Here is a 49383-nt window from a genome sequence, read left to right on the forward strand (position 1 = left end):
GGAAAGACTTCCGCTACCTAGACGCACCTAATGGTCTCGTCCTAAGCAGCGGAGGCGAATTATACGCAGATCAAAACAGAATGCAAGGGGTTTAGGCAGATTTTTTTTGATGTTGACGCCAGCGCCAAATCAAACGCGCAGGGCCAGATAACGCATAACCAAAAAAGAATAAAAGCAAAACAGTCGCTGGGCTCAAAGAAACAATCACAAAAGCCAATACAATTGCCAACAACATGACAAAAGGAACACGGCCTTTCAAGTCTAGATCCTTGAAACTGTAATAACGTATACCACTGACCATCAGCAAACCAGCACCTGCCACAGTAAGCACAGCTAGCATTTTAAAAGCTAACGCATTGAGGTCAAAATCATTGAGGGTCCACACCATACCTGCAATCAAGGCTGCTGCCGCTGGGCTTGGTAGGCCAATAAACCAACGCTTATCTACAGCACCAATTTGCACATTAAAACGTGCTAACCTTAAGGCAGCACCTGCGACATATACAAATGCGGCAACCCAACCGGTTTTGCCCAGATCACCAAGAATCCAGCTAAACGCTACTAAAGCAGGTGCCACACCAAAAGACACCATATCCGCTAGGCTATCATATTGTTCACCAAAAGCACTTTGCGTATTGGTCAAACGTGCCACACGCCCATCAAGACCATCAAATACCATGGCGACAAAAATGGCTGCAGCTGCATTCGCAAATTCACCATGCATGGCGGCAACAATCGCATAAAATCCAGAAAATAATGCTGAGGTGGTGAGTAGATTTGGGAGCAAATAAATACCACGACGACGAACCTTACGTCCGCCTTCAAGCGTCTCTTCAATCACATCATCTTCAGCCAGTAAGGAAGTATCCGTAGATTTTTCCTGCTCATCTTGTGCACATGCTGTAGACGAAGCTGTTTTAGATGAAGATGTTGGCTCTGGTGTCGATGCTTGCATACCTTACCTCAGAAAATAGCAACTCAAAAAAATTAATCTTTTCTCTTCCTTAACTATTGTACACCGCTTATGGATGGCTTCACCCGCTGATTTACGTGCATAAAAAAAGCGTACCTTGAACTCAGGCACGCTTTTATAAAATTCAAAAACAAGTAACGCTTAGTTTTTGCTCTTATCGACCAGTTTATTAGCCGAAATCCAAGGCATCATAGCACGCAGTTGCTCACCCACTTGCTCGATCGGGTGTGCAGCATTATTGCGACGACGTGCTGTCATGGATGGATAGTTACTTTGACCTTCTGCAATAAACATTTTCGCGTATTCACCGTCTTGGATACGCTTAAGTGCATTGCGCATTGCTTGGCGAGATTGCTCATTAATGACTTCAGGGCCAGTCACGTATTCACCATACTCTGCATTGTTAGAGATGGAATAGTTCATGTTAGCAATGCCACCTTCATACATGAGGTCAACAATGAGTTTTAACTCATGCAGACACTCGAAGTAAGCCATTTCAGGTGCATAACCCGCTTCTGTCAGAGTTTCGAAACCAGCTTTTACCAACTCAACCGCACCACCACAAAGTACAGCTTGCTCACCGAAAAGATCTGTTTCGGTTTCATCTTTGAAGGTCGTTTCAATAATGCCAGTACGACCACCACCAACGCCTGAAGCATAAGATAGGGCAACATCTTTTGCTTTACCTGACGCATCTTGGAAAATAGCGATCAAATCAGGAATACCGCCGCCTTTCACAAACTCAGAACGTACAGTATGGCCTGGCGCTTTAGGGGCAATCATGATGACATCAAGATCTTTGCGCGGCTCGATTTGGTTGTAATGAATCGAGAAACCATGTGCAAAAGCTAAGGTCGCACCTTGCTTAATATTAGGCTCGATTTCTGCTTTATAGAGCTGACCTTGGAATTCGTCAGGCGTCAAAATCATCACTAAATCCGCAGCAGCAACGGCTTCTGCAACATCAGCGACTTTCAAACCATGCGCTTGCGCTTTGGCACGAGAGGAAGAACCTGCACGCAAACCTACAGTGACATCAACACCTGAATCTTGCAAGTTACATGCATGTGCATGGCCTTGCGAACCGTAACCAATGACAGCAACTTTCATGCCTTGGATGATGGAGAGATCACAATCTTTATCGTAATAAACTTGCATTAACACACCTATTGAAAGTGTTTGGATGCTTGCCTTAAGCACCCGAATCACTGGACATTGCACCTAGTCAAACCAGGTGCGCTCATCTAAGCCTGCCGACGCCTTAAAGGCTGAGGACTTTTTCACCACGCGCAATACCTGAAACACCCGTACGCACGACTTCCAAAATCGTATTATTACCCAAAGCCTGGATAAAGCCGTTGAGCTTATCACTAGAGCCGGTCAACTGTACTGTAAAGACGCTTGGGGTTACATCAACGATTTGGCCACGGAAAATATCTGTGGTGCGTTTAATTTCAGCACGTTGTGCGCCTACCGCTTTGACCTTAATCATCATCAGCTCACGCTCGATGTGCTGACCTTCTGTCAAATCGACCAGCTTAACAACGTCAATCAACTTATTGAGCTGCTTCGTAATTTGTTCAATCACACGATCATCACCTATCGTCGTCACTGTTAAGCGCGACAAGGTCGGATCTTCTGTTGGAGCAACATTTAAAGTCTCAATATTAAAGTTACGCTGGGAAAATAAACCAACCACCCGTGACAAAGCACCCGGTTCATTCTCCATCAGGATAGAAATGATGTGTCGCATGATTAGGTCCGCTCCGTTTTGCTCAACAACATATCACGCATGGATCCTTGTGGGATCTGCATTGGATAGACGTGCTCGAACGGATCTACATACACATCCAAGAACACCAATTTATCCTTCATCGCAAAGGCTTTCTCTAAGGCAGGTTTAAGCTCATCTAAACGATCAACACGCATTGCTTCGTGTCCGTAAGCTTCCACCAACTTTTGGAAATCTGGCAAAGATTCCATGTAAGATTGCGCATGACGCGATTTATAATTCAAGTCCTGCCATTGGCGTACCATCCCCAAAGATTGGTTATTGAGGTTGATGATTTTCACCGGAATATCGTATTGCTTACAGGTAGAAAGCTCCTGTAGCAACATCTGGAAACTACCTTCTCCAGTAATCAGGACGACTTCATCTTCTGGATAATTGAGCTTAATCCCCATCGCAGCAGGAAAACCAAAGCCCATAGTGCCTAAACCACCTGAGGTGATCCAGCGATTTGGCTTGTCAAACTTATAGTACTGTGCAGCAAACATCTGGTGTTGCCCTACATCCGTGACGACATAAGCTTCACCGGAAGTAGCTTCCCACACAGCTTCCACCACTTGCTGAGGTTTTAAGGCTTGCTCACCTTGGGCCGCTTCGTACAAACGTCCTTGGCGTGAGGCTTTCCAATCATTAATTTGCTTCCACCAAACGGCTAAAGCTTCTGTATCTGGACGCTGCTTACTCTGCGCGACTAATTCATTCATCTCGCGCAACACACTGTCTGCTGGCCCAACAATCGGTACATCCACGCGGATGGTTTTACCTATCGTGGAAGGATCCACATCAACATGAACAATTTTGGCCGTTGGACAGAATTTTGCTGTGTTATTGGTGGCACGATCATCAAAACGCGCCCCCACACAAACGACTAAATCGCTGTGGTGCATCGCTTGGTTGGCTTCAAAACTACCATGCATGCCCAACCAGCCTAGGGACTGTTCATCTGTTTGCGGGAAAGCACCGATTCCCATTAAGGAGGTGGTTACCGGAATATTTAAGGTTTTGGCCAGTTGCGTAAATTCAGCACTTGCACCACCGAGGATTAAGCCACCACCACCAAATAAAATGGGGCGTTTGGCCTTCATCAGCATATCAACGGCTTTTTTGATTTGTCCTGAGTGCCCACGGGTAACAGGATTGTAAGAACGCAACTTCACTTTTTTAGGATAGAGATATTCATAACGCTCTGTTGGCGCTGTCATATCCTTAGGAATATCGACAACAACAGGGCCAGGACGCCCAGTAGTGGCAATATAAAAAGCTTTTTTGAGTACTTCAGGAATTTCGCTTGGGTGCTTGATGCTGAAACTGTGTTTTACAATCGGGCGAGAAACGCCAATCATATCGGTTTCCTGGAAAGCATCTTCACCGATAAGGTGACTCATCACCTGACCACACAAGACCACCATAGGGATGGAATCCATATAGGCGGTGGCAATCCCTGTAATGGTATTGGTCGCACCTGGGCCTGAAGTCACTAAGACAACGCCCGGTTTTCCTGAAGCGCGCGCATAACCGTCTGCCATGTGAGCAGCGGCCTGTTCGTGGCGCACTAGGATATGTTTGACTTTATCTTGGCGAAATAAGGCATCATAAATATGTAATGCCGAACCACCGGGATAACCATAAATGTATTCAACGCCCTCATCTTGCAAAAATCGGGCTATCATATCGGCGCCGGAAAGTAATTCCACTTTCGTGAACCCCCTAAAACGATTCGAGTGCAAAAGATGCCTGTTAACAATTAGCATCTTCATTTTCCAATAATGTGGTCTTTGTGCAACCCCAGTGAGATCTGCGAGCAGCCATTTGCATTCCAGATCTGCAGAGTTACACCTCACCACAGACTCACTAACAGAAAATAACCCAATTAGGTAAGTTCCTAATCAGGCTGATGTTCATAACACGCCTGCCTTGGCAGCTGATAGAACCTGTTGGGTTCTGCACTCTTGCGCACACGGGGTCGTGCGTAATGGGGCGTGAGCCAGATGGGGCGGATAGCCCGAAGTCTGGAAGGTCCTTGACTGGCGAGTTAAGCGATAATCACAAGGCGAATGAGCTAACCTCAGCACTTTTGGTCCTTGGGTATTCCACTTTTCAGGGGAGCACACTCACTTCGACCGCGTTTACCTTATCAACTTTCCTCATCGCATAGTCTATTAGGGATCACCCAAAATACTATGCCCGTTCGATACCTAGTTTTACTCAGTCTTGCGCTAACAAAACAGCAAGATATCTATCACACCTAGACGATGCGGCCATTATTCTATACACATTAACTAGGGTATTCAACGTATAGCAAAAGCCGCAGGCATCTAGGTGTGTTGGTTTACCTAGGATTAGGTACGTTTGCGAAACTGAATCTCTTCACCTTGAATAAAGGACGTGCACCATACACAGGATCAAAACCCTGCTCCGCCAGCAGGTGCAAACAAGCAGGTGTCAGCTCCAGTTGCATCTCCTGCTCTTGCAAGCGTGCTTGCAGACCTTGTAATTGAATCTGGGCAATGCGATCTAGATGCAAACGTTTGAGCGCATGAAACACCACCACTTCATCAATTCGGTTAAGCAGTTCAGGACGAAAATGCTGTGCAACCACTTCCATCACGGCTGTTTTCATCTGCGCATATTCCGTATCCTGATTGAAATTTTGAATCAACTCAGACCCCAGATTCGATGTCATCACAATCACAGTATTGCGGAAATCGACCGTTCGCCCTTGCCCATCGGTTAAACGCCCATCTTCCAAGACTTGCAACAAAATATTGAATACATCAGGATGTGCTTTTTCAATCTCATCTAGCAAGACGACAGAATAGGGTTTGCGGCGCACCAACTCAGTTAAATAGCCCCCTTCTTCATAACCCACATAGCCAGGAGGCGCACCAATCAAACGGGCCACCGAGTGTTTCTCCATAAACTCGGACATATCCACCCGCACCATAGCGTCTTCAGTATCAAATAAAAACTTAGCTAAGGCTTTGCATAACTCTGTTTTACCGACCCCAGTGGGTCCTAAAAACAAGAAGGAACCATTAGGGCGCTGCGGATCAGACAACCCTGCACGTGCACGCCGCACAGCATGAGCAACAGCAATCACGGCTTCATCTTGACCCACAACCCGCTCATGCAAAGCATCTTCCATACGCAATAGTTTGCCACGTTCGGATTCCAGCATGCGACTGACTGGAATACCCGTCCAGTGAGACACGACCTCAGCAATTTCTTCTTCAGTGACTCGATTACGCAGTAATTTATGTTCGCTTTTTTCGAGTTGATCGGCCATTTGCAAACTGCGTTCTAGATCAGGAATAATGCCATATTGAATTTCTGACATTTTTGCTAAATCGCCGCGCCTGCGTGCCGCTTCTAGATCAATCCGTGCTTGCTCTAGCTGTTGTTTAATTTGCTGCGAGCCTTGTACACTGGCTTTTTCACTGCGCCATACTTCATCTAAATCGGCTAGTTCTTTTTCTAATTCATTAATCTGGGTTTTCAAAATCTGTAAACGTTTTTTTGCATTAGCATCCTGCTCTTTTTTCATCGCCTCGGCTTCAATTTTGAGCTGAATTAAACGCCGCTCTAATTTATCCATACTTTCTGGTTTGGAATCCATTTCCATACGGATACGAGAAGCTGCCTCATCCACCAAATCAATCGCTTTATCCGGTAGTTGACGATCACTAATATAACGTTGCGATAACTTAGCAGCTGCAATCAAAGCACTATCGGTAATCTCAACACCGTGGTGAACTTCGTAACGTTCTTTTAAGCCACGCAAAATCGCAATCGCATCTTCTTCATTGGGTTCTTCTACAAGCACTTTCTGGAAACGACGTTCTAAAGCAGCATCTTTTTCAATATATTGGCGATACTCATCCAAAGTGGTTGCGCCCACACAGTGTAGCTCCCCACGCGCAAGTGCAGGCTTGAGCATATTCCCTGCATCCATAGCACCATCACTTTTTCCAGCCCCCACCATGGTATGCATTTCATCAATAAATAAAATGATACGCCCTTCTTGCTTACCTAACTCATTGAGTACAGATTTCAGGCGTTCTTCAAATTCACCACGGTATTTAGCCCCCGCAATTAAAGCCCCCATATCTAAGGCTAACACTTGTTTGTCTTTCAAGCCTTCGGGCACTTCACCATTGACAATGCGTTGTGCTAAACCTTCCACAATCGCAGTTTTACCCACCCCTGGTTCCCCAATTAATACAGGGTTGTTTTTTGTGCGTCTTTGTAGCACTTGGATAGTCCGACGAATTTCATCATCACGACCAATCACAGGATCTAATTTGCCTTCTGCAGCTCTTAGAGTTAAATCTATGGTAAAACGGTTTAAAGCTTGGCGATGTTCTTCTGCATTGGCATCTTGTACTGAGTTACCGGCACGTAGCTGTGTAATGGCTTGCTGCAAAGCAAGCTGATCCACATGCGCTCCTTGCAAGATTTTGCCGATATCGCCTTGCAGACTACAGGCAGCCAGCAAGACTAACTCACTGGAAATATACTGATCACCTCTTTGCTGTGCTTCACGGTCAGCAAGATTCAATAAACGTGCTAACTCAGGTGACATTTGCACATTGCCATCATGGCGTTGTAACTTGGGCAAAGATTGCAAGTGCTCATCTAGCGCGGACCGCAGGCGTCTTAAATCACCACCGGTTTGTGCCACTAAAGGCCCCAAGCTGCTGCCTTCTTGGTCTAACAAGGCTAACAAGAGGTGAGTTGGTTCTAATCGGTTGTGATCATGTCCTACGGCCAGTGATTGCGCATCGGCTAAGGCGGCTTGCAATTTACTGGTTAAACGATCGATACGCATAAAGCCCCCAAAAAACAGGAAATAAGATACAAAGTATGCAAAAGTAAAGGCTCGCAGAGTCTTTTCAGTATCGATACGCTTGGGCGCCTGACTCAAAAAGCCTTCATTAATAGAGGGTGTTAATAGGGTGCATGCTTACCTACCAACAAGCTTGTCAACCTTAATAAGGGCAAGATATAAAACTTCAAGCAAGAGACAAAAGATCCACATAAACAGATTTTCAGCAAATTTATAGATAAATATAATTTTTCAATAAGTTAAGTTTGCTATCCTTGTCAGCAGTCGATTTCTTTTTCTGATCCATTTTTGCGCAACGCACGAGGCATTCTATGAGTCTAACCGCCCCTTTTATGACCGGCTGGCCCTTGAGTTTCCCGCCGTTACGTATTGATCAGCTCGCTAATATGTTGCTGATTACCTCGGCGGATAATCCGACACAACGCAAAAATACGCGCCACTGGCTCAGTGAGTTCAATGGGTTATGGCTAAAGAATTTATTTAGCCTACGTGATGGCATGCAAACCCTAGGTCAACACTTGCCTATGTTGCAGGTTTTCCAAGCGAGCATGGACCACATGCTAAAACCCTTGGTGATTGCAGCTGAGCATGCGGTAGAACGTGGACAAGACCCAGATTTGGCGATGCAAGATAATGAGCGTATCGAAGCACGTTATGCTCAGCTGCTTTATGATATGTGTGATTGGTTAATCGTTGAAGGCCAGTTTTCACGTAAACGTTGCCAAGCCTTGTTACAGCAACCTGAAGGTCAATGGCGTCTTTTAGCAACTTTAGCAGAACTCCAATGGCTGGAGCTGCAATATCATAGTTATGGCTTGACCCGCTTAGAAGCGTTGAAAGAATTACTCTTTAGCCTATTGCAAGTCATAGGTCAAAGCACCTTGCAAGAAGCTAAGCACCAGCCCTTTCGTAAATTTGACGATCTTGGCGACCCCAAAGACACAGATGCAGACTATTTAGAGGCCTGCGCTCAGCGTTTGATCAGTTTGCACCAACACTATGCCTTTGATATTCGCCGTTTTGTGAACGAATCCCCCTATGCCAAATTGGGTGCCTGTGATTATGAAATCGTGCCCCAATCAGAACTTTATTCCGTGCGTTTACGCCACTACAAACGACCGCGCGGTATTCATAAAAATAACAAAACTATCTACCTAGCCAGTCCTATGATCAACCGTTGTGAGATTTTTGATCTTGCACCCGGTAAATCTGTTATCGAAGGCCTGATTCGCCAAGGCTATGATGTTTATATGGTCGACTATGGCAATCCAACCAGCAGCCAAGCCGAGTTGGGGTTAGATTTTTATGGCAAGGAAGTACACGATGCTTACTTAGACCTAATCAAAGCACGTCACCCCAAGCAACCCCTTGAAGTGATGGCCTATTGTATGGGGGGCACTCTTTTTCTGCCCTACTTAGCACGTCGTGCGCAAGAATTTGAGGCACGCGGACAAACACTCGACATCAAAAAGCTTGCCCTAATGTCAACGCCGATTAAGTTCGATGATGAGCTTAGCGGCCACAAACCTATGCGTGATGTGATCCGGGAGCATTATGATCCAAAATTGATCGAGTTTTTCTTTGGTCACTCTAACGTCCCCCCCCAAGTGATTGAAGCGGGGATGCATATGATTCAACCTGGGGTAAGTTACACAGTCGCAAAAGGCTTTTATGCTCGGGCCGCTTTCCCAAATGCCATCAATGATGCTGCACCCTTCCTCTATTGGCTACACCACGGCACGAGTTTTGGCACACGCGCCCATCGCGAATGGATCGATAAAATCTTTTTGCATAATCAAATTTGGACGGGCGAATATAAGCTGTCTTCAGAGATTGCCGAACTTGACGGCCAACCTGTTGACATGGAAGCTTTAACACGTCATCAAGTTGCCCTCTTTGATTATCGCGGCCAACGTGATCCCATTGCACCTGTGGGTTCTTGTGTTGCTAGCGAGCGTTGGGGCCGCACCCACGAAGGCAATTTACAATGTACGCGCGGTGGTTTAAATCGTACGATTGAGCGTAATATTGGTCACATTTTCGTGGTCAGCAAAACCTTGCTTGCTGAATATATGCAGCAGGTTTTAGCCTTTCTAGAAAATGATGAAACTTGTGAACCTCAGACAAAGGATCTCTGATGTGAATTGGCCTGCCCTTGTGATCTGTGCTTTTGCTACCAGTTTACTTAGCGCTTGTGCAAGCAAAGAAAGTGCGCCCGATCAATCAAATGAGCACGAGAAGTTAACCGACGCGCAACCAATCAGCGCGCCTAGCTTGTCTTTTTCTCCTGTTGATTACCGAGTGGTCGATGTTCGCTTTGCTGACGAAGTCCCCGAGCTTGCGCAACAAGGGCAGCTGGATCAAATTTTACGTGAACGCCTACCTTTGATGATCAATCACAGTGGGCGTGCTTATGCTTGGAAAACACCTTTTGGGCAAGCACAAGCCGATGCCAACACGCGATTAAATGTGAGTTGGCAACAGGTTAAAATTGATAAAGAAATTCAAGCACCTAAAACCATATTCCATGGCGATGGCCAAAGTTCTCATATCGAAGGTAAATGTATTTACAACACCCAAGTTGCTTTAGAACTGCATTTACTAGAAGGGACCGCACTCAAGTCCCAGACTCGTTTGTTTGCAGAAAATCAAATAGAGCGCCCCATTGGGCGCTACTGTATGCTGGAAGGCTATGAACGCCAAGCGATGATACGAGAAGCCTTTAATCAGGCATTAGATCAGTTTCCCGCTTTAACACGTCAGTGGTGGCCCTTATCAGGTAAGGTGGCACGTATTCGCACGCAAGCGCTGGAAGCCAGTCGTTTAAATGCCTCCGCAGATCAAACTGCTTTTGCTACTTGGGTTTTGTTGGACCGAGGTGATCTGCACAAAATCAAGCCCCAAACACGCGTGCGTTTATATGCGCGTGAAGGGGATTGGCTGGATCCTCAATGTCAATATGCACAAGTCAGTGAGCAAATTGGCGAGCGTACCGCTTGGGCTCGTGTGCAAAGTACCCAGGCTTGTGATCTAGCAGTGGGTATGGGCTTTCATCTTGTACAGCCCCAAAGCCAACCTGCAGTAGACACCAATCCAGCACCAACGAAAGAAACACCAGAGACTTGAGTCTTTTAAGGCGCTTTTTGATCTGGCATCCGTAAGCCTTGCAAGCTACGTTTTACAATTTGTAAATGCTCTGCAAGTTTCGGACCTCGGCGCTTGGCTACACCGACAGCTAAAACATCGATCACCACTAAGTGCGCAATTCTTGAGGTCATAGGTGTATAAATTTCTGTGTCTTCAGACACGTCAATATACAAAGGCAAGGTAACCAAGTGCGCTAAAGGCGAACCACTTGGGCACAAGCCTATCACTTGCGCCCCCGCCTCACGCGCCAGTTGCACACTTTGTAATAAAGATTTTGTCCGTCCAGTTTGTGAAATCGCCACGACCACATCTGTATGTCTTAAAGTCACCGCAGACATGTTTTGCATATGCGGATCTGAATAGGCTGCTGTCGAAATTTGCAACCGAAAAAATTTATGTTGTGCATCAATCGCGACGGCCCCTGAAGCACCAAAACCATAAAATTCCACTCGGTTGGCATTGGCTAGCGCCACAATGGCTTGCTGTACGGCTTCTGCATTCAGACGATCACGAATATTCAGCAAAGTGCTCACGGTTGAATCAAAAATATTCTGGGTAAAATCTGCCACAGAATCATCCGCATTCATGGAAAATTGTGCAAAACGCGGACCACTAGCCTGTAACTGCGCTAGCTTTAACTTAAAATCTTGAAACCCATCACACCCTAAAGCGCGACAAAAACGCACCACCGTCGGCTCGCTCACCTTGGCTTCTGTTGCTAAATCCACAATACGCATATGGATCACTTCATCAGGGTGCTTTAACACATATTGGCCCACTTTTTGTTCTGAGCGACGAAAAGTGTCCATCGATTGCTGTAGCATTTCCAAAATATTGATGCTCACGCTAATTTGCTCACTAACCGGCAAAAATTTATCTTCACACACCTGCTAACTCATCTTAGTAGGCATGCAACTTGCGACAGTATACCCAAGTTTTATCCGAGACGGTGCGTTCAAAGTGGGAACTGAGAAGATTCAATGTCTCTCTAAGAGTTGTCACAAGACTGGCAACAAAGCGTCATTGTCTTGTAAGCCGAACTCGCTTTACTGCATACTAACAAGCTAAGGGCTGCACTCTAGTGCTCGATGTGTTAAGCGATCTAAATCTTGGTGCAAGCCCTGGCCGTACTAGATAAAGACCTTATCCAAGGCGTGCAGGAGGAATTTACCATGCGTCACTCCCAGCATCTCGAAACGGTTAAAGCCGAGCTGTTTAACATCTTCATGCATATTGAGGTGGAAGAACAAGAACAACGCAAAAAACAACAGGCAGAGCGCCGCCTCAAAGCGCGACGTGAGATAGAAAAACATATGGAAAACAAACAGCTACAAGCAGAAATTATTGAGCCTTGGGAACGAGATTTCTAAATCGACCCAAGGCTCTTTTACTTCGTATCTTGTCAAAAACGCGAGCCGCTATGGCTCGCCCAGCAAGTGCGTCAGCTCATTATCACAGGGTAAATCCTGACTAAGGCGGAATAAATTTTCCAAGGTAGTCTGCGCAATATCTTTCAAGGCTTCCTGTGTAAAAAAGCCTTGGTGCCCTGTGATCAAGACATTGGGGAAAGTAAGTAGGCGTTGAAATTCATCGTCAGTAATAATTTCTTCTGATAAATCATGAAAAAACAATTGTGCTTCTTGCTCGTACACATCCAAACCAAGATAACCCAACTTGCGCGACTTGAGTGCAGCAATCACAGCAGTGGTATCAATTAAAGCCCCTCGGCTTGTATTAATCAGCATAACCCCATCTTTCATCTGTGTGAGCGCGTCCACATTAATCATATGATAGTTTTCTGGGGTTAATGGGCAATGCAGACTAATGATATCTGAGTTTTGATAGACTGTTGATAAGTCAACATACTGGCCGCCTAGCTCTAAAAACTCATGATGAGGGCAAGGATCATATCCAAGCAAATGACAGCCAAACCCCTTTAAAATCCGTGCACTTGCTAAACCAATCTGCCCAGTACCAATCAGGCCGACTGTACGTCCGTGAAGGTTAAAACCTAGCAATCCATTTAAGGAAAAGTTATTTTCACGCACGCGGTTAAAAGCTCTATGTGTTTGCCGGTTTAACGTCAAAATTAAGGCTAAAGTATGTTCAGCTACGGCTTCTGGTGTGTAGGTAGGGACACTCACAACAGGCATATTTAATGCACGCGCAGCTGCAAGATCAACATTATTAAAACCTGCACATCGTAAGGCAATCCACTTAACGCCTTTATTTTTTAGGCGATTAAGACACTCATAATCCAAGTGATCATTTACAAAAGCACAGATAGCATCACTACCCGCAGCCATGCTGGCTGTTGCTGGATTTAAAGGCGTATCATTAAAAAAAATCAGCTCATATTGATAATGATTTGCTGCTTGGAAACTGGCTTCATCATAGGGATGAGCGCTAAAAAAACTAATGCGCATGCGATCCTCTCTCACGTTGATTAACATCCTTGGCAGCTCAAATAAAACAACTTGTAAATATATCTTATAAAACAGTAGATGAAAGCGTGTATTCTACCTTGACGCAGATCACACAAAAAAGCTCGCCTTGTCTAAGGCGAGCCTGCTTTGTCATGTACAGCCCATGCTAAAGATTTCAGCAAACCATCCTATGAGTTGGATTACTCAATCCTTGCTTAGCGTGCGGCGGCTTTTGTCTCTGCTGCTTTGATCTCAGCTAACAACGTATTGAGCACTTCTTGACCACGTTGACCGGCCTGCTCAACGTAAGTCTGACGCACATCTAAGCTTGCCTTGCGGAAAGCCTCACGCTCTGCTTCAGTTAACTCTACCATTTTAATATCAGAGTTTTCTTTAATTTTTTGCAAACGACTTTGATTAAAGTCGTGCTGCACATCATAAATGTGGTCAACTAGCTCGGTGCGTACTTGCTTAACAATTTTTTGTAGATCTTCTGGCAGACCATCAAAAAAAGTTTTGTTCGCAACCAAAGAAGTCACAAACTGCGCTTGGCGTGCAAAAGTCATATGGCTTTGCACTTCATAAAAACTCATCTCTTCAATGGCAAAAATTGGATTAACTTGTCCATCAATTTGCTTGAGCTGTAAACCAGAATACACCTCAGAATAAGGCATAGGCGTCGGATTGGCCCCGTAAGCACGATAAGCTTCTACCAATAAAGGCGAGGTCATAGTGCGAATTTTAAAGTCTTTAAAAGCTTCTGGCGTATTTAAAGCACGGTCGCCAGTCCACACCATCCAGCCTTCCGGTACGATACTTAATAATTCTAGGTTTTTCTCTGCATAGGCTTGTGCTAACAGCTGATTAATCGCTTGGCTGTTTGCAAGGACACTTTTATTCACCGCATTGTTATCAGAGAAGATAAAGTGCAGCGAAAATACCTGAACCTCAGGAATAACTGCACCCAAGTGACCTGGTGAGGCAAAAGCAAACTGAATGGCCTGATTCTGCACCAATTCTGTCAGCTGTGCAGAAGTCCCCAAAGCGCCATAAGGATACACTTGCACCTCAACACGCCCTTGAGAACGTTCTTCGACGCGGCGTTTAAATTCTTGCGCATAGGCATCTTGTACACTGCCTTGAATTTCTTCCAGTGCGAAACGCCAAGTGTAATCCGCAGCCAAGGCATTGAAAGGCATCAAAGCAGCCAAACCCGCAGCCAGCATCCATTTCTTTGATTTTTTTAGCATTTTTTATCCTCAATTCCATGCGCTATCTTGATATTTAGCCCAGTTTTTTTCGGCAAATCTTGCTAAAGATGCCGAAAGCACCACTAGAAAATAACATAAAATTTTTATTTTTGATAAAAATGAGTATTTAAAATTATAATAAAACACTCACACCCTGACCTAAGTCCATCTTTGGTGAGGTACCCAGATTCAGGAATACAGGAGTCCCCCTGATGAACGTCCGAGCTGAATCCGAAAAACTTTCCTCGTTTACGTCTTCCACACAGACACAAACCAGAGATCGCCCTGAGACCCCCACTTCATCGAGCGGCCTTTTTTCTATTCTTTCTCAGTTAGATCAAGTACTTGAAAAAAGTGAGCGCGCCTTACTGATTGTTGGTGTCTGGCTAATGGCTGGCGTCAGTATTGCCAATGTGATCGGCCGCAATTTGAACTTCAGTCTCGCTTTTGCTGAAGAAGCCGCCCAAATTCTTATGGTGCTCATTACCTTTATTGGCCTTGGGTATGGTGTGCGTCATGCACGTCATATTCGTGTGTCTGCAATTCACGATCTCCTACCACATCAAGCACGTAAATACTTACTTGTACTGGTGTCTTTTATCAGTAGTGCGCTTTTATTTGCCTTAGCCTATTTTGCATTGCAATACCTACTAAATATTGCAGATTCTGGGCGAGTCACCCCAGCGTTGCGTTTACCTTTGACTTGGGTGTATGCCTTGGTGCCTCTCGGGTTTGTCTTAGGGGGTATCCAATATTTGCTTGCTGGCATCCGTAACCTCATCAGTACAGATAACTATTTAGCCTGGGATGTAAAAGATGAATATCACACGCCCTAAAGCAGGTTTATTTACCAGCTTCGTGATGGACCATAATTAAGGAGAAAAACGCCCTATGCTTTGGGTGATGTTGATATTAATGCTGGTGCTTTTGCTAGCAGGTTTTCCTATGCTGGTGCCTTTGATTGCAGGGGCATTATTTTTGTTGTTAACCCAATATGACTTTTTACAGCCTTCTATTCTCGTACAGCAGATGATTGGCGGCTTAGAACCTGTTGTCCTCACAGCAGTCCCCATGTTTATCCTTGCCGCGGATATTATGATTAAGGGGCAAACATCACAGCGTTTACTTGATTTTGTCTCCGCCTTGGTTGGCCATGTACGCGGCGGTTTACCCATTACCACCGCCCTAGCCTGTACTTTGTTTGGTGCTGTATCTGGTTCCACGCAAGCGACCGTGGTGGCTATGGGTAAACCTTTACGCCCACGCATGTTAGAAGCTGGCTACTCAGACCGCTTCACTATTGCCCTAATCATTAATGCAAGTGATATTGCACTCCTGATTCCGCCTTCAATCGGCATGATTATTTATGGTGTCGTCTCGAAGACCTCCGTTGGCGAGCTTTTTATTGCAGGTATTGGGCCGGGGCTCCTGATTCTGGCACTGTTTTCTGCATATGCTTATGTTTTGTCTTGGAAGCAAGGGATCCCTGTATTACCCAAAGCCAACTGGCAAGCACGTGGGCAAGCCTTAAAATCCGCTATCTTACCTATGGGATTTCCGGTCATTATTATTGGCGGAATTTACTCAGGATTGTTTAGCCCAACAGAGGCAGCGAGCATTTCCGTAGCGTACGCACTTATTTTAGAAATGCTGATTTTTCGGGCAGTCAAATGGGGAGATTTAGCAGAAATTGCCTTATCTACTGGCTTGATTACCGCAGTCGTTTTCTTATTAGTCGCTGCAGGCTCAGCCTTTTCCTGGATGATTTCCTTTGCCCGCTTGCCTGAGTATTTGCTAGGGGATTGGGTGGCTTCTCTCGTTGCTACGCCCTGGAAACTTTTGGTATTGCTTTCGATTGCCTATTTTATTGGCTGCATGTTTGTTGACCCTATTGTGGTGATTTTAATTCTCACCCCGATTTTTGCACCTGTGATTGATGCTGCTGGGATTGATCCCGTTTTAGTCGGTACCCTAGTAACTTTGCAAGCGGCCATAGGCTCAGCAACACCACCGTTTGGCTGTGATATTTTTACTGCGGTCGCTATTTTCCGGCGGCCTTATTTAGAAGTCATCCGAGGCACGCCACCTTTCATTGCTATTTTGTTACTTGCGACCTTACTGCTGATTTTCTTTCCGCAGATTGCACTCTTCTTACCAGAATTAGCCATGCGTTAACCCTCAAATGCGTACCAAGTAAGTAGACTTGGTGCGCTTTTTGCTGACGTGCTAGCATAAGTGCCTTAATAACAATAAAAGACTTGCGGGGTAAATGAAGATGCAACAGGCCAGAAAGGCATTCAATTGTGTCATGATCAGTGATACCCACGGGCTGCATCGAAAACTTGCCCTTCCCAACGCAGATATTTTGATTCATGCAGGAGATTTTTGCTTACAAGGAACACTTGAAGAAGTACAAGACTTTGCTGATTGGTTGGCAAGCTGCCCACATCAACATAAAATTGTTGTCGCTGGCAATCATGATCTCGCTTTTGAACAAACTCCAGACGAAGCACAAAGCTGCCTGCAAAATGTCGCCCATTATTTACAAGATTCTGGTATTACGTTAGAAGGTATTCATTTTTGGGGCGCACCTTGGACACCCAAATTTTTTAATTACGCTTTTATGCGCCCACGTGGTGAGGCCATGCGCCCTTGTTGGGCAGCAATTCCCACAGAGACCCAAGTTCTGATTACTCATGGGCCAGCATTTGCTTGTTTAGACACCACTTTAAATGGCACACATGCAGGCTGCGAGGCATTAAGTGAGCGTCTGACACACTTACCTCATCTTAAATGGCATATTCACGGTCATATTCACGAAAGTTATGGCGTACAAGCACAAGGGGCCGAGCGCTATAGTATCAATGCAAGCAGCTGTCGCTGGGGGGAAGAAGGCTTGAACCCACCGATTGTCTTGCAATGGTATTTAGATACGTGACGTTTTCGCCACCGCGAGCAGTGGCTTAAGGTCTTTCTTGGCTTTGAGTTTCAGGCCGTGGCGTTTGTATTGTGAGCTGATGATATGCAAAGCCTTGTTGTACACGAACCGCATCGCACCGAACTGGCGGCTGAGAAATTCCGCCTGTTCAGGTGTTGGGTAGATACGTACTTTCGTAGCTTTGATCATGCCCGTATTATTCATGAGCAGCAACCCATGACGGCTTCGCAGTCATCCGCTGATATCCCCGCCTGATTGGGGGAGGGTTTACGCGGTTTTTGCTAACCACTAAAAATTTCCACTCGATCGCGTCCATGCCGCTTTGCTTGATACAAAGCATCATCTGCTGATTTTAATAAATTTGCCAAGCTTTGCGCTTGCACTGCCACCATACCGGCACTAAAACTAATCGTGATGGACTGCCCCTCAAGCTGAAGCGGATCTGTTTTTAATTGATACTGTTGTGCATGTAACCAACGTACAGCCTCATCTAAGTTTTTCACCGAAAGCAAAAGTCCAAACTCTTCTCCACCCAAACGCCCAACCAGTTCAGGCGGCTGTAAAGCGTGTTGCAATTGATGGGCGACCTTTTTAATCACCTCATCACCCACCGGATGTCCATATTGATCATTAATCGCCTTAAAGTGGTCTAAATCCACCATCACAAGGACACCCAACCTATCTTTCGGTGCTTGTTCACGCCAAGCTTGCAGTTGATGGCGACAACGCTCCAAAAAAAAGCCTCGGTTATAAATGCCCGTTAAACTGTCACTTTGTGCTTGCTGACGCAACGCTTCTTCGACATCACGGCGACGACGCATTTCACAGCGCAAACGGTAATTCGCTTGCAGCACATATAACAACAAAAGCAATAGCAAAAAGCCACCAAGAGCAGATGCAAAAATCCAAGGGCGTAAACGCACCCAAATTTGTTGCTCTACATCTGTTTGCTGGCTAAAAACAAAGCCCTGTAAAGCTTGCAAATTTTTATCTTGTATCCAGCCCAAACTTTGATATTCGCGTGCGATCTGTGCCCAATATTTCGCTTGCGTTTCCCCCACCTCATGCCAACCCAATTGCATCAAGGGAATTAAATGCTGTGCTTCATAGCGCAAATGTTCACGTGATCTTTGCACCAAAAAAGGCGCATCTTGCAGCAGCCAGTCAATCACTTGCTCAGGGTTTGCTACAGCATAACGCCATCCTTGTAAAGTCACTTCACGAAATGCTTGCACCGCTTGTGGGCTGCGTTGTAGAAAGCGTTCACTTGTAAATAGGGTATCCGCGTACAAGGGGGTATCCAATGCTGGAGGCTGCCAAATTTGCGCTTGTGCATCATGTTGTAATAAACGGTAAGGAGCATCACTAATCCATGCAGAAATCACCTGAGTTTGTTGACTAATTAAAGCTTGCCAACCAGGTGTGGATAAAGGCTGGTATGTCGCTTGTAACTTTTCTAATCTAAGCGTTTGTAATAAATTGGCTTGACGCAAAATAAGCGCCAACTCTAGTGGATACAAATCTGTTGCTAATGGCAAACTGTGTCCCTGTTGTAAACGCAGTGCAAGATCTTTTTCTGCATGCTGCAAACCTAGCAAAATATAAGGAGAACGCTGGAAAATACTAGCCAAAGCGACGACAGGTTTATTATGCAGACGATACCAAAGCAAACGAGTATCCATAAAAGAAAAGTCAACACGCGCTGCGACAACTTCTTGCACTGGATGGACATCGGCTTGATGGATTAATTCTACCTGCAAATGTGCCTTCTGGTACCAACCTAATTTATAGGCAGCATACACACCTGCAAATCGAAAATGTGCCTCTGCGCTGGGCAAAAGAACACGTATCCCTTGATTTGCCTGGATGGGCCCGCTGAGAATCAATAAGCTAAGCCATAATCCCAAACGTAGGAAATTCACGCAGACATCCTTGTAATAAAAGTAAAAAATAATGCCTTAATCAAGACATCAAACAAGCACAAAAGGTTTTATGCCTTTTAGTTACTTATTTACTTTATTATTTCCTACTCAGGTAGGCTTGCAAGTTTTTCAGTGTGTCAAAACGTTGGCTTTTTCACGCTAGCTTACTTAATAGTTTAATAAATACATAGACCTCAAAAATAGATTACAAGAAGTTAAAATTAGCCATTAAAAAAGCCCCTGCTGATACAGGGGCTTTTTATTACAGATTAATTTAACTTAAATTAATCAAATGGGCGTGGCACAGGTGTTTCATCAACTGAAGGAGGTAAAATAGGTAACATAAATTGTGGCTGATCCCCCGTCAGGGTTTTTAAGAAGGCAACAATTTGTGCGTTTTCTTCTGCAGAATATTTACGACCCAACTGCAAACGCCCCATAATATCGACAGCTTCTGTCAATGTTTGCGCTGCACCATCATGGAAGTAAGGATAGGTTAGCTCAACATTACGCAAAGTTGGCACTTTAAACATAAAACGGTCTGCATCTTTACCGGTGACAGCGCTTAAGCCTTCCGCCGGATTATCCGTTTGATAGGGCTGCACCAAACCCATTTTTTGGAAGGAGTTGCCACCAACAGCAGGACCATTATGGCAAGCGGCACAGCCACTATTTTTGAATAACTCGTAACCTGCTTTCTCCGTCGCAGTAAGGGCATCTTGATCACCTAGCAACCAGTGATCAAAACGTGAATTTGGTGTCACTAAAGTTTTCTCAAATTCTGCAATCGCACTGGTAATCTTATCAATGTTTACGCCATCTTCACCAAAAACCAAACGAAACTCACGCCGGTAACCAGGGATAGAAGATAAAGTATCGACAGCTAAAGTATGAGTGAAAGCCATTTCACCAGGATTAGCAATGGGACCACCAGCTTGTTCTTTTAAATCGGCTGCACGTCCATCCCAAAACTGGGCCAAATTCATACTAGAATTTAACACTGTCGGTGAATTAATCGGTCCTTGCTGCCATTTATCGCCAATAGAAGTTTGCAGATTATCTGTGCCTCCCATACTCAAGTTATGACAGGAGTTACAAGAAATAAAACCAGAGCGCGATAAACGTGGATCAAAATATAATTTTTTGCCCAATTCAGACAACGCAAGATTAATTTCTTTGACAGGTTCGATAGGCTGGATTGGCTCATCTGCGGCTTGTGCAGACATCCAAGGTAAACTGGCTAAAGCCACGGCTAATACAGACGCTTTGAGCTGAAACTTGATCGACATGGGCAACCCCTCATTTAGGCTAATCGTTTATAATTATGTGCTAAAGATACAGGTATTCTCGTGATCTAGATCAAGTCTTATGCCCTGTAAAACTTTTATTTATACCTCTTGGCCACGACGCCAAAAAGACTTGAGCACAGAGGCATTTTGCGCTAAAGCTAAAGGCTCATCTGTTGGATGCTGGATACACAAATGTAAGTCTTGATTGGTCAGGCGTGCCCCTTGCAAACATAAACGAATACGTCGTGGTGCTTGCTCTTGCAACCCCAAGCTATTATGAAAATAAATACTTTGGATCACATTTTGCGCCATCATTTGATTCACACGTGCATTGAACTCGATTTCAAGAGCCTGTCCACCTTGTCCGCCTTGATAACTGCCTAATAAAAGACCACGATAAAAAATATGTCCGGCCTCATCTAATTTAATATTGGCACTAGCCTGTAAAAAAAGACAGTCACCAAAATGTTCACTCGTTTGCTCAATAGCAACGCGCAAATAACCTGCCAATAAGTGTTCAGCATATTGGTTTTGATTCGCTGCTTTTTGTCCACGGGTGAATTCTTCTACCAAGGAAGAATAAGCTGCTCGATAAGCGCTCACACTTTGATGTGCGCACATTTTCATTTGAGTATTCAAGTTCACAGAAGTATGCAAGTAGATATAGGCGAAGCTGTCCCACCAAGTTGTCTGTGTTTGTTTAGCTTCTAGGGTGTGTTTGCGTCTGGAATCTAAAATAGCCACTAAACTAGGATCATCCACATAATCTTGTTCATTGGCACTACGCAAAGCCACACGCAGCGCGGGCGTCGCCTTACGCCAAGTTTTTTTCGTCGTGGTGATCGACTGTGATGTGCTCTTTGTCTTTATTGTTAATGACCGAGATGAAGGCGGCTCGACAAAGGCCGTTTCTTGCACATCCAGTATCAAAGACGCAGGAGGTGAAAAGAAGTTGTCTTGTATTTTGTAGGGATAACCAGCTTGCTGATACTGATATTGGGTTTGTAACAAAGCAGCCGGACAGTTAAATGCGAGCACATCAGTGTATGCAGTAAGTTGGAACCATAAGGGGTTGCTTACATGGAAGCTTGACTTAGTTGTCAGTGCAACAAGTGCTTTTTTTGCGTGCTTCAAAAACATACCTGTCCCCGCCCATATACTGCGCTTTTATGTCTTTCTATCTATCGGTTTGAGGAAAGATATCCTCAATTTCTCTACTTTAAACGACCTCAAATGTCGCAAGCTTACAGGTTTTCACCCTATATCGTTATTATAGACACAAAACTTTAGCTACAGGCTGACAACTACTGACAAGAGAAAACGCAATTTTTAACTTAGGTCAAGCTTTCCTTAAAGCAAAGGTTACAAACTAGAAAAACCAAGCACATACAGCAACCACTATCCAAGCATAGACGCCAGCTAATACATCATCAAACATAATTCCAAAACCGCCGTCTAAATGGCGATCGGCCCAACGGATCGGCCAAGGTTTTAAAATATCAAAAAAGCGGAATACCAAGGCACCAAAAAGTGCCCATTGCCAACCAGGAGGCGCAGCCCACATAGTCAGCCAGTAGCCCACAAACTCATCCCAAACAATGCCGCTATGATCGTGCACGCCTAAATCCTGCGAGGTTTGCTCACACCACCAACAACCCAGCAAGAAGCTAACCCCTAGCACCAGTCCATAAACCCCTAAAGATAGTGGCTCTAGTAAATACAAGTACAAGGGAATAGCCGCTAGCGTTCCTACTGTCCCTGGTGCATAAGGTGCTGCACCACTGCCCAAACCAAAAGCCAAAAAATGAATGGGGTGACGCCAAACACTAGCAGGTGCACGATTCATAAGCGACCTTACACACGCTGACGACTGATGGCAGCAGCCAAGCGTTTTTGTTGAATACTCGCGGCATTAAAATGATTGTACCCAAGTGTTGGCAGCGGCTGATGGTATTGATCAAAGATGCCAAGTGTTTCAATCACTTCGCCAATCGGTAACAAAGGAATACCTGCTGCTTCACAAGCTTCACAAGCCACTTGTGCTTGCGCTCTCGGTAGACTGATACACAACTGATAGTCATCACCACCAGCTAAAGCAGCACCTAAAGCGGCCTCGTCACCAAGCAAATCTTGTAAAGCAGACGAGATCGGCAAGCTTGATAAATCAATGCGCGCACCACAACCACTGGCAGTTAATAAGTGGCCTAAATCGGCTAAAAAGCCATCTGAAATATCAATTGCAGCATGTACATAAGGACGTAAAATACGCGCTGCCTCAATATGTGGATAAGGCAGTAAATACGCACGTCTTAAGGCGTCTTGCCCTTCAAAACCAAGCTGGGCGGCATGCTCTATCGTAGTTTGTGCCATCTCTAGACACAGGCCACCAGCGGCATCACCCAAAGGACCTGTTACATAAATCAGATCACCAACTTGTGCTTTGCTACGCTTCCAAGCGGTTTGCGGGTTCACAAAACCATGCACTTGGATACTAATAGATAAGGGGCCACGCGTTGTATCCCCACCGACCAAACTAATACCTTGTGCGCTGGCCAAATCTGCCATCCCTTGACAGAAAGCCTCTAACCAAGGCGTGTCTGTATGTGGCAAACTCAAGCCCAAGGTAAACCATGCAGGTTCAGCGCTCATAGCAGCAAGATCACTTAGATTTACGGCTAAAGCACGCCAGCCAATGGCATAAGGATCCGCTTCTGCCATAAAATGCACGCCCGCCAAGCTAGCATCCATAGAAACCGCTAGGGCCTGGCCTGCTGGCACCTGTAACAGCGCACAATCATCACCAATACCTAATAAGATATCATCACGCGCTTGCGCTAAGGTAGAGCGGGTAAAAAAATGTTGAATTAAATCAAACTCCTGCACGACGAAACTCACTTTTTAGCTGATTGACGACGTGCAGGACGAGGTGCCTGCACCTCTTGACTGCGAACCTGTTGCGCTAGGCGATCCAGCACACCATTAATGTATTTGTGGCTATCGGTGCCACCAAAACTTTTGGCTAGTTCAACCCCTTCGTTGATAATCACACGATAAGGGACATCTAGACGGCGACTCATCTCATAAGTGCCTAAACGTAAAATCGCCAGCTCTATTGGGTCTAAATCATTTAAGCTGCGATCCAAATACGGCAAGATAAGCGCATCCAAACTGGCACATTCTTTGGGAATAATATGCAAAACCTCACTAAAATAAGCTAGATCCGCATGACGTACAGTTTGCGCGATGTCTTCATGCGCTTCTAAAGAGTCATCTGGTACTGCGCCACGAATTTGCAGCTCGATTTGCCCTAAGGAAGCAGATGTTAATTTCCATTGATACAAGGCCTGCACAATGAGTTGGCGCGCATTATGCCTTTGCTGGGCACGGTTGGTTTTTTTTTGACTCATGCCGGTTGCTCCAATTGACGCAACAAACTCACCATTTCCAGTGCTGCTAAAGCAGCCTCTGTGCCCTTATTACCCATTTTAGTGCCTGCACGTTCGATTCCTTGCTCTATGGAGTGTACTGTCAGTACGCCATTGGCAATGGGCGTTTGATGCTTCATGCTGAGGCGAGAGAGTTCACTATTACATCCGGAAGCCACATGTTCAAAATGTGGTGTTCCCCCTTCAATCACAGCGCCTAAAGCCATCACGGCATCAGGTTGGTAGGCCTGAATCGCCTTGTCGGTTGCAAGAGGTAACTCCCATGCACCAGGAGCGTAAATCACTCTGATATTTTCTAAGGCAACGCCATGACGTGTCAGGGTGTCAAGCGCGCCTTGCACTAGGCTTTCAACAATAAAGTGATTGAAACGTCCTACGACAATCAGATAGTGGCCTTGCACATCTTGCAAATTACCTTCAATACAACAAATCTGATTTGTATACATACTTATGTATCCTAAAAGGCTTGCTGCTGACTTAGGAGCATTTCGTACAGGAGAGTCCAAAAAGTCAGCCCGCATTTAGAGAAGCCCATACTGGGCTTAATATCTTAATGATATGGAGTTTGGGTGTGCACCCACACTTGTTTTATTCCTCACAAGCGAGGGTTTCTACAACTTCTAAGCCAAAGCCAGACAAAGCGCTAAACTTCATAGGCGAAGACAGTAAACGCATTTTGCCCACGCCAAGCTCGCGTAAGATCTGTGATCCTGTGCCCACCGTCAAATAAGCTCCAGAACCATCGCGTGCTGAAGTACGTTGCGGACGTGTACTTTGTACGTGCTGTGCTAATAACTCACCCAAATTGGGCACGCGTCCTGTATCTGTTAACAAGACCACAACCCCTTGGCCACGTTCAGCAATCTCTTGCAATGCACGACGCATACTCCAATTAGCACGACCTTCTTTTTTTAAAGCAAGCAAATCTCGCAAGGGGTCTGCTAAATGTACCCGAACCCAAGTCGGTTCTTGTGCATCTAACTCGCCTAATACAAAAGCTAAATGGGTTGTATTTTGAATCCGGTCGTAAAAAGTATGCACATTGAAAGGACCGTACTCAGTCTCAACTTGGTGCGTTTCGCCCGCTTCAACCGTGGTTTCATTGACCACACGGTAATGAATTAGATCTGCAATGGTCCCGATTTTAATGCCATGCGCACTAGCAAAGGCTTCTAAATCCTTGCGTCTTGCCATGGTACCGTCTTCGTTCATGATCTCTACGATCACAGCAGCTGCTTCAAAACCTGCAAGACGCGCTAAATCGCAACCCGCTTCCGTATGGCCTGCACGAGATAAAACACCGCCTGGTTGCGCCATTAAAGGGAAGATATGTCCTGGTTGCACTAAATCTTCAGGACAGGCGTCTGCGGCAACGGCCGCTTGTACTGTACGAGCTCTATCTTGCGCAGAAATCCCCGTAGTCACGCCTTCTGCAGCCTCGATAGATAAGGTGAAATTTGTAGTATAAGGTGTCTGATTGTCACGCACCATTAATGGCAAATTCAGTTGACGACAACGTGCTTTAGTCAAAGTTAGACAAATCAAGCCGCGAGCATGCTTAGCCATAAAGTTGATCGCTTCCGGCGTGACACAAGAAGCTGCTAAAATCAAATCGCCTTCATTTTCACGATCTTCGTCATCCATCAAGATAACCATTTTACCTTGACGTATATCTTCAATTAATTCTGCTGTTGAGTTCAGTTGCATAAGCGTCTCATTTATTCGTGGGTGGCGGTCTGGCTTGGCGTAGCAAAATGCGCATCAATGCGCCAGTCGTGACCAACCGCCCGTATATTATCAATCACCAAGGGGCGCTGATCTGCCATTTTTTCGATCCCAGTCAACGCAAATAAGGGGCGCGCGCCCTGACCTAGCAAGGTTGGCGCCATAAAGACCACAAGCGCATCCACCAAACCAGCCTGAATAAAGCTTCCTGCAAGGGTAGCGCCTGTTTCCAACAAAATCTCGTTGCAGCCGCTTTGTGCTAAGACTTTCAACACTTGCGCCAGTGGTAAACGCCCCATGGCATTTGCTTTAAAAACATGTACTTGTGCGCCTAAGGCTTCTAAATCCGCACGTTTTTGCGCATTGTCACAGGTGGTCATAATCCAGATATCACCTGGATGCTTGAAGATCTGCGCCCATAGAGGTGTACGCAAATTGGAATCTAAGATAACGCGTAACGGCTGACGTTCACAGGCAAGTGCGGTTTCTTGCGCATCTAACAGTAAATGCGGCGCACGCACCGTCAGCGCACAATCATCATAAATGACGGTATCGACACCTGTAACGATGGCAGAGCTTTGCGCACGCAAGCCCTGTACTTGGGCGCGCGCAGCCGGACCTGTGATCCATTGAGATTCCCCTGAGCGCATCCCAGTACGCCCATCTAGACTCATGGCCATTTTACAACGTACCCAAGGCATTTGTTCACGCATGCGCCGACAAAACCCTGGATTTAGCGCTTCAGCCTGTGCTTGTAACACACCGACTTGGACTTGAATGCCTGCAGCTTGTAGCTTGGCGATGCCTCGACCGGCAACCTCTGGATTAGGATCTTGCATCCCTATCACTACAGATTTTATTCCTGCAGCAATCAGGGCATCGGCACAAGGTGGCGTACGTCCTTGATGACTACAAGGTTCTAGGGTGACATACGCAGTGGCACCTTTCGCTTTTTTACCTGCACGCATTAATGCTTGTACTTCTGCATGGGCTTCGCCTGCACGTTCATGCCAGCCTTCGGCGATCACACGTCCATTTTTTACCAACACGCACCCTACACGCGGGTTAGGATGCGTCGTATATAAACCACGTCGCGCTAATTCCAACGCACGCGCCATATAATATTCAGCGCAAGCGGATGCTGTGTGCCGCATACCTGAGTCCTCTTAACGCTAGTGGTCATCCGCAGAAGGAGAGGGTTCTTGAGATAAACGATCAATTTCCGCACGAAACTCATCTAAATCTTTAAAGCTTCGATATACAGAAGCAAAACGGATGTAGGCCACTTGATCCAGTTGCTTAAGATGCTGCATCACCACTTCCCCTATTTGCCGAGATTGCAGCTCCCGCTCACCCAAAGCACGTATTTGGTGGCGTACACGCTGCAAAGCAGCCTCAACGGCTTCCGTATCTACGGGACGTTTTTCGAGTGCTCGCAACATACCAGCACGAAGTTTTTGCTCATCAAAAAGCTCACGCGAACCATCTTGTTTAATCACACGAGGTAATACAAGTTCAGCAGTTTCATAGGTAGTAAAACGTTCACCGCAGCTCAAGCATTCACGGCGTCGGCGAACTTGGTCACCTTCGGCGACTAACCTAGAATCGTTGACTTTAGTGTCATGAGCACCGCAGAAGGGGCAATGCATAAGTTGATTCCCAAAAGTGCGTACATCAAGCTTGGGCTATTCTAGCCACCTAAGGGCTTGAGCGCCAATAACTTCGTTGAATTTTCGCTGTCAAGGAATCAAGTAATGCTTGGGTGTGTTGCTAATACATGGCCTTGGCTATGGGGTAAGCGCGCTAAAATCAACTGATGGCCTTGCAAACCTGCATGGTCTTTCAAGTTTTGGTGATGAGGGAATATTTCACGCAAATGGGTTTGTTGATCCGATCCTTGCAAACTGCTTGGCTGCTGCTTTTGCTTTGTAGATGTCGGATTAAAGGGGGGCATCTCATCCAAAATGGAAGTTGATTTATTCGTTTTTTGACTACAAGCATACTTGTTACGATTTTCTGGATTATGAGGATCTAAACGCGGGCTATCAGCTTCTGTAATAATACAATTACGACCACAACGTTTAGCTTCATACAAAGCTAAATCGGCTCGATGCATCACCTCTTCTATGCTTTCTGTGCGTTGATATTGGGCAATACCTTGTGAGACAGTGAGTTTTAATCCCATCTCGATATCATTTAAATCCAGCATTTCAATAGCAATTCGCACACGTTCTGCTACTTGCGCAGCATCACGCAAACCTGTGCGTACAAGCAAAAGTACAAACTCTTCTCCACCTAACCTAGCGACATAATCTACATCACGCACTGAAGCTTGCAATACCTTGGCAACGGCTTGTAATGCTTTATCCCCTGCTTGGTGACCAAAGTTATCGTTGATGCGTTTAAAATAATCTAAATCGACAAAGCATAAGGTAAAATCGTAATCGCCACGATCTGCCAAGCCTTTCTGGCGACGCAAGATATTCATTAGGTGACGGCGATTACATAAAGCGGTCAGCTCATCGGTAATGGCCATGCTGCTGATTTTGTGCATCGCCTCATTTAAGGCAAGATTGCGTTGTTTTAATGCATGTCTTAGGCGGCTAATTTCCATTCCCACCAAACCAATACCAAGTAGAATAAAGCTAAATCCTATCGCTAACAGAAACTCGAATTTGAAATCTATGCCTGCTGTGGGACGCAAAATAAGATGCGCAAATAAGGGGAGAAAATAAGCGCTGAGCAAAAGGATCACTAAAAATGCAAAGCCTTTTGGTTGTGCACGAAAGATGCCAAACAACATGACCACAAAAAAGTGCATACATAAAATAGCGCGCATATCAGGCGCAAAGTATAAAAAAAGGCTGTTAAAACCAACATACCAAAGGATTTGTAAACGCGTTAGGCTAGGATCTTTGAATTTTAGATTATGGTTTCGATAAATTAACCAAGGGAAGCCCGCATATCCAATCCAAGCTGCCAAAGTTAATAGCCACCAAGTCCCTGCCGAAAGCCAAAAGTAACCTTGTTGTAGGCCTAGCCAGCAAATCAGCGTGTGTGCCGCACCCGCTCCTGAAGCTAGCAAAGCACGCCGCAATCTTAATTGTTGGTGATCTTGAAAACTGCTTGTGCGGGGCACCCCTTCCATTACGTGCACAAATATCCCTCTACGCTTTGACCGATAGGTATGTATATTGAGTGTGCATCTTCATATATTCGGCTGCATTTGACTTATCTTGAGCCATTCAATCCTTGATTGTGCTAAGACAAGATTTTAGCCTCTCTTATTAACGACGCCTCACCTATAAATTCAAGTCTTTTTTAGCAAATTCTGACACATATCAGCTTAAGCACATAAGATAACTTGTATTTTACATCCTGCATAAAACCTAGCCAAATCTTGACGCCATCTTTAGTTTTTGTCTTACTTACAAAGGTTTTGTATATTTTATGCACATTTCTACCAAGGATCAGGCTTTACTTAACAAAGAGTAGGCAAGATGAAGATTTCAGCTTCTTTCAATCTCGATTTACGTCACTTAAGGACGTTACAAGCTTTACGTGAGTCTGGTTCTCTGGTCGATGCAGCGGCACGTTTGCACCTTACCCAATCTGCCTTATCTCACCAAATTAAAGAATTAGAACAACGCCTGAGTTGCTCTTTATTTGTACGTAAGAGTAAGCCCTTGCGCTTTACACCTGCAGGTTTACGTTTACTGGCATTATCAGATCAAGTACTGCCACAAGTACAACTAGCATTGCGCGATGTGCAAAGTCTAGTTGCAGGTGATACAGGGCGCCTATTCTTAGCTATAGAATGTCATAGCTGTTTTCAATGGCTGATGCCCACGTTGGACGCTTTTCGTGAACATTGGCCAGCCATCGAAGTAGACATTCCCAGCGGACACCACTTTGATCCTTTATTAGCACTTAAACGCCAAGCACTCGATTTAGTGATTACTGCAGATCCACAACCTTTAGATGGGCTTTTGTACGTTCCTTTGTTTCATTATGAAAGCCTCCTTGCTGTTTCTCGCAAACATCCACTGGCACAAAAAGCTTGGGTGATGCCACAGGATTTACAAGAGGAGACACTGATCGCTTACCCTGTAGAACAAGAACGTTTAGATGTTTTTCGACATTTTCTACATCCTGCCAAAGTGCAGCCTTTGCATGTACGAACCGCAGAACAAACCGTGATTATGATGCAACTGGTTGCCAGTGGGCGTGGCGTTTGTGCCTTACCTAACTGGGCATTAACAGAGTACTTACATCGTGATTATGTCGCTGGATTACGCTTGGGTGAGCAGGGCACTTGGTGTACGCTTTATGCGGCAATTCATCAAGACACTTTGCACCTTCCTTTTATGCAAGCATTTTTGGAAACAGCACGTACTTGTTCCAATCAAGTTTTAGAAGGCGTAGCTATTGCAGACGCGAACCAGCCTATCCCAGCACAGCAACTCCCTAACACGGAAAATCGCTTGTTGGATCCAACGAGGCTATAAGGCTTTTTCGACTTTTAAAATCTTTTGTATGATGAGAATCGCTTTATGTTAAAAGGCAGGTTACGCCATTTATCCCAGACAGCGGCTTGTCCACTTCCTGAATCCTTACACTTGCTTAGCTTCAATATGCAAGTAGGCATTCACACGCAGGCTTATCATCACTACCTTACCCGTGCCTGGCAACATCTACTCCCCTCACAAGAGCGTCAACACAGGCTGCAACTTATAGCCCATCAACTTAAAGCCTTTGATATTATTGGTTTACAAGAGGTGGATGGCGGCAGCCTACGGACATTATTTGTTAACCAAGTCACGCATCTGGCAGAAAAAGCGGACTTTTTTTGGCACTACCAACAAACCAACAGAAATTTAGGACGTTGGGCACAACATAGCAATGGTGTGTTGGCACGCTGGCAGCCTTGGCAAGTACAAGATCACCAATTACCAGGTTTACCAGGACGTGGTGCTGTGGTCGCCTTCTTTGGTAATAAAAAACAGCCCTTAGTGATTGTCAATGCGCATCTTGCGTTAAGCCCAAGCGCACAATCGAAACAAATCGATTATTTATGCCGTGTTATCGCCCCATATCCCCACCTAGTTCTCATGGGTGATTTTAACGCCAGCTATGCACAGCTCGCACGCCATCCAAGCTTACAGGCACTTGGACTCATCAGTACGCAAGATCCTGGAATTAGCACTTATCCTAGCTGGCGTCCTCAACGTCATTTAGATCATATTTTGCACACCCCAACATTAAAAGCTCAATCTTTACAAGTGGGTCATCCTTTATTTTCTGACCATTGCCCTATTAGTACGCAATTACAAATTCCCGCAATTTGCCGCAATTGAGGCTGAACTTTTGTAGCAAGCTGAAGTTGTTCTATTTCAGCGCTTGGCGTTTGTCGCTATACTTGCGGGTCTTAAGGTTATTAACCGACCTATCCCATCGGCCGATGATTAGAGGTAGTCAGAGTGAAAGTATTAAATACCCTTGCTGTACTCGGTTTGAGTGCTGCCGTTAGCGTAAGCGCCTTTGCTGCAAACAACAGCATGGATAAAGAAGCCATTGCAGAGCGTTTACAACCTATCGGTGCACTTTGTTTACAAGGTGAAGATTGTGGCGGCGTCGCTGCTGCACCTGCAGCTGGCCCTGCAAAATCACCCGAAGAAACCTATAATGCTGTCTGTATGGCCTGCCACAACACTGGGGCCGCTGGTGCACCTAAAAAAGGGGATGTGGCTGCTTGGGAACCCCGCTTAGCCCAAGGTATGGATACCTTATACACACATGCAATCAATGGGTTTAATGCCATGCCTGCACGTGGTGGTAACCCTTCATTAAGTGATGACGAAGTCAAAGGCGCCGTTGATTACTTAGTAGAAAACAGCAAGTAAACCGCATTTTTTGATTTGTTTTCAGGGCACAGTAGTGACCCACACACTGTGCCTGAGTTCTTATCCTTACGGCTTTCTCAGTCGAACCGCTACAAAAAATCTATATTTCCCAGCTTTTATTCCTTTTAGTTTACTTTTACCCTATGTAAAGCAGGCTACTGATTTGTTTTTTGATATAAATCAAATTTATACCTTATTGCTTCCCTCTCTCCTGATTTGCCGCCCTCAATAGGAGGCCCTCAATATGAGGCTACAAATACTCAAAGATCTCAGCATAGGCAAAAAGCTCAGCTTGGGATTTGCATCCGTACTTTTATTAACGCTTGCTTTAGCTTGGATAAGTTACTCTGGTCAAAATAGCGTCACTTTTCGTGTAGAAAATGCCGCTCGTATGACACAAGTGCTCCACAGTATGGATAGTGCACGCATTACTGAGAAAAACTATCTTCTACGTTTCAGCCCTGAATATGCACAAGAATTAAAAAACTACACTCAAGAGATTATCCGTGATGCACAAGCGCTAGAGGCCCGTTTTCAACCGGAAAACCAACAAGATCGGCAAAATATGCAGGCAATTATAGCCAGCGTACGTACTTACCAAGCTGCTTTCGATACTATGGTGCAAAATCGCCAACAAAGCTTACAAGCACGTGAGCAAATGCGGGCCTTAGCCTTAGATATTGAAACGCAAGTCGATAAAGTTCGCTTAGGGCAAAAAAAAGAAGCAATGCAAGCCCTGCTGAATTACGGCGAGCATGCGTTTATTGCTGATAAAATGCAAAAAGCAGACGATGGCGATCAACTCGTTGAATGGTTACTAGAAACTCGTCGCGCAGAAAAAAATTATATCGAAACAGGAGAGCCTCAATTTATTGATGAGGTTGCCCAACAAGTGTTGTTAATGCAACGCTTACTCACTGATCTAAAAAATCGTTATCAAGTCCCTGCTCACCAACAAGCGGCAGCGGCCATTGATGTTGAACTCAATAAATATTATGACCTCTTTAAACAAGTGGTGAGCTTGCGTCTTGCATTGGAGCAAAGCGAAGAGCAAATGCTTGATAAAGCTAGAGATACTCTGACTTTGATCGAGCAAGTCCTCGCTTCACAACGCGATAAAATGCATACAGAAATGCAACATAATCAAACCATGACTTGGGTAGCTGCAATGATTGCCCTCATTTTGGGCAGTGCCGCGGCTATTTTGATTAGCCGTCAAATTGTTTATCCCTTGGCACGTACCATTAGCCTTGTCAATGAAATTGCCGATGGCCGTTTAGATATTGATGTCCGTGTGACACGTAAAGATGAAATTGGCCAAGTGCAAACGGCCATGCGCCGCATGGTACAAGAGCTTGGACGCCTCATTGGTCATCTACGCACAGGCACAGAACAAATCTCCAGCGCAGCCTCTCAACTCACAAGCGCTATTGTCGACACGACAGGGCATATGCAACAGCAGCAACAAGAAACGCAACAAGTTGCTAGTGCGATGCATCAAATGAGCGCCACAGTGCAGGAAGTTGCACGCCATGCGAATGAAGCAACTCAAGCCGCTTCCGAAGCAGATGAACAAGCACACCAAGGCCACCAAGTGGTAACCAAGGCCAGCGAACTGATTACACGTCTTGCAGGGGAAGTAGAAAGCGCAGCACAAGTGATTGAAAGGGTCCGTACAGATAGTGATAACATCACCAGCGTCCTAGATGTCATTAAAACCATTGCGGAGCAAACCAACTTACTTGCCCTGAATGCAGCGATTGAAGCCGCACGCGCCGGTGAAGCAGGACGTGGTTTTGCAGTAGTGGCGGATGAAGTGCGTACACTGGCCCAACGAACACAAGGCTCTACTCAAGAAATCGAAAACCTCATCGCTACTTTACAAAAAGGTAGCCAAGAAGCGGTTGACGCTATGCAGCATAGTCGCAAAGGCGCACAAGCTAGTGTGCAAGAAGCCCAAGCTGCAAGTACAGCGTTAGAAGCGATTTCTAGTGCAGTAAACACTATTTTGTCGATGAACACGCAAATTGCCACCGCAACTGAGGAGCAAAGTGCTGTTGCTGAAGAAGTCAGCTTAAGCTTGACACGTATCCAAGGTACCAGTGAGCAAACCGCTGGTGCCGCATCACAAATCCAAAGTGCCAGCCAAGCTTTGACACAATTAGGTCAACAACTTCAGCAACAAGCCGCACGTTTTCGCATTTAGCGCCAGCTCAGGCTTGCAGCCAATGCAAAAGCAGCAAATCTAACACACTGGCTAATCCACTAAATCCTTGCAGATCTGCCAACATTGCCTCAGGTGCTTGAATATAAGCACCTTGTGCCTGCCAATCCGGTGCACAATGTGTAATCAAAGCTTGTGCACTGGCAAGGGTCGTTTCTAAATGAAATTGTAGACCAATCACCCGCCCCGCATCCCAAGTAAAGCCTTGGTATTCACAGGCTGGACTAAAGGCTAAAGGTTGCGCATCCACTGGTAAACTAAAGCCTTGTGCATGCCAATGAAAGACCTTTAATACAGGTGGCCAAGCCAGATCGCAAAGCGCATGTTTTTCAATCGGCCACCAACCAATCTCAGCGTTCTTACAAGGCGCTATATGGGCACCTAAAGCTTCAGCGATTAATTGTCCTCCTAGACAAATCCCCAGCAGAGGTCGATCACTCTCTAGCGTCTTACGTATTAAACGTTTTTCCGCCGCTAGCCACGGATAAGCGGCTTCATCACTGACGTTCATCGGCCCGCCCAAAACAATCAGGGCATCAAAGTCTTTTACCTTAGGCAAGGGTTCTGCTTGATACAGGTGACAAATCGTAAAGGTGTGACCTTGGCTGATCAGCCAGTCGGCAATACGTGCAGGGCCTTCAAAGGCGACATGTTGCAAAATGCAAAGGTGCATGTTGATTCCTTTAGAATGGGTCACAAAATCTTAAGATAATGAAGTATCCAGCAATAAAGTAACGACTTGATGATGTTGCTGTGGGTTTAACGATAGCTTGTCAATTGAGCGGGCAAGGCGTTGCCATACTTGCGCTTGCCAGTTTTGTGCTGGAGTTCGTAAATAGCAGGCATCCAGATCAATAATAAAGACTTCTTGGGTATCTACCCGCAATAAAATATTACGTGCATTTAAATCGACATGATGCAAACCAAAGGCCAAAACCTCAGTCACCACTTGGCGAACCTTCGATAAAATAGCTGGCTCACCTTGGCCTTGTAATAAATAATCCGCTAGCGTACAAGTCTCCAGATAACGCTCTAGCAAAAACTCTCCTTGATACACCAAGCCGCTGGGATGACGCTTGACCGCTGCCGCTAAAGGACGTGCGACAGGTAATCCCGCTTGGTAAAGATGCTGAGTCAAGATAAATTCACGAAAGGGCCGTGTGCGTTTTAATCCTGTCCACCCATAATAATCAGGGGTAAACTTGGCCACTAATCCGCCACGTCGATAATGCCGCCATACCATAGGTGGAAGATTTCGCGAACCTTTCAGTAAATAAGCTTGCCCACGGCCTTGTGCTTGTGCTTCCAATAGTCCAAGTTGCTGCCAGTGATCAACTTGATACCAAGAAGGGTGGATGTGTGGTGCTATCTGTTCATCTGCTAAAATATGCCATCCTTGTTCAGGGAAGTGCTGAATACGCATTATGCTACCTTTATCCTCGCCACCTCAGTCTATTTGTATCCTGCGCTTATCTGCGCTAGGTGATGTTTGTAACCTAGTACCTAGCGTACGTGCTATCCAAAAACATTGGCCACGTACGTCCATCACTTGGATTTTGGGCCAAGCTGAATACACCTTATTAGAAGGGTTAAGCGGTGTTGAACTCATTCCCTATGATAAAAAAACTGGGCTTGCCGGTATGTGGCGTTTGCGCCAACAACTTAAAGGACGCCAATTCGATGTGCTTTTACATATGCAACAAGCCATTCGAGCCTCTCTTTTGGCAAAGCTCGCCATTTCTGCGCCTATTTGGCTAGGGTATGATTCGGCGCGTGCGAAAGATAAGCAAGATTGGTTTTGTAACCATCATTTACCTCCGCACCCAAAGGCCCATGTCTTAGAAAGCTTTTTAGATTTTGCTTACGCACTTGGGGTACCAGAGACGCCCTTATGCTGGGATATCCCCATTAATGAAGCAGCAGAGCGCGAAGCCTTTTCTTGGCAACCACAAACAACAGAATATGTGCTGATTAGCCCTTGTTCTACCCAAAGAACACGTAATTTCCGTAACTGGTCCGCAAGTGGTTATGCACAAGTCATTGAATACTTATATCACAAATATGGTTTAGTCACTGTGCTGACCGGCGGCCGTACCGTTCAGGAAACCGAGTATGCACAAAGCATCCGCCATGCAGTCAGCACCCCTTTGATTAATGCAGTTGGACAAACTTCATTAAAAGCTTTACTAGCTTTAATACGTGATGCACGCCTTGTGATCGCGCCCGATTCTGGGCCAGTCCATATGGCCACCGCTATGCAAACGCCTGTGGTCGGTTTATATGCCACGACTAACCCGCAACGCGCTGCCCCCTATTTAGCCCAACCTTGGGTGGTCAATAAATATCCACATGCGGTACAAACCTATTTAAATACTCAAGTAGAGGCGGTGACATGGGGGCAAAGAGTCAGGCACCCACAAGCGATGAACTTGATTCAAGTTGAAGATGTGATCGCACGTTTAGATGCCCTGATTCAACATACTGCCTAAGCCCAGTGTTTCTCCCCCAATTGGCTCTTCCCGTATTTTTAAGGATTTTTATATTATGCAAATTCAACTTAGTGCACTGGAAAATACACGTATTTTAGTCGTCGGTGATGTCATGCTTGATCGTTACTGGCAAGGTTCAACCTCGCGTATTTCTCCAGAAGCCCCCGTCCCTGTCGTCAAAGTCGGTCAGATTCACGACCGCCCTGGGGGGGCAGCTAATGTTGCCCTCAATATTGCTGCTTTGGGTGCACAAGTCCATTTGCTGGGTATTGCAGGGCAAGATGAACACGGTCACTTATTGCAACATGCGCTCGAGCAAGCAGGGGTCCATACACATCTTTATTTAAGCCCGCAACATCCAACGATCACTAAACTCAGGGTGACCAGCCGTAACCAGCAACTGATTCGTTTGGATTTTGAAGAAAGTTTTGCTGATTTAAAATCGGCACCTTTACAAGAAAAGTTTGCGGCTCAATTAGATCAAGTGGATTTGGTGATTTTTTCTGATTATGGCAAGGGCACCTTGGCACACATTCAGCCACTGATTCAGCAAGCGCGTGCACGTGATTTGCCCGTGCTGGTCGATCCTAAAGGGCAAGACTTTACGCCTTATCAAGGTGCGACCTTGATTACCCCCAATGTGCATGAATTTGAAACCATTGTTGGCCCTTGTGCACAAGAGCGTGATCTTGCCGAACGTGGCGAAGCCTTGCGCTGTCAGCTGAATCTTGATGCCTTACTGATTACCCGTAGTGAAAAGGGTATGACACTTGTGCAAGCTGAGGCAGCACCTTTGCATCTACCAACTCATGCACGTGAAGTGTACGACGTCACAGGTGCCGGTGATACTGTCATTGCGACTTTAGGGCTGGGACTAGCGGCAGGCTATAACCTTGCTGAAGCTATGGCTTTGGCTAACTTAGCCGCCGGCTTAGTGGTGGCTAAACCAGGTACAGCGACCCTGAGTCTTGCAGAGCTTTATGCCGCTTTACATGCTGATGGCCTCAACGAATCGGGTGTCTTAGAAGAAACCACCTTGTTACAGGCAGTGCAAGCAGCTAAAGCTCGTGGTGAACGCCTAGTCATGACCAATGGCTGCTTTGACATTTTGCATGCAGGACATGTCGCCTATTTAGAGCGTGCCCGCAAGCTGGGTGATCGTTTGATTGTGGCAGTTAATACAGATACCTCTGTACGCGCGTTAAAAGGACCGCAACGTCCAGTCAATCCTTGCAATCGCCGTATGCAAGTATTAGCGGCTCTACAAGCCGTTGACTGGGTCGTGGCTTTTGATGAGGAAACACCCGCACGCTTAATTAGCGCCGTATTACCTCATGTGCTTGTTAAAGGAGGAGATTATCAAGTAGAACAAATTGCAGGTGCACCCGCCGTATTGGCTGCTGGGGGCCAAGTACAGGTGTTAGATTTTGAGGATGGTTGCTCAACTACTGCCATTATCAACACCCTCATTGATACCCACACAAAAGGATAAATGACTCATATGCGGTTTAAAATCCCTTGGTGGCGTTTTTTATATACGGGTATTTTAGCTTTATGCCTACCTTTGCTGAGCAAGCGCCTGATACGCGAGTGTCCCAAGGGTGAAGCTGGTACTTACTTTAAAGAGCGTCTTGGTTACTTACCTAAAACACCCACAGGTGCGCCTGCACCTTTATGGATTCATTGCGCATCTATGGGTGAGGTAATTACCGCTGAGCCTTTGATTCGTGCTTTACTACAAACCCCTCAATATCAACATCTCCCAGTACTTATCACCTGCATGACAGCCACAGGGGCGGCACAAATTCGCCAGCGTTTCCAGGATTACCCTAACGTCACCCAAGCTTTCTTACCTTTGGATTTCCCCTTTTGTGTGCAAACAAGTATCCAACGTGTTTGCCCACGCTTGGTTATTATTTTGGAAACTGAGCTTTGGCCGAATTGGCTGACGGCGACCCAGAAAAGCACTTGCCCTATATTACTCATCAATGGTCGTTTATCCGCCAAAAGTTTACGTAGGTATCAGCAGCTTCGTTGGCTTTTTATGCCTGCTTTAGCATGTATTGATGCCTTTATTCTAAAATCTCTTGCAGATCAGCAAGCTTTTGAGCAACTTGGTGTTCCTTTAGAAAAAACCCAAATTAGCCCTAATTTAAAATTGCTTAGTCAAGTTCCTGAAAGCGTGCACCAGAGCTTGCAAGACTGGCAAACCACACTCGGCCAACGCCCTATTTGGGTCGCCGCCAGCACCCACCTTGGTGAAGAGACACAAATATTACAAACACACAGGTTCGTTTTGCAGACTTATCCACAGGCGTTGCTTATTTTAGTGCCTCGGCATCCACAGCGTTTTGCCCAAGTTGCCCAGCAACTACAACAAGAGGCTTGGTGTTTTTGTCAGCGCAGCCAAGAGACTTGGCCAAACATTCAACATCAGGTGTGGTTAGGAGACTCACTCGGCGAGCTTTTACTCTACTATGGAGTAGCCGATGCGGCCTTTATCGGTGGCACTTGGCATCCTGATATTGGAGGCCATAATCCGCTAGAAGCCTTAATCATGCAAACACGAACCTTTTGGGGACCACACCACCAGCAACAAGCTGATTTAGCGGACTTATTGACCACACATAAACTCATTACGCAAGTAGAGTCCCCTGAGCAGCTTGCGCAAGCTTTGATCTCTTTTTGGCAAAAAGCATCTGAGACAGAGCAAAATATGCAAGAAATTTTACAATCACAACAATCACTTGCGTTAAATCTTCCTTTAGACTTGATCAAAAGTTACCTAAACAAACAGCAAATCCCCTAGTGTGTGACACACCCTGTCAGAGCATCGACTTATACTTAACTAAAATTTATTACCGGTTGCTACTGCCTGATCACTTGGGTTTTCAACCTTGCTTCTATGAAGATAAAGAGGATTTTTTTATGGCGAACCATGATGACCAACGTAAAAAAGCTTTAGACGCTGCTTTAGCGCAAATCGAGCGCCAATTTGGTAAAGGGGCCGTCATGCGTATGGGTGAGCAACCACGCATTGCTTTACCTGCAGTTTCCACAGGCTCGCTGAGCCTAGATATTGCTTTAGGCATCGGTGGCTTACCTTATGGACGTATCGTAGAGATTTATGGCCCTGAATCTTCAGGCAAAACAACACTCACCTTATCTGTGATTGCACAAGCACAAAAACAAGGCAAAACCTGTGCTTTTATCGATGCTGAACATGCTTTAGACCCAACTTATGCAGAAAAGCTTGGGGTTAATGTGGATGCACTGCTCGTTTCCCAACCCGATACAGGCGAGCAAGCACTAGAAATTTGCGACATGCTGGTGCGTTCTGGTGGTGTGGATATTATCATTATAGACTCAGTGGCCGCTTTGACACCACGCGCAGAAATTGAAGGCGAAATGGGTGACTCGCACGTCGGTTTGCAAGCCCGTCTAATGTCGCAAGCTTTGCGTAAAATCACAGGTAATATCAAAAATGCTAATTGTCTTGTGGTTTTCATCAACCAAATTCGTATGAAAATTGGTGTGATGTTTGGCAACCCAGAAACCACTACAGGGGGTAATGCACTTAAATTTTATTCCTCTGTGCGTCTGGATATTCGCCGTACAGGTTCGGTCAAACAAGGAGATGAAATCCTAGGGAATGAAACCCGTGTCAAAGTGGTTAAAAATAAAGTCGCCCCACCTTTTCGTCAGGCAGATTTTCAAATTTTGTATGGCAGAGGAATTTATCGCGCTGGTGAGGTGATAGATCTGGGGGTACAGTGTAAACTGATTGATAAAGCAGGCGCTTGGTATAGCTATCAAGGTAGCAAAATCGGTCAAGGCAAGGCGAATGCAGCTCAGTATTTAGAAGAACACCCCGAACTTATGCAAGAGTTAGAACTTGGTGTTCGTCAAACTTTATTGAGCCTTCCGACTACTGAAGATTCAGCTTCTGCTGTTGAGGCCGATATGCCAAGTCAAGATTGATCAAGACACCGGCCTCTTGCGTACTAGGGGGCCGGCTTTGGCGGAGGCTTTGTATGTCTGATGAGCATTTAGCAACAGAACATTCTGAACCGCCCAACCAAGAAGAAACCGCCCGAGCCTTATATGCGCGGGCGGTACGTTTATTGGCGCGGCGTGACTATAGTCAGCAAGAACTTAGGCAGAAACTTGCCCAACATCAAGAAGCTAGCCCAGAAGTCTTAGATGCTGTGTTGCTCAGGTTACAAGCAGAGCGTTGGCAAAGCGATCTTAGGTATGCACAGAGTGTCATTGATAAACGCACTCATCAAGGCTATGGCCGTAAACGCATGATGCTAGAACTGCAACAACAAGGTATTCAACGTGAGCTTATTTATCAATTATTAGAAAAAAATGATGCTTACTGGACCGAACAAGCTTTTAAACGTTTACGCCAATATGCGGGTGTCCCTCAAGCAGAACAAGTTAACCCTAAGTACATTCAACGCTTACAAAGACACTTGTACCACAGAGGTTTTACGCATGAGCAAATCCGTGCTGCTTTAGAGCACTGGCTTGCTGATTTACCTCAAGTTTCTTGGAACCCACCCTTACTTGATGATGGCCTAAACGCTTCTGCATCTCATCACTAAATCAGTATTCACAAAGGATCTTGTATGTCTGATGCCCAGTATTATAAGTTGGTTGTTTTTGTCCCTGTCACCCACTTAGAGGCAGTGAAAAATGCCATCTTCACTGCTGGTGCAGGGCGTCAAGGTGATTATGGCGCCTGCTGTTGGCAGACTTTAGGTATAGGCCAATTTATGCCCTTGGCAGGCAGCCAGCCTTTTATTGGTCAACAAGATACTTTGCAGCAAGTAGCTGAATACAGGGTAGAAACTTTATGCCCAGCTTCTCAAGTACAGGCTGTTGTCCAAGCGTTACAAGCCGCGCATCCTTATGAAGAAGCTGCCTTTGAATTTCTTCCCGTTTATACCCCGCATTTGCAATAATGCAATAATTTCAACATCAAGTGGTCAACATCTTGTCCTTGTCTTTTGTCATCCTGCTTAAAATCAGCAGTTTTTGGGGTAACTTTTGATGAAAATGCTTAATCGCTCCGCTATCAGCGTCAAATTAAAACAGGATTTTGTCAATTGGATCAATGCGTTAGAACCAGAAAGTAATGAGGGTGTCGACTTAAGCTTGGAGGAAGTCAACCAAGAATCTACGACTTACCTGATTCCAGAACTCGATGAAACTCAAGACTGGCAGGATTTTGTCGAAGAGCACTTTCAACAAATCTTTGCTAATGAATTAAAATCTTGGGAAGAAAATGCCCAGTTTTGGCCTGATACCCAAGATTTGCAGGTGTTTCAACGCTGGTTGGCTGTCGAGCCAAGCGTGATGGTGTTTGATTTAGATTTACAAGCGCCTTTAACCTTGATCCATGTAGATGAAGGAGATTAACCACCTATGGCTTCTGGTTGGGTATTAAGCATCTTTCTGCCAAGCGCTTTATTTTTTATTATGCTGGGGATGGGGTTAAGTTTACATTTAATAGACTTTCAACGCGCTTTTACTCAACCTAAGCCGTTAATTTTAGGGCTTATTGCACAATTTTTGTTCATTCCTCTATTAGCTTGGGTGGTAGTAACCAGCTTCGCGCTTCCTCCTCTTTTTGCAGCCGGTTTGATGATTTTATCTTTCGCGCCCAGTGGCGCGACTTCTAATATGCTGACGTTTTTAAGCCGTGGTGAAGTGGCTGTTTCTATCAGTCTTACTGCCATTTCTAGTTTACTGATCCCTTTTACGATGCCTTTTCTTGCACAATGGGCATTAAATTATTGGCTGGGAGACAGTACACAGATCCAATTACCCTTGGCAAAGACTTGGCTACAGTTAGTTATCATCACCTTGGTACCTGTTAGTTTAGGGTTATGGCTACGCCATCGTTACCCCCAACAAGCGCAAAAATATGTTAGTTATTTAAAACCTGCTTCTATCATATTTTTATTGATTGTCATTAGCACGATTGTGCAACAAAACTGGGCCACTTTACCTCAAGCTTTAGCAAGTATTGCTCCTGCAGTGCTCACACTTAATATTGCGGCACTCGCTGCTGGTTGGTTATGGGCTTATGCGTGGCGTTTGTCTTATCCCTTACGTACTACCTTAGCACTTGAAGTTGGCGTGCAAAATGGCGGTACTGCGTTAGTGATTACTTTAGGGATCTTACAAAATACGCAAATGTCGATAGCCCCTGTGGTGTATGGCATATTAATGCTGGTGCCTAGTCTAGCTTTGGGTATCTGGTTAGGACAAAGAAAGGCGCTAGCGCCTTAACAATTTGGAGGTTTTCTTATGCTAACATCTGGTATTTCTACTGAGCACTCTGTCACAGGTTCAGCTTTGTATCAGAACAAACAAGAGGCACCCTCTGCAAGTCAACGCTTTAGCGAAATCATGCAGGAAGCACGGACACGTCTTAGTGGTGGTGTCTCTGCAAGTCATAAAAATGCCGCGCTTGGTGGCACACAACAAGAACGCCTGGAAGCCTTGTACGCAAAGTTAGAGGCTCTAGAAAGCCGCTTACAAGGCGTGATGAATTCCAAAAGCACACCCAAAGATAAAGAAGCACAAATCCAAGCACTGACTCAAGAAATCAATGCCGTAAAAAGCGAAATTCAAGCCGTTGAAGCAGCGATGGCACAAGCAGGTTTAACCCCAACTTCTGGTTAACCCCTTTACTGAAGAAAATAAAAAAGGCAGCCCATTAGGCTGCCTTTTTATTTTGCTTACATCCGCGAAAGATCTAGTGACTTGGCGGCGTGGGTCCACTTAAGGGATCTTGAGGACGACGACTTGGCGTTTCTTCTTCCTCGTCTTCCTCCTTGGCATCAACATCTAGTTTGATTTCTGTTGGTACATCCGTTTTCAAACCCCCACCTTGCGAATCATCCCAATCTTCTGGGGGACGCGGCTTACGCCCAGCCATAATGTCATCAATTTGCTTGGCATCTATGGTTTCGTACTGCATGAGCGCTTCTGCCATCAAGTCGAGCTTATCCCTGTGTTCTTCTAACAGGTCTTTGGCTTTTTGATAGCATTCATCAATAATACTACGTACTTCTTTGTCTAGTTTAGTGGTCGTCTCTGGCGAGCTAAAACGTCCATGAGGTACTGCACTTGCGCCGCCTAGAAACTGATGTGAATCATCTTCATCATACATCAAAGGCCCCATAGTGGAAGACAACCCCCACTTAGCCACCATATTATGCGCCAATTCGGTTGCGCGCTTAATATCATTAGATGCACCTGTGGTCACACCTTGGAAACCTAGGGTCATTTCTTCAGCAATACGACCACCAAACAAAGAGCAAATTTGGCTAATCAAAGCACGACGGCTTTGGCTGTACCTATCTTCTTCAGGCAGGAACATGGTCACCCCGAGGGCACGGCCGCGCGGAATAATCGAGACCTTGTATACAGGATCATGTTCTGGCATTAAACGCCCAACAATCGCATGACCTGCTTCGTGATAGGCAGTGTTGAGTTTTTCTTTTTCCGACATCACCATGCTCTTGCGCTCAGCACCCATCATGATTTTGTCTTTTGCATTGTCAAACTCTTCCATCGTCACCAAACGCTTATCACGGCGCGCGGCGAATAAAGCAGCTTCGTTCACCAAGTTGGCGAGGTCTGCACCTGAAAACCCTGGGGTACCTCGTGCAATAATGCTCGGATCGACACCTTCCGCTAACGGTACCTTGCGCATATGCACTTTTAGGATTTGCTCACGGCCACGAATATCCGGCAAACCAACAACGACTTGACGGTCAAAGCGCCCCGGACGCAAAAGTGCAGGATCTAAAACATCTGGACGGTTGGTTGCTGCAATCACAATAATGCCATCATTCGGCTCGAAACCATCCATCTCAACCAATAGCTGGTTTAATGTTTGCTCACGCTCGTCATGACCTCCGCCCATACCTGAGCCACGATGGCGACCGACAGCATCAATCTCATCGATAAAGATGATACAAGGCGATTGCTTCTTCGCTTGTTCGAACATATCGCGCACGCGTGATGCACCAACACCCACGAACATTTCTACAAAGTCCGAACCTGAGATGGTAAAGAAAGGTACACGTGCTTCCCCTGCAATCGCTTTTGCAAGCAAGGTTTTACCTGTTCCTGGTGGGCCTGCCATTAACACACCACGCGGGATTTTACCGCCTAAACGCTGGAATTTGCTCGGATCACGTAAGAAATCAACCAGTTCCTTAACGTCTTCTTTTGCTTCATCACAGCCGGCAACATCGGCGAAGGTAGTTTTAATCTGATCTGCGGTCAACAAACGGGCTTTTGACTTGCCAAAGCTCATAGGACCGCCACGTCCACCACCTCCGCCTTGCATCTGACGCATAAAGAAAATGAAGATTGCCATAATCAATAAGATGGGGAAGCTGGCAATCAACAAACGTGACCAAATGCTTTGTTGTTCAGGTTTGCGTCCTTCAATTAATACGTTGTGCGCAAGAAGATCATCAATTAATTTGGGATCTTCTGCTGCAGGACGCACAGTTTCAAAACGACTGCCATCGCTACGCTCCCCATAAATGGAATATCCATCAATGAGTACGCGGCGTACTTGGTCTTGCTGAACCTGACGCACGAATTCAGAATAATTCATGGTTGCAGGCGTGTTTTCGACACTAAAGTTGTTAAACACTGTGAGCAAGACGGCGGCGATGATCAGCCACAAAATGAGATTCTTTGCCATATCGTTCAAGGGAATACCCTCTTTTGCTTGTTGTGTGGCGATGATGTGAAGCGGAGGTGCTCACGTTCGCGGTTTTAGACCTTGATGCAGCTTAAGATGTTCAAGCCGATTTTTAGATCTGAAAATCCTTAGGATACCTTAAGTACCTAGTTGATTTAGCCTTTGAAACCGCGCGCGAGAAAATACACTTCACGAGAACGCGCTCTGGAAGCTTCTGGCTTGCGGGTTAGCACTTGTTTAAAATGCTGCTTTAGACTTTGATGATACGCCTGAAACCCCTCACCTTGAAAGACCTTGACCAAAAAGTCACCTTCCGGTTTGAGCACTTGCAATGCAAGATCTAAGGCAAGTTCGACCAAGTACATCGCCTTGGGTTGATCAATAGCTGTCATACCACTCATATTGGGGGCCATATCGGAAATCACAAGGTCTACTGGGCGATCTGCTAAAGTTTGCAAAATAGCCGCGAGTACTTCGTCTTCAGTGAAATCACCCTGTATAAAGTGAGCACCTGCAACAGGCTCCATTTCTAAAATATCCGAAGCGAGCACAAAGCCCAGGTCTCCTACTTTATCTACAGCAATTTGTGTCCAGCCACCAGGCGCGGCTCCCAGATCAATCACTGTCATTCTAGGACGTAGAACTCTATCTTTTTCATCAATCTCCAATAATTTATAACTTGCACGCGAGCGGTAACCATCCGCGCGTGAGCGCTGTACATATGGGTCATCAAAGTGTTCTCGCAGCCAGCCTGCACTAGATTTTGAACGCGCCACAGAGGATAACGCCTCCTACTTGAGTCAAAATAAAGTTTTTAGTATACCCTACCTAGAGCCAGATAACAGAAAGCCTAGAGTGCTTTACTTTTGCCATGCTATGATGCTCGCTTCTGAGCTTCCAAGCTCAGCCCTCCTTTTTTGCCTGAGTTTGCTTATCATGAGTTTATCCAACGACCAAAAAAAACATTTCCGTAGTATTGGCCATCAGCTCAATCCTGTCGTTCTAGTGGCTGAAAAAGGCCTTACAACTGGTGTTATTGCTGAGATTGAACGCGCATTGCAAGATCACGAACTGATCAAAGTCCGCTTTAGTATCTCAGATCGTGAACAACGCGATGCTTTGATCGAACAAGCAGCTCAGCAAGTCAATGCCCTCATCGTACAAAAAATAGGCAAGGTTGTACTTTATTATCGCAAAGCCGCTAAACCTAATGCCAAGCTCTCCAATCTGACACGTTTTAGTGATTAACGCACTCTGATGTGCTGACTCGCGCGCCTTGGCCTGCATGGATCAAGGCGCCTTTATCATTTATTAATACTAAAAAAATAAAAAATCTAATAGCTTTTTATTATGGAAAGCATACACAGATTTTGTTAGCGTTGATGGGGTAAAGTTCGTTATTCTCAACGATGAAAAATGCGCTAAAGCTAAAATATGGCGTATCTTAAGCAATGTGCTTTTTATTAAGGAGTATCGGGCATGAGTAAAAAAAGTAAGAAAAACCCTATTGGATTGGATGCCAGTCAAGCCAATGCATTAGCACAAGCACTCAATCAATTACTGGCTAACTATCAAATTTTTTATATGAACACACGTGGTTATCACTGGAATATCCGTGGTGCTGCCTTTTTTGAATTACATCTTAAATTTGAAGAACATTATACAGACTTGCTCACCAAGGTTGATGAGATTGCAGAGCGCGTACTAACACTCGGTGGACAGCCTTTACATGCATTTAGCGACTATTTGGCCAATAGCCAAATTAAAGAAGCCAAGAAAGTAGTTCAGGGGAAAGCCTGTGTACAAGGCTTAGTCTCAGGTTATCAACATTTAATCGAGCTAGAACGTGATCTACTAAAACTCGCAGCAGATGCAGGTGATGAGGGTACAGCAGCTTTGATGAGTGATTATATTGCACAGCAAGAAAAACATCTCTGGATGTTAAACGCTTGGCTAGATCGAGCCTAACACCCAACAAGCGCCGCCGGCACTTTGTTTGGCTGAGTTTGCAAAGCTTGGTGGCGCTTGCTTTAAGTTTACTTCTTTTAGCGGCAGCCGCTGGAATCTGGCCTTTGCCTATCATGCAACGCTTTGAGTGGCTTGCTTACGACTGGCGCGTTAATGCCACTTTGCCCCATCAGGCTGATCCGCAAATTATTATTGTGGATCTTGATGAGCGTAGTTTATATGAAGTCGGCCAGTGGCCTTGGCCCAGAGAGCGCCTTGCTCAGCTAATGCATAGCTTATTTGAGCATTACCAACTGGGTATGCTCGGCATGGATATTATTTTTGCTGAACCAGAAAATAATCTGCTGGCTCACTATTGGGCACTCCAACAAGCACGCTATCCTGAACTTGCGCACATCCCAGCGCCATCTAGTGGCGATCAAGCCTTAGCACAAGCACTCGCCCAGTATCCCATTATCCTTGGCTATCATTTTCAAAGTTCAGTCACAGATAAAGACCCGCCACCTTTGGGCTTACTACCAAAAGCGCTTGAACCTGTGACTCCAGAAGCCGCTATTTGGCAACAGCTTGCTTGGATTACACCGAAACGCTACACAGCGAATATCCCCTTGTTACAGACTTGGGCTCAAGGTGGGGGCTTTTTTGATAACCCTTTGGTCGATCAAGACGGTGTATTCCGACGTGTTCCCCTATTACAGGCATATCAGCAACAACTGTATCCAAGTTTACCGCTCGCGATGTTTCTTCATCTGTTGGGTCAACCGCCAGTGCATTTACAAGTCGCCATGCATTTAGATCGCTATCAACTAGAAGGATTGGATATCGGTGGCTTTCAAATCCCAGTGGATCAAGCAGCTGGTGTTTACGTCCCTTGGTATGGCAAGCAAGGCCAATTCAAGTATTTGTCTGCAACCGATATTTTGCATCGTAGAATCCCGCAAGACGCGCTTGTCGGTAGTCTAGCGATTATGGGCGCCACTGCACCTGGTTTACTTGATTTACGTTCAACGCCTGTGGGTAATGTTTATCCTGGAGTTGAGGTCAATGCAAGCTTGCTAGCAGGGCTGCTACATCAGAATTTTCGTGCGCATCCGCGCTGGATGCTTGGTGCTGAGCTAGTCAGTTTAATTTTGATCAGCTTATTGACCTTATTTATTTTTCCACGTTTGCAAGCTTTTGCTCTCTTTAGTTTTACTCTTGCTCTAACAGGTACTTGGCTCGGTTTTAACTGGTATTTTTGGCAGCAAGGGTGGATTTTGCCTGTTGCTTCTGGCCTTGTTTTAATTGTGTCTTTGTCTGGCTGGCATTTGGTGATGAATTTCTGGCGAGAAAATCAAGAAAAAGCCCGTGTTGCGCATCTTTTTGGGCAATATATTCCGGCTGAATTAGTGCATGAGGTCATTCAACACAAACAAGTTCTGAATTTATCTGGAGAACAAAAAGAGCTGAGTGTCCTATTTTCCGATGTACGTAATTTCACACAGATTTCTGAATCTTTGACACCACATCAGCTCACAGACCTGATGAATCAGCTACTCAATGAGCTAACCCAAGCCATTCAGCAACACAGAGGTACCATTGATAAATATATGGGTGATGCCGTTATGGCTTTTTGGGGAGCGCCTTTGCAAGATACGCAACATGCCTATCATGCAGTGATCAGCGCTTTTGCCATGCAAGAGGCGCTTACTGAGTTAAATCCCAAATTAAGTGCTGAGGGTAAGCCCAATCTCACTATGGGAGTAGGTATTAATACAGGTACCATGCACGTCGGCAATATGGGTTCTAACTTCCGCATGGCCTATACTGTGATGGGTGATAATGTCAATCTTGCCTCGCGTCTTGAAGGTCTGACTAAAATATATCAAGTCCCGATTATCATTAGTGAAACTACAAGGATACATTTGCAAGACAAGATTCCTTGTCGCCGTTTAGATCAAGTCCGAGTGAAAGGCCGCCAACAGCCAATCTGGATTTATCAGCCTTTTCAGCCACAACAATATACAGCCGACTTTATGCAAGCATATCATGCAGGATTAGCTGCTTACCAAAATGCCAAGTTCTGCGAAGCGCTTGCAATTTTCAATCAGTTACAACAGGAAAGCGACCCTGTGGCCGCTCTCTATATCCAAAGATGCCAGACTTATCTAGAACAACCGCCTCCTGCTGATTGGGATGGTGTTTTTAGTCACACAAGCAAATAATTAACGTTCTAAACCAATCACACCCTGAATATTTTCTTGTAAGTGCTGTGCCTCAAAAGCGGACATAGCTCCTTGCGCTTGCTCACCAAGAAAACGGCCTT

The 49383-nt window shown here is 45.5% G+C and carries 46 protein-coding genes; 22 read left to right on the forward strand and 24 right to left on the reverse strand.

What is annotated here, in order from left to right:
* Positions 1-91 precede the first annotated feature (91 nt).
* The 5 genes from pssA to clpB form a co-directional block, all read right to left on the reverse strand.
* Positions 92-955, reverse strand: coding sequence for a CDP-diacylglycerol--serine O-phosphatidyltransferase (gene pssA / locus BMX05_RS11220; RefSeq protein WP_093311953.1), 864 nt, complete (start codon positions 953-955; stop codon positions 92-94).
* Positions 956-1114: 159 nt separating this feature from the next.
* Positions 1115-2131 carry a ketol-acid reductoisomerase gene (ilvC, locus tag BMX05_RS11225; RefSeq protein ID WP_093311955.1) on the reverse strand — a complete coding sequence of 339 codons (1017 nt, stop codon included), beginning with the start codon at positions 2129-2131 and terminating at the stop codon, positions 1115-1117.
* 103 nt (positions 2132-2234) lie between these two features.
* Positions 2235-2726, reverse strand: coding sequence for an acetolactate synthase small subunit (gene ilvN / locus BMX05_RS11230; protein WP_093311957.1), 492 nt, complete (start codon positions 2724-2726; stop codon positions 2235-2237).
* A 2-nt stretch (positions 2727-2728) separates the two neighbouring features.
* Positions 2729-4456: an acetolactate synthase 3 large subunit gene (locus BMX05_RS11235; protein ID WP_093311960.1), complete on the reverse strand. Its 1728-nt coding sequence runs from the start codon at positions 4454-4456 to the stop codon at positions 2729-2731.
* A gap of 635 nt (positions 4457-5091) precedes the next feature.
* A complete protein-coding gene (gene clpB / locus BMX05_RS11240; RefSeq protein WP_093312067.1) occupies positions 5092-7590 on the reverse strand; it encodes an ATP-dependent chaperone ClpB in 2499 nt (832 codons plus the stop codon).
* A 329-nt stretch (positions 7591-7919) separates the two neighbouring features.
* On the opposite strand from clpB, the gene BMX05_RS11245 reads away from it, so the two are divergent.
* Together BMX05_RS11245 and BMX05_RS11250 are read left to right on the forward strand one after the other, a co-directional pair.
* Positions 7920-9746, forward strand: a complete 1827-nt coding sequence (locus BMX05_RS11245; RefSeq protein ID WP_093311962.1) for an alpha/beta fold hydrolase — start codon at positions 7920-7922, stop codon at positions 9744-9746.
* A gap of 1 nt (position 9747) precedes the next feature.
* A complete protein-coding gene (locus BMX05_RS11250) occupies positions 9748-10734 on the forward strand; it encodes a hypothetical protein (RefSeq protein ID WP_093311964.1) in 987 nt (328 codons plus the stop codon).
* Between the two features lie 5 nt (positions 10735-10739).
* On the opposite strand, the gene hexR is transcribed toward BMX05_RS11250, so the two are convergent.
* Positions 10740-11600 carry a transcriptional regulator HexR gene (gene hexR / locus BMX05_RS11255; protein WP_093312070.1) on the reverse strand — a complete coding sequence of 287 codons (861 nt, stop codon included), beginning with the start codon at positions 11598-11600 and terminating at the stop codon, positions 10740-10742.
* A 327-nt stretch (positions 11601-11927) separates the two neighbouring features.
* Here hexR and BMX05_RS11260 point away from each other — a divergent pair, with 327 nt between their 5' ends.
* On the forward strand, positions 11928-12125 hold the full coding sequence (locus BMX05_RS11260) for a PA3496 family putative envelope integrity protein (RefSeq protein ID WP_143051969.1): 198 nt from the start codon (positions 11928-11930) through the stop codon (positions 12123-12125).
* Positions 12126-12173: 48 nt separating this feature from the next.
* Here BMX05_RS11260 and BMX05_RS11265 read toward each other — a convergent pair whose 3' ends face one another.
* Entirely contained in the window at positions 12174-13181 is a 1008-nt protein-coding gene (locus tag BMX05_RS11265; RefSeq protein WP_093311969.1) for a 2-hydroxyacid dehydrogenase, read from the reverse strand.
* Positions 13182-13396: 215 nt separating this feature from the next.
* A complete protein-coding gene (locus tag BMX05_RS11270; protein ID WP_093311970.1) occupies positions 13397-14431 on the reverse strand; it encodes a TRAP transporter substrate-binding protein in 1035 nt (344 codons plus the stop codon).
* Between the two features lie 212 nt (positions 14432-14643).
* On the opposite strand from BMX05_RS11270, the gene BMX05_RS11275 reads away from it, so the two are divergent.
* The 3 genes from BMX05_RS11275 (at position 14644) to BMX05_RS11285 (ending at position 17369) form a co-directional block, all read left to right on the forward strand.
* Positions 14644-15267: a TRAP transporter small permease gene (locus BMX05_RS11275; RefSeq protein WP_093311972.1), complete on the forward strand. Its 624-nt coding sequence runs from the start codon at positions 14644-14646 to the stop codon at positions 15265-15267.
* Positions 15268-15322: 55 nt separating this feature from the next.
* Complete coding sequence (locus BMX05_RS11280) at positions 15323-16606, forward strand: TRAP transporter large permease (protein ID WP_093311974.1); 1284 nt, start codon at positions 15323-15325, stop codon at positions 16604-16606.
* A gap of 100 nt (positions 16607-16706) precedes the next feature.
* Positions 16707-17369, forward strand: coding sequence for a metallophosphatase domain-containing protein (locus BMX05_RS11285; protein ID WP_177166894.1), 663 nt, complete (start codon positions 16707-16709; stop codon positions 17367-17369).
* Here BMX05_RS11285 and BMX05_RS12920 read toward each other — a convergent pair.
* The 12 genes from BMX05_RS12920 to BMX05_RS11345 form a co-directional block, all read right to left on the reverse strand.
* Positions 17358-17573 (reverse strand): helix-turn-helix domain-containing protein, encoded by a 216-nt coding sequence (locus tag BMX05_RS12920; RefSeq protein WP_395855402.1) that lies wholly within the window; start codon positions 17571-17573, stop codon positions 17358-17360. The genes BMX05_RS11285 and BMX05_RS12920 overlap by 12 nt on opposite strands.
* Before the next feature lie 77 nt (positions 17574-17650).
* Positions 17651-19291, reverse strand: coding sequence for a sensor domain-containing diguanylate cyclase (locus BMX05_RS11295; RefSeq protein WP_093311978.1), 1641 nt, complete (start codon positions 19289-19291; stop codon positions 17651-17653).
* Between the two features lie 284 nt (positions 19292-19575).
* Positions 19576-20580, reverse strand: a complete 1005-nt coding sequence (locus tag BMX05_RS11300; RefSeq protein WP_093311981.1) for a cytochrome-c peroxidase — start codon at positions 20578-20580, stop codon at positions 19576-19578.
* Between the two features lie 99 nt (positions 20581-20679).
* Positions 20680-21720, reverse strand: coding sequence for a hypothetical protein (locus BMX05_RS11305; protein WP_093311983.1), 1041 nt, complete (start codon positions 21718-21720; stop codon positions 20680-20682).
* A 229-nt stretch (positions 21721-21949) separates the two neighbouring features.
* Entirely contained in the window at positions 21950-22426 is a 477-nt protein-coding gene (locus BMX05_RS11310; RefSeq protein ID WP_093311986.1) for a phosphatidylglycerophosphatase A family protein, read from the reverse strand.
* Between the two features lie 8 nt (positions 22427-22434).
* Positions 22435-23463 carry a thiamine-phosphate kinase gene (thiL, locus tag BMX05_RS11315; protein ID WP_177166895.1) on the reverse strand — a complete coding sequence of 343 codons (1029 nt, stop codon included), beginning with the start codon at positions 23461-23463 and terminating at the stop codon, positions 22435-22437.
* An 8-nt stretch (positions 23464-23471) separates the two neighbouring features.
* Entirely contained in the window at positions 23472-23987 is a 516-nt protein-coding gene (gene nusB, locus BMX05_RS11320) for a transcription antitermination factor NusB (RefSeq protein WP_093311992.1), read from the reverse strand.
* Entirely contained in the window at positions 23984-24472 is a 489-nt protein-coding gene (ribH, locus tag BMX05_RS11325) for a 6,7-dimethyl-8-ribityllumazine synthase (RefSeq protein ID WP_093311997.1), read from the reverse strand. Before ribH ends, nusB begins: the two co-directional genes overlap by 4 nt.
* A 142-nt stretch (positions 24473-24614) precedes the next feature.
* Complete coding sequence (ribBA, locus tag BMX05_RS11330) at positions 24615-25733, reverse strand: bifunctional 3,4-dihydroxy-2-butanone-4-phosphate synthase/GTP cyclohydrolase II (RefSeq protein WP_093312000.1); 1119 nt, start codon at positions 25731-25733, stop codon at positions 24615-24617.
* A gap of 11 nt (positions 25734-25744) precedes the next feature.
* On the reverse strand, positions 25745-26905 hold the full coding sequence (gene ribD / locus BMX05_RS11335) for a bifunctional diaminohydroxyphosphoribosylaminopyrimidine deaminase/5-amino-6-(5-phosphoribosylamino)uracil reductase RibD (protein WP_093312004.1): 1161 nt from the start codon (positions 26903-26905) through the stop codon (positions 25745-25747).
* A gap of 18 nt (positions 26906-26923) precedes the next feature.
* Positions 26924-27400: a transcriptional regulator NrdR gene (nrdR, locus tag BMX05_RS11340; RefSeq protein WP_093312008.1), complete on the reverse strand. Its 477-nt coding sequence runs from the start codon at positions 27398-27400 to the stop codon at positions 26924-26926.
* A 98-nt stretch (positions 27401-27498) separates the two neighbouring features.
* Positions 27499-28899 (reverse strand): GGDEF domain-containing protein, encoded by a 1401-nt coding sequence (locus BMX05_RS11345; RefSeq protein ID WP_093312012.1) that lies wholly within the window; start codon positions 28897-28899, stop codon positions 27499-27501.
* Between the two features lie 352 nt (positions 28900-29251).
* Between BMX05_RS11345 and BMX05_RS11350 the strand changes: the two genes are divergently transcribed.
* The 4 genes from BMX05_RS11350 (at position 29252) to BMX05_RS11365 (ending at position 33860) form a co-directional block, all read left to right on the forward strand.
* Entirely contained in the window at positions 29252-30259 is a 1008-nt protein-coding gene (locus BMX05_RS11350) for a LysR family transcriptional regulator (protein WP_093312015.1), read from the forward strand.
* A gap of 45 nt (positions 30260-30304) precedes the next feature.
* Complete coding sequence (locus BMX05_RS11355) at positions 30305-31108, forward strand: endonuclease/exonuclease/phosphatase family protein (protein WP_093312018.1); 804 nt, start codon at positions 30305-30307, stop codon at positions 31106-31108.
* A gap of 123 nt (positions 31109-31231) precedes the next feature.
* Positions 31232-31654 (forward strand): c-type cytochrome, encoded by a 423-nt coding sequence (locus tag BMX05_RS11360; protein WP_245710714.1) that lies wholly within the window; start codon positions 31232-31234, stop codon positions 31652-31654.
* 244 nt (positions 31655-31898) lie between these two features.
* Positions 31899-33860: a methyl-accepting chemotaxis protein gene (locus BMX05_RS11365; protein WP_093312021.1), complete on the forward strand. Its 1962-nt coding sequence runs from the start codon at positions 31899-31901 to the stop codon at positions 33858-33860.
* Between the two features lie 7 nt (positions 33861-33867).
* On the opposite strand, the gene BMX05_RS11370 is transcribed toward BMX05_RS11365, so the two are convergent.
* Both BMX05_RS11370 and BMX05_RS11375 read right to left on the reverse strand, forming a co-directional pair.
* Positions 33868-34551, reverse strand: a complete 684-nt coding sequence (locus BMX05_RS11370) for a type 1 glutamine amidotransferase (RefSeq protein ID WP_093312024.1) — start codon at positions 34549-34551, stop codon at positions 33868-33870.
* A gap of 30 nt (positions 34552-34581) precedes the next feature.
* Positions 34582-35301 carry a 3-deoxy-D-manno-octulosonic acid kinase gene (locus tag BMX05_RS11375; RefSeq protein ID WP_093312028.1) on the reverse strand — a complete coding sequence of 240 codons (720 nt, stop codon included), beginning with the start codon at positions 35299-35301 and terminating at the stop codon, positions 34582-34584.
* 1 nt (position 35302) lies between these two features.
* Between BMX05_RS11375 and BMX05_RS11380 the strand changes: the two genes are divergently transcribed.
* The 9 genes from BMX05_RS11380 to BMX05_RS11420 all read left to right on the forward strand — a co-directional run bounded on the left by BMX05_RS11380 (position 35303) and on the right by BMX05_RS11420 (position 43066).
* Positions 35303-36367 carry a glycosyltransferase family 9 protein gene (locus BMX05_RS11380; RefSeq protein ID WP_093312031.1) on the forward strand — a complete coding sequence of 355 codons (1065 nt, stop codon included), beginning with the start codon at positions 35303-35305 and terminating at the stop codon, positions 36365-36367.
* A gap of 55 nt (positions 36368-36422) precedes the next feature.
* Positions 36423-37859: a bifunctional D-glycero-beta-D-manno-heptose-7-phosphate kinase/D-glycero-beta-D-manno-heptose 1-phosphate adenylyltransferase HldE gene (gene hldE, locus BMX05_RS11385; protein WP_093312035.1), complete on the forward strand. Its 1437-nt coding sequence runs from the start codon at positions 36423-36425 to the stop codon at positions 37857-37859.
* A gap of 9 nt (positions 37860-37868) precedes the next feature.
* Positions 37869-39176: a 3-deoxy-D-manno-octulosonic acid transferase gene (locus tag BMX05_RS11390; protein ID WP_177166896.1), complete on the forward strand. Its 1308-nt coding sequence runs from the start codon at positions 37869-37871 to the stop codon at positions 39174-39176.
* 119 nt (positions 39177-39295) lie between these two features.
* Positions 39296-40348, forward strand: a complete 1053-nt coding sequence (gene recA, locus BMX05_RS11395; protein WP_093312041.1) for a recombinase RecA — start codon at positions 39296-39298, stop codon at positions 40346-40348.
* Between the two features lie 53 nt (positions 40349-40401).
* Positions 40402-40977: a regulatory protein RecX gene (locus tag BMX05_RS11400; RefSeq protein ID WP_093312044.1), complete on the forward strand. Its 576-nt coding sequence runs from the start codon at positions 40402-40404 to the stop codon at positions 40975-40977.
* Between the two features lie 24 nt (positions 40978-41001).
* A complete protein-coding gene (locus BMX05_RS11405) occupies positions 41002-41337 on the forward strand; it encodes a YqfO family protein (protein WP_093312047.1) in 336 nt (111 codons plus the stop codon).
* Between the two features lie 88 nt (positions 41338-41425).
* A complete protein-coding gene (locus tag BMX05_RS11410) occupies positions 41426-41794 on the forward strand; it encodes a hypothetical protein (protein WP_093312050.1) in 369 nt (122 codons plus the stop codon).
* A 6-nt stretch (positions 41795-41800) separates the two neighbouring features.
* Positions 41801-42670 (forward strand): bile acid:sodium symporter family protein, encoded by an 870-nt coding sequence (locus tag BMX05_RS11415; RefSeq protein WP_093312052.1) that lies wholly within the window; start codon positions 41801-41803, stop codon positions 42668-42670.
* Between the two features lie 18 nt (positions 42671-42688).
* Positions 42689-43066, forward strand: coding sequence for a hypothetical protein (locus tag BMX05_RS11420; RefSeq protein WP_093312054.1), 378 nt, complete (start codon positions 42689-42691; stop codon positions 43064-43066).
* A gap of 73 nt (positions 43067-43139) precedes the next feature.
* Here the strand turns inward: BMX05_RS11420 and ftsH are convergent, their stop codons facing one another.
* Positions 43140-45119, reverse strand: coding sequence for an ATP-dependent zinc metalloprotease FtsH (ftsH, locus tag BMX05_RS11425; RefSeq protein ID WP_093312056.1), 1980 nt, complete (start codon positions 45117-45119; stop codon positions 43140-43142).
* A gap of 146 nt (positions 45120-45265) precedes the next feature.
* Positions 45266-45886 (reverse strand): 23S rRNA (uridine(2552)-2'-O)-methyltransferase RlmE, encoded by a 621-nt coding sequence (gene rlmE / locus BMX05_RS11430; protein WP_093312059.1) that lies wholly within the window; start codon positions 45884-45886, stop codon positions 45266-45268.
* 160 nt (positions 45887-46046) lie between these two features.
* On the opposite strand from rlmE, the gene yhbY reads away from it, so the two are divergent.
* From yhbY to BMX05_RS11445, 3 genes are all read left to right on the forward strand, one after another.
* Entirely contained in the window at positions 46047-46358 is a 312-nt protein-coding gene (gene yhbY / locus BMX05_RS11435) for a ribosome assembly RNA-binding protein YhbY (RefSeq protein ID WP_093312062.1), read from the forward strand.
* A 231-nt stretch (positions 46359-46589) separates the two neighbouring features.
* The gene (locus BMX05_RS11440; protein WP_093312064.1) at positions 46590-47078 is read left to right on the forward strand and encodes a Dps family protein; all 489 of its coding nucleotides are present in this window, start codon (positions 46590-46592) and stop codon (positions 47076-47078) included.
* A complete protein-coding gene (locus tag BMX05_RS11445) occupies positions 47060-49282 on the forward strand; it encodes a CHASE2 domain-containing protein (RefSeq protein ID WP_245710715.1) in 2223 nt (740 codons plus the stop codon). Before BMX05_RS11440 ends, BMX05_RS11445 begins: the two co-directional genes overlap by 19 nt.
* Positions 49283-49383 lie beyond the last annotated feature (101 nt).

Source organism: Allopseudospirillum japonicum, assembly GCF_900108915.1.
Classification (GTDB): Bacteria; Pseudomonadota; Gammaproteobacteria; order Pseudomonadales; family Halomonadaceae; genus Pseudospirillum; species Pseudospirillum japonicum.

What these genes read in the sequence shown, in the direction of transcription:
- pssA (WP_093311953.1), bottom strand. Translation starts at nt 955, where the DNA reads ATGCAAGCATCGACACCAGAGCCAACATCTTCATCTAAAACAGCTTCG.
- ilvC (WP_093311955.1), bottom strand. Translation starts at nt 2,131, where the DNA reads ATGCAAGTTTATTACGATAAAGATTGTGATCTCTCCATCATCCAAGGC.
- ilvN (WP_093311957.1), bottom strand. Translation starts at nt 2,726, where the DNA reads ATGCGACACATCATTTCTATCCTGATGGAGAATGAACCGGGTGCTTTG.
- clpB (WP_093312067.1), bottom strand. Translation starts at nt 7,590, where the DNA reads ATGCGTATCGATCGTTTAACCAGTAAATTGCAAGCCGCCTTAGCCGAT.
- BMX05_RS11245 (WP_093311962.1), top strand. Translation starts at nt 7,920, where the DNA reads ATGAGTCTAACCGCCCCTTTTATGACCGGCTGGCCCTTGAGTTTCCCG.
- BMX05_RS11260 (WP_143051969.1), top strand. Translation starts at nt 11,928, where the DNA reads ATGCGTCACTCCCAGCATCTCGAAACGGTTAAAGCCGAGCTGTTTAAC.
- BMX05_RS11265 (WP_093311969.1), bottom strand. Translation starts at nt 13,181, where the DNA reads ATGCGCATTAGTTTTTTTAGCGCTCATCCCTATGATGAAGCCAGTTTC.
- BMX05_RS11270 (WP_093311970.1), bottom strand. Translation starts at nt 14,431, where the DNA reads ATGCTAAAAAAATCAAAGAAATGGATGCTGGCTGCGGGTTTGGCTGCT.
- BMX05_RS11275 (WP_093311972.1), top strand. Translation starts at nt 14,644, where the DNA reads ATGAACGTCCGAGCTGAATCCGAAAAACTTTCCTCGTTTACGTCTTCC.
- BMX05_RS11280 (WP_093311974.1), top strand. Translation starts at nt 15,323, where the DNA reads ATGCTTTGGGTGATGTTGATATTAATGCTGGTGCTTTTGCTAGCAGGT.
- BMX05_RS11285 (WP_177166894.1), top strand. Translation starts at nt 16,707, where the DNA reads ATGCAACAGGCCAGAAAGGCATTCAATTGTGTCATGATCAGTGATACC.
- BMX05_RS12920 (WP_395855402.1), bottom strand. Translation starts at nt 17,573, where the DNA reads ATGAATAATACGGGCATGATCAAAGCTACGAAAGTACGTATCTACCCA.
- BMX05_RS11300 (WP_093311981.1), bottom strand. Translation starts at nt 20,580, where the DNA reads ATGTCGATCAAGTTTCAGCTCAAAGCGTCTGTATTAGCCGTGGCTTTA.
- BMX05_RS11305 (WP_093311983.1), bottom strand. Translation starts at nt 21,720, where the DNA reads ATGTTTTTGAAGCACGCAAAAAAAGCACTTGTTGCACTGACAACTAAG.
- BMX05_RS11310 (WP_093311986.1), bottom strand. Translation starts at nt 22,426, where the DNA reads ATGAATCGTGCACCTGCTAGTGTTTGGCGTCACCCCATTCATTTTTTG.
- nusB (WP_093311992.1), bottom strand. Translation starts at nt 23,987, where the DNA reads ATGAGTCAAAAAAAAACCAACCGTGCCCAGCAAAGGCATAATGCGCGC.
- ribH (WP_093311997.1), bottom strand. Translation starts at nt 24,472, where the DNA reads ATGTATACAAATCAGATTTGTTGTATTGAAGGTAATTTGCAAGATGTG.
- ribBA (WP_093312000.1), bottom strand. Translation starts at nt 25,733, where the DNA reads ATGCAACTGAACTCAACAGCAGAATTAATTGAAGATATACGTCAAGGT.
- ribD (WP_093312004.1), bottom strand. Translation starts at nt 26,905, where the DNA reads ATGCGGCACACAGCATCCGCTTGCGCTGAATATTATATGGCGCGTGCG.
- nrdR (WP_093312008.1), bottom strand. Translation starts at nt 27,400, where the DNA reads ATGCATTGCCCCTTCTGCGGTGCTCATGACACTAAAGTCAACGATTCT.
- BMX05_RS11345 (WP_093312012.1), bottom strand. Translation starts at nt 28,899, where the DNA reads ATGGAAGGGGTGCCCCGCACAAGCAGTTTTCAAGATCACCAACAATTA.
- BMX05_RS11350 (WP_093312015.1), top strand. Translation starts at nt 29,252, where the DNA reads ATGAAGATTTCAGCTTCTTTCAATCTCGATTTACGTCACTTAAGGACG.
- BMX05_RS11355 (WP_093312018.1), top strand. Translation starts at nt 30,305, where the DNA reads ATGTTAAAAGGCAGGTTACGCCATTTATCCCAGACAGCGGCTTGTCCA.
- BMX05_RS11365 (WP_093312021.1), top strand. Translation starts at nt 31,899, where the DNA reads ATGAGGCTACAAATACTCAAAGATCTCAGCATAGGCAAAAAGCTCAGC.
- BMX05_RS11370 (WP_093312024.1), bottom strand. Translation starts at nt 34,551, where the DNA reads ATGCACCTTTGCATTTTGCAACATGTCGCCTTTGAAGGCCCTGCACGT.
- BMX05_RS11375 (WP_093312028.1), bottom strand. Translation starts at nt 35,301, where the DNA reads ATGCGTATTCAGCACTTCCCTGAACAAGGATGGCATATTTTAGCAGAT.
- BMX05_RS11380 (WP_093312031.1), top strand. Translation starts at nt 35,303, where the DNA reads ATGCTACCTTTATCCTCGCCACCTCAGTCTATTTGTATCCTGCGCTTA.
- hldE (WP_093312035.1), top strand. Translation starts at nt 36,423, where the DNA reads ATGCAAATTCAACTTAGTGCACTGGAAAATACACGTATTTTAGTCGTC.
- BMX05_RS11390 (WP_177166896.1), top strand. Translation starts at nt 37,869, where the DNA reads ATGCGGTTTAAAATCCCTTGGTGGCGTTTTTTATATACGGGTATTTTA.
- recA (WP_093312041.1), top strand. Translation starts at nt 39,296, where the DNA reads ATGGCGAACCATGATGACCAACGTAAAAAAGCTTTAGACGCTGCTTTA.
- BMX05_RS11400 (WP_093312044.1), top strand. Translation starts at nt 40,402, where the DNA reads ATGTCTGATGAGCATTTAGCAACAGAACATTCTGAACCGCCCAACCAA.
- BMX05_RS11405 (WP_093312047.1), top strand. Translation starts at nt 41,002, where the DNA reads ATGTCTGATGCCCAGTATTATAAGTTGGTTGTTTTTGTCCCTGTCACC.
- BMX05_RS11410 (WP_093312050.1), top strand. Translation starts at nt 41,426, where the DNA reads ATGAAAATGCTTAATCGCTCCGCTATCAGCGTCAAATTAAAACAGGAT.
- BMX05_RS11415 (WP_093312052.1), top strand. Translation starts at nt 41,801, where the DNA reads ATGGCTTCTGGTTGGGTATTAAGCATCTTTCTGCCAAGCGCTTTATTT.
- BMX05_RS11420 (WP_093312054.1), top strand. Translation starts at nt 42,689, where the DNA reads ATGCTAACATCTGGTATTTCTACTGAGCACTCTGTCACAGGTTCAGCT.
- yhbY (WP_093312062.1), top strand. Translation starts at nt 46,047, where the DNA reads ATGAGTTTATCCAACGACCAAAAAAAACATTTCCGTAGTATTGGCCAT.
- BMX05_RS11440 (WP_093312064.1), top strand. Translation starts at nt 46,590, where the DNA reads ATGAGTAAAAAAAGTAAGAAAAACCCTATTGGATTGGATGCCAGTCAA.